Source organism: Ectothiorhodospira magna, from assembly GCF_900110965.1.
In the GTDB taxonomy this organism is placed as follows: Bacteria; Pseudomonadota; Gammaproteobacteria; order Ectothiorhodospirales; family Ectothiorhodospiraceae; genus Ectothiorhodospira; species Ectothiorhodospira magna.
Map to the genome: position 1 here is coordinate 1 of NZ_FOFO01000006.1, position 56810 is coordinate 56810.

Here is a 56810-nt window from a genome sequence, read left to right on the forward strand (position 1 = left end):
GCTTGAAACGCTGTCAAGCGCTTCGGCAATAACACCTTTCGTCCAGCTTGCCAGCCGACGGTTAATATTTTTGCCGAAGGACTTGCTCGCCATTGAACTCAACGTTCGCCAAACCCCTCGCCACAACAAACTCTTCCAGCACCCGGCGCTGATTAGCCAAGTCTGGCTTCTGCGCCTTTGAGGAGACCCGGCAATAGGCCACCAGTCGCGTTGGACCCTCAGGTGCATGCCGCCATCCGATGAACTCCCGCAATTGGGCCTCAGTGTAAAGACGACGATTGCTGTCAGTCCGTGCCGCTGGAATGAGGCGCCCCTCGCGGTCCCAGCGCTGCAGGGTCTTGACCGAAACACCCAGCCGCTTCGCCGCCTTGCCTGTACTCATGGTGTTCTCCATAAGTCAAGAGTACACTATCGTACATTTTTTGCAAGACTAGAGTCTAGCTCCTTCGCCCTGTTTTGGATGTTGCTCTGGTGTTGGATCGGCGCCCCCCATCCAGCGCACCGTAGCACCGAGGGGCATGGCTTTTCTGACTGTCATAGTACGATATATTTTCCCGCAGATGTGGTGACCCTGCCGTCACTCCCGCGAAAGCGGGAGTCCAGCGGTTTTTTACGGACTGGATTCCCGCCTGCACGGGAATGACAACCCGGATTCAGGGACCATTTTTTTCCAGCATATCCCTCAAGTCCCTCAAGAAACTGCCGCTATAGTCAGCATACCCCTCATTCCAGGAGTTCGCCGTGGTCCATATCAATGCACCTGTCACGGTCCTGTCCAATACCCCCGACTTCAAAACCAGGAATCAGGGGCATTCCCAAGCCGGTGACCGTACTGATAACACCCGGGCACTTTCCAGTCTGCAACAGCGCGTACTGGAAGCTCTGGCCAAACACACCCCCGGCCTGGATGTGGCCGGCTTTAAACAACTCAAGGCAGAAGACTACACCCCGGAGAAAGTGGCCGACCGGATTACCCAGTTCGTAGAGATGGGACTGGCCAACGCCCGCGCCCGCGGGGCTTCCGAGGCCCAGCTTCAATCCATGCATAACAGCGCCATTAAGGGGGCGGAACGGGGCTTCAGAGAAGCCCGGGATATCCTGGAGGGCCTGAACCTGCTCAATGGCCACATCGCCGAACAGGTGGACGAGACCGAGCGGCTCACCTTCAAGGGTCTGGCAGCCCTGGCACCCAATGGGCAGGGGCAACTCTCCTCCATGAGCCATCTGTCGGTGATGCAGCGTTACAGTCGCGCCGAGAGCCTGGAGATGACCCTGACCACCCGCGAAGGTGACAAGGTGACCATTCAGTTCCAGAGCGCCACCGACATTCAGGCCCGAGGCGGGATGCATAGCGACGGCAATCAGTCCATGCAATGGCTGGACGTGAGCCGGGCCGAGCAAAGCGGCTATCGGTTCTCGGTGCAGGGCAATCTCAATGCCCAGGAACTGGAGGCCATCGAGAATCTGGTGCGGGATGTGAGCAACCTGGCCAATGAGTTCTTCAACGGGGATGTGCAAAAAGCCTTCGACATGATCCCCGATCTGCGTTTTGACAGCAGTCAGTTGGCCTCCATGGACCTGCGCATGACCCGGGTGGAGCAGTATTCTGCCGCCGCCCGGTACCAGCAAACCCAGCAGATAGAAGATGGGGAACAGTCCCGTCCTGGCCTGCGTCTTGGTCAACTCATGCGGGAGATGCAGGAGCAGTTCAATCGCTCCGTGCTGGCCTTCCTGGAACGCCCCCAGGAAGAGGCAGGACGGCTCATGTCCGCGCTGGTGCAACAGGATGCACGGTTCCTGGAAGCCAGCCAGACCCAACAGGCCCGGTACCGGGAGAATCTGGAGCGGCTGCTAGAAGCCCTGCCCCAGTCAGCAGCCCGGCCCCGGCAGGATGGCGAATAGGTTGCCAGATATATTGTGGGTAGCAAGAACGGGAATCCCCCGGCTTTCAGCGGTGGGGAGGCTCAAGATGGCCGGGTTTCCTGACGGCGGTGGATGGTGCTCACGGCATAATCCACCGCCTCATTGACCTGCTGGTTGATCTGCTCCCAGTCTTCGTCGGTCAGGCGGGTGCTCAGGTCAACAGAAAACCGCAAATAACGGGGCGGCAACCGGTTGAGCGCCACACAGGCCAGATCATCCATGTGCATGCTGTCCAACGGCTCGCCGGTACGTTCCAGCAGATGACGGATGCGGTCGTATACCAGGTGTTCGTAATAATTTTGAATATCACCGATCACAAGACATGGCCCCCAAAGTACTGCAAATAAAGTACCGCAAATGGCGTTGAGAAGATAAATCCATCACTATCCTTGCCGATAGGCCCAGCGCAACACGGCGTCCTGAATCTCCAGGCCAGCCCAGCGGTGGGCGTTGGGGTGGTTGATCAGCACCACCACCACCAGATCCCGATCCCCGGCGGTGCGCACATAACCCGCCACCGATGATACATGATTGATATAACCGGTTTTCAGATGCATCCGCCCGGCTTCGGGTTGACCCACAAACCGGCGCCGCAATGTGCCATCCATGCCGGAAAGGGCCAGGGAAGAGGCGTATTCAGGCATGAAGGGACGTTGACGGGCCACCAGCAGCACAGATGCCAACTGCTGGGCGGTGATCCGGTTGGTGCGGGACAGGCCCGCAGCGTTGTCCAGGATCAACCCCTGGGTTGCAATGCCCTGCCGCTCAAGCACCGCACGAATGGCCGCATATCCCTTGTCCAGGGTTGCTGGTTCGCCGTACATCTGCGCCCCCAGAGCCAGTTTCATGTGACGGGTCATGACATTGTTGCTGTGTTTATTGACCGGACGGATCAAATCTCCCAGAGGGGGGGATTGATGAACCACCCGGGGACGACCTGCCCCTTCAGGAACGCGCCCCAGCCTCCAGTGACCATCCAGTGTCCCGCCCCACTGGCCCCATAGGGTTTTAAACAGGCTGTAGGCGTAATCTTCCGGGGGCAGGGCGGTGCGTAACAGACTGACGTTCTGGCACCCCCTGGGAAATTCTCCATCCAGCAGCACTCTGGGGGCCGGCTGTTCTCCGGCAACATGAAATCCCACCCCTTGAGGGAAAGTGTTACAGGCCCGATCACCCAGGCGCAGGCGATTTTCCAGGCGTAGATCCGCCAGGGGCGGGTCCAGGTACACCTGCACCGAGCGCCCGTCTTCGGCGGAACGAAACTGAAAGCTGATGGCATTAAAATTCATCAGTAACGCGTGGGGAGGCTGATTATAGGCCCGGAAAGGCTGGCCATCGAAGGCGCCAGGGTCTTCCCTGGGAATGTCGAACCGGGTCAGATCGAACACCAGATCCCCCTGGATTCGCTGGATGCCGCTGCGGCGCAGGGCGCCGGTCATTTTCCAGACTTGTTCGGCCACCAGAAAGGGATCTCCACCACCGCGAATATACAGATCCCCCCGCAAGGTGCCATCAATCACCGGAGCGACGGTGTACAGTTCCGTGCGCCAGGTATGGGCCGGTCCCAGGATGTCCAGGGCAGCAAAGGTGGTGACCAGCTTGATGGCCGAGGCGGGATTACGGGGAACATCCGCCCCGTGGGCCAGCAGGGGAGTCCCCCCCGTCACCGGTTGCACCAACACGCTGATACCCTCGGGGGGAATCCGGTATTGGGTCAACAGTTGCTGCACCTGGGGCGGCAATGGCTGAGCCACCGCCGACACGGTGGTCACCATGACAAGACACAGGGCGATCAGGATACGGGCAAGCAACATGGCAGGGATCTTTAAGGCCAGGGCGGGAGTCTTCGTTGGAGCGTATATGGAGCGTCCTGTGCAGTGCAACCGTTCTGTCCTGTCGGGAGCAAAAAACATCAGGTCGAAGGATCATCCGGAGCCGTGTCAAAAGACAGCAAGGCCGCCCTGAGTCCGCTGCTACGCAGTACCCGCCGTTTCACTCCGGCTTCCAGCACCCCGGTCCTGGGCATCAACAGACTGAACCAGCGGCGGGCGCGGGTAATGGCTGTGTAGATCAGTTCCCGGGTCAGGATAGGACTGGGGGCATCCGGCAGCACCAGGGCGGTATGACGAAATTCAGAACCCTGGGATTTGTGTACCGTCATGGCAAACACCGTGTCCACCTGACTCAAGCGACTGGGCAACACCCAGCGTACCCGACGGCTGCCGTCCGTCGCCGGGAAAGCCACCCGCACTATCCGTCCCCCCGGGGCTTGTTTGTCGGGCATGGCCAGGGCCACCCCCATATCCCCGTTCATCAACCCCAGACCATAGTCATTGCCGGTGACCATCACCGGACGCCCCGGATACCATATCCCTTCTGGATTGATCAGACCTGCCCGGCCCAGCGCCTGGGCAATGCGCTGATTCATCTGCTCCACACCCCAGGGGCCGCCCCGAATCACGCACAGACATTGAAATTCTGCCTGGGCCGCCAAAACTGCCTCAGCCCAGGCCTCCACCGCTGCCGCTTCGGCGTCAGGGCCAGGATCGGTGTCACGCATGACGGTCAGATAATGGGCATAGCCCCGAGGGGTGTCCTCTGGTGTTTCTCCCCCGTTGCGGAATAAACCAGCGCCACCCCGGATCAACACCTGTTCCAGGGTCTGGTCATCCTCTCCCCGCAGTCGCACCCGGGCCAGATCCGATAATGAAGATCCCCCCTCCCAGACCGCCGCCACTTGGGCCGGATCTCCGCCATTGACCGCCTGGGCCAAACGGCCAATGCCGCTGTCGGTACTGAAGCGATGGCTCTGTCTGAGCATGATGATGTGCTGATCCAGGGATCGCCCCGCCTGGTCCTGCAGATCCGGTGGCAAGGTGTCGCCACTGACAGCCGATAGCCAGTCTCGGGTTCGAGGTAAATAGTGACCCTGGTCGGCCCGGTCACATAACGCCCCCAATACGGCCCCCGCCTCCACCGAGGCCAACTGGTTCTTGTCCCCCAGCAGGATCAATCGGGCTTCCGGGGGGAGCGCCTGCAACAATTGGCTCATCAGTTCCAGATCAATCATGGAAGCCTCGTCCACCACCACCAGATCCACTGGCAGGGGGTTACGGGCATGATGGCGGAAATGGCGACTGTTGGGACGACTGCCCAGCAATCGGTGTACCGTGGTCACCTGGGTGGGAATGGCGGCACGGATACGCTGTCCCAGGGCATCGTCCGGCAGGGGCAATGCCTCCACCTGCCCAGCCACGGCGTCGTTGAGTCGGGCGGCGGCCTTGCCGGTGGGGGCTGCCATACGAATCCGCAATGGCATGGCCTGCAGGTCTGCAGATAGCTGCAGGGCCTGTAACAGGGCCAGCAGACGCACCACCGTGGTGGTTTTGCCGGTCCCTGGCCCCCCGGTAATGACCGCAAAGGCGCTGCCGGCGGCCAGCGCACAGGCAACACGTTGCCAGTTGATCCCATCAGGCTGCGCCGGTTGCAAAAACAGCATATCCAGCCAACGCCTCACCTGCTCATCAGCCAGGGTTTGATGTTGCTTCTCCTGGAGGGTCAGCCGTTCACCAATGGCCCGGCCAATATCCTGCTCATACTGCCAGTAACGTCGCAGGTAAAGACGGGCATCAGTCAGCACCAAAGGGGTGGTGCCCGCGCCGGCCACCACCAGGGCGGGTACCTGATGCAGCGCCTGATTCAGGGCGGGAAGATCCAGACCCGCCAGACACCAGGATGGACGAGGTGGTGGTAACATCCCGTCATCGGATTCAGGTGGCAGGGACAGGCTCAAATCCGGGTCCGCCAGCAGGGCTGCCAGATCCAGGCAGACATGTCCCCGCCCCAGCTGGTGGCTGGCCAGGGCGGCCAGCAACAACACCAACGGTGGTGCGTCAGGCACCTGTTCCTGCAGAAAAACCGCCAAAGCCCGGTCCAATGGGCGCAACCAGCCCCGTTCGGTCCACTGATCCAGCAGGGCGTGCAACGCGGGCCACTGGGTGGTGATGGTCTGTGGTGTGATGGATGTCATGGGTATCAACAAGAATTCCGCCGGGCAAAAAGACCATCCAGGGCGTCCATGAAATCGGCACCTGGACGCTGGAAATGAATGCCGCTACCGGTGGCATCCAGTCCCCGCAGGAAGAAAATCAGGGCGCCCCCCATGTGTTGCTCATAGTCATAGTCCGGTAACCGGGCCTGTAGCAGCCGGTGCAAAGCCAGGCTATACAGGCTGTACTGCAAGTCGTAACGGCGGGCCACCACTGCCCCGGCCAGGGCCTGGGGAGCATAGGCAGCTACGCCGTCTCCCAGCCAGTTGGATTTGTAGTCTGCCACGTAATAGCGTCCTTCATGCTCAAAAACCAGATCAATAAATCCCTTCATCATTCCATTGAGGGTCTGTCGTAACAGGGCAGGTCGAGGGTGTCCAGCCAGGGTATGTGTCGTCACCAGGCGGTCCAGGTGACGGGTATTCACCTGCCCGGCCTGGAACCAAAAATCCATTTCTGCCTGACACTGGGTCAGTTGTCCCAGCACCAGGGGGGACTGATCCGGAGTCCAGCGCAGCGGGCAGTGCAGCAATGCCTGCAGCCACTGTTCAAGCGGATCAATCCACTGCCCCCAGCCCCGGTAGTGACAGCGACGGGCCAGGAGTTCCTGCAAGGGCGCCGGATTTTGGGCCAGGGTTTGAAATCCGGTGCGGGCAACCCATTCCAGCAGGCCATGAAGGAAGGTACCGGACTCCGGGCCTCGGGGAAAATCTGCCGGGAAGGCGATCTTTGAGGTCAAGGGAGCAGACGGCTCGGTGATCGGGGGAGCGACGGTCACGGAAGGCCATTCGGCCTCGTCCACCACTTCCCGCAGATATTCTTCCTGCGCCGATTCAGGGTCGGGACGGGGTTCGGGGTGATTGCGGCCCGCCAGTTGCAGGGCACTGTAGCTGGCTATCCACCAATGCTCCCGGGCAGGCCGCAGAGGGCGACGGGCCGGGCGGCGGATCTCCGGAGTTGGTGGTGATGGCGGGGGGGCGGAATGGCATGTGGACTCCGGCGGGGCAGGCACAATCTGAATCACCACATCCACTGGCGGTTCACCAGCCCCCGACATTGCCGGGGGTAACTGAACCGCCCGCAGGGCTTCGAGCTGTTCGGCCAGTTGGGCGGGGGAAACGGGATCACCGCCTCCCAGCAGGCTGCCCAGGGCGCTGCGATGAAAACCGCTATCACCATGGCGACTCCCTACCGGAGCCACCCCCAGCCAGCAGGCATGACAAGCCCGGGTGACAGCCACATAGAGCAGGCGCACATCCTCTGCCAAACGGGCCTCGTCAGCCTGGGCAAAATCCTCCTGATCCGGCATGAAACAGGTCACCCGCTGTCCGGAACTGTCCCGGTAAATCAGGGGCGGGCGGCTGCCGTAACTGGGCCGGTAACCGGCAATGAAGGGCAAAAACACCAGTGGATACTGCAATCCCTTGGCTTTGTGGATGGTGACCACCTTGACCAGATCCTCATCGCTTTCCAGACGCAGGATCTGTTCATCACTGGCTTGTCGTGTTGATTGCTGATGCTCCACCAGATTACGAATCAGGGCCTGCTCTCCCTCCAGTTCCATGGCTGCAGACTGCAGCAATTCGCTCAAGTGCAGCAGATTGGTCAGGCGGCGCTCACCAAAGGCTTGCTGAAACAGCCGCTGGGGCAACTGGAAGTCATGCATCAGACGCCGCACCATGGGCAATACGCCCTGGGTACGCCAGCACCATTGATAGCCCCGAAACCGCTCCACCATGTTTTCCCAGTGCCGCTCATCCTGATTGAGTCGTTCCAGTGCCGGTAAGGATAGATCCAGCGTTGGGGTGGCCAGGGCCGCCCGCAGCAACCGATCGGATTCAGGCTCGGCACAGGCCCGCAGCCAGCGCAGCAGATCGTCGGCCTCGGCAGTGAGATAGACCGATTCCCGGTCAGAAAGATAGACACTGCGGATCTGGTGGGCCCGCAGGGCGGCCTGGATGGCATTGGCCTCGCTCCGGTCCCGGACCAGCACCGCCATGTCCCTGGGTTTGAGCGGCGTGAAGTGGGCCGGATCGCCGGTGGCCATAAAACCGGCATGCCCTGGGGCCAGCAGGGCCGCCATCGCCCCGGCACAACGGTGTGCCATGGTGTCAATGTAGGCTGTGCGCCCCAGGGTATCGGCCACGTCCAGATGCCACAGGGTCAGGGCCGGCTGAGGCTGGCCATTCACCTGCAATACCGTCTCCCGACCCTGGGCCTGCACCGGCACAAAGGGCACCGGGTTGTCAGCCTGGGGCGTGGGACGGAACAAAAATGCCCCTTTGGGATGCTGCTGTTCTCCCAGGGCAAACAGCCGGTTAAATCCCGCCACCGCCGCCACGGTGGAGCGAAAATTCACCCCCAGGGTGTAATGTCGTCCACGGGTGGCCTGGCGGGCCTTGAGGTAGGTGTGAATGTCGGCGCCACGAAAGGCATAAATGGACTGTTTGGGGTCTCCGATCAGAAACAGTCCCGCATCTGGGGTACCCGTTTCCAGCGCATAGACCCGCTCGAAAATGCGGTATTGCACCGGGTCTGTGTCCTGAAATTCATCAATCAGGGCCACAGGAAACTGGCGGCGCAGGGTATGGGCCAGCCGGTCGCCGTTAGGGCCTTCCAGGGCATCCCGTAACCGGGTCAGCAGGTCATCAAATCCCAGCTGGGCCAGTCGACCTTGAGCCTGACGGAAGCGTCGGTAAACCCAGGCGGCCCCATGATGAAGCACCTGTTCCCTGAATCCCCGCTCCAGGTCATCGGCCTGATCCAGCAGCTCAAAGGCCGGGTGCAGTTGCTCGGGTAACTGCTGTCCTTTTTTCAGACGGGCCTGCATACCGGAACGACTGAGCTGTTCCAATGGCGCCTGACTGCCCGGTGGTTCAGGATGCAACCGGCCAGGGTCCATGGCCCACTGCCCCATGGCCTCCAGCAGCCGCTCGGCATTGCGATACTTGTTGCCGTTGAGCCGGGGCAACAGAATCTGGCGAAACTGATCCGCCAGGGTATCAAAGTGATCCCGCCAGGGTGCCTTGAGTTGTTCAAGCAGGGTAAGGCGGGGGGCCAGAATATCCTCCAGGCAAGGGGGCTGGTGCCGGGGCGGGTCTCCCGCCAGCAGCCGGGAAAGCACCGGTTCCAATGCCGCAGGCCCCTCACCCAGGGCAGCACATAACAGCCCCAGACTTACCGGGTCTCTGGGATGAATCACCGTGCGCCAGTAATCCCGTACCGCTTCTGCCAGCAGTTCGCTTTGGTCTGTGGCCAGATTCTGGGTAAACAGGCTGCCGCTGTCGAAGGCATGTTCCCGTAGCGCCCGATAGCACCAGCTATGGATGGTGGAGACCGCAGCTTCGTCCATCCACTGGGCTGCCTGCTCCAGACGCCGGGCGGCCATGGCCCGTTCCGCCTCGTCGGGATAGTCCTTGAGCAGGGCGGACAAAAACCCGTCCGGCGATGGGCCTTCAGGGTCACGAAATACCCGTGCCGCTTCCAGCAGGCGGGCATGGATACGCTCCCGTAGCGCCTTGGTTGCCGCATCGGTAAAGGTAACCACTAAAATCCGTGGGGGTAATAACGGCTCGGAAAAGGCCTGCTCTCCGCCGTGACCCAGCACCAGCCGGACATAAAGCGCGGCAATGGTGAAGGTTTTTCCGGTACCGGCACTGGCCTCGATCAGACGATTGCCGTGCAGGGGGAAGCATAAGGGGTCCAGCACCTGGGCCTGGGACATGGGCCTTAATCCTCGCACAACAGGCAAACCGCCTGATTGAGTGGCTCGTAAAGGGTTTTGGCCCAATAGGCAAAGTCCCGCTGCTCCAGCAGCATTGAGGTATCTGGCCAGGCTCGGGCCAGCCAGGGGTCCTGATCCACCATCCCGGGCCGGAATCTGTCGCCTTGATGGATCAGACCCAGCACCTGGGCCGGGTCCTTGCGATTCCGGGCCTGGGCATCCAGCCAGGCGCTACTGCCCCGGCAATAAGCCGGCAGGGGGCGGGTCATTCCAGTTTCCCAGGCCTCCAGCAGCGTCTGCAGATGGGTCGTGGCTTCGGCCACCGGTAACGGATGCAGGCACAGGGTATCGTCCAGACCCACCATCAGGGTACGCAGGGAAAGACCCTGGGCATGGGCCAGCAGGTGCTGGACCCAGGCCAGGCCCATTGTGTCCAGACGCCGAAAGGGATTGTCCTTGGTGCGCAGCTGACTGCCTCGATACAGCAGATGGACTGCGGCTCCAGATTTATCCCGATATAATCGGGGTAACCCGCCTTCCACGATGTGAGTTCCCGACTCAAACCGCAGCGGCACTGGCCGGGAATCCCGCTGAGGGCAGGTACTGGCCACGGCCTGCCAGGTTTTCATCAGGGTGGTGGCCTGATCCCGCAGTTGGGCGGCCTGCCGGCGACCGATTTCTCCCAGGGCCAATCGACCGCTACGGCGCCAACTGGCCAGGGCCGCCTCCAGACGCTCATCGCAGCCCTGCTGATCTTCTCCGTCTCCCAAAGCGGTGCCCAGCAGGTGATCAAGGGCCTGCCAACGGTCCAGGCCATCCAGGGTGAAGGGTTCCTGATCCTCGCCGGCGCCAGGGGGGGGATCGAAATATACCTTGAGGCGCCGCTGAAAAAAGCTGCGTACCGGATTCACCAGAAAAGCCGCCAGGTCGTCGGCGCTCAGTGGTTCCTGGGAGACCGGGGCCTTCGGCAGGGGTGCCCATCCCGAGGGCCGGGATATGACCGTCCCTTCGGCATCCTGCAATCCTTCCCATTCCCTGGCATAGGTGAACAGATCCCCATCCCCGCAAAAATAGGCCCGACCAAAGGGCTGCAGGGGGTACTCGGTGGTCAGGGCTGCCAGTAGCCCATCCCCATCCTTTTCTCCCGGCAGGCGCCAGCCGGCAGCCAGATGATCCCGCAACTGGCTCACCAGGACTGAAGGAGGCAGCACCGCATTGTCCCGAATGCCCCGTCCTACCCAACTGATATGCAATTGGCTTCTGGCGGACAGCAGGGCTTCCAGAAACAGATAACGGTCATCCTCCCGTCGGGAGCGGTCTCCGGGCCGATGTTCCCCTGCCATGAGATCAAAGTCCACAGGCGCATGAATACGGGGATAATCCCCGTCATTCATGCCCAGCAGACAGACCACCTGATAGGGAATGGCTCGCATGGGCATCAGGGTGCAGACCGTTACCGCTCCGGTTAAAAACCGTTGGGAGAGATGGGATTCATCCAGGGCGCCGAGCCAATGTTCACGGACCACGGTCAGGGGCAGGGCCTCGGTCATCCCCGCCGCCTCGCACAGGGTTTCCCAATGTTCCAGGGCCTCATCCATGCGCTGCAGCATGAGCCGGTCACGATCCTGGGTGGGGGCAAAGAAGTCGGCCACCAATGTTCGCAGCCGAGTGGTCCAGACGGCAGGTGCTGCCGGTTCGGCCAGGCATTGCCAGGTCCGGTCCAGGGCCGTGAGCAGATCGTGGAGAGGACCGATCAGCCCGGCATCCAGGCCACTGATCTCATCGTAGGGTTCAATGCCCTGCCAAGGCCCAAAGCGGCCTGTTGCGTAGCCCAGCAGCATCCGTCGCAGGCCAAAGCGCCAGGTGTTCTGTTCCAGGTCCGGGGGCAGGGCCAGGGCGGATCGTTGCCGGGCATCCATCCCCCAGCGGATTCCGGCCCCTTCGATCCAGGCCCGCAGTCGGGGCAAATCCCCCAGGGTGATTCCAAACCGATCCCGCAGGGCGGGCAAATCCAGCAGATCCAGTAGTTCGGTCACGGACAGGCGCGATTCGGGCAGGCGCAGAAGCTGTTCCAATGCCACCAGCAGGGGTTCACGGCCGCGACGGGCCTGATCAGAGAAGCAAAAGGGGATGTGGCGGGGGTCTTCTGGATGGGTCTGGCCGAACACTGCCTGTACATGGGGGGCGTAGCGGTCTACATCCGGGACCATAATGATGATGTCCCTGGGGCGCAGGGCAGGATCCTCGGCAAACCGGGCCAGCAACTGGTCATGGAGGATTTCTACTTCCCGCTGGGGGCTATGGGCCACATGAAAGCCAATGGAATGATCCTTTGGGTCCACCGGCGGCCAGTGGTCACGGGTTTCCGCCAGGGGGCGCAGTTCCAGAATGTCGTCCTGGAGTTGTTGCAGCAGGGTGTTTCCGCCCTGGGATTCAAACAGGTCGATCCGCTGCCAGGGGAGCGCCTCCAGCATATTGCGATAATGGACGGGGTCATCATACTCATCCAGCAAACGGATATAGTCCCGTCCCTGCTTGCCCCAGGCTGCCAGCAGGGGGTGGGCATGGTGATGGAGATCTTTTTCGGCAATGACTGTGGGCATCCCTGCCTTGGGGGCTTGCCGCCGGCGCTGGGCCCGCAGCAAATCCTTGTCACTGATGATGTCGGCCCAGTAATACCGGCAGGGATTGTGGACACACAGCAGCACCTGACTGAAGCGGGCCAATGCCCCCAAGGCTTCGAGGGTCTGGGCCGACAAGGAGGAAATGCCCAGCACGATCACCCGCCGGGACAGATCGGGGGGGCGGGTTTCCAGGGTCTGGATACGGGCCATGAACTGCTCATGGACGCCGGCACGACTCAGGTGACGGACATCGGGGGGGGTATCTTCCATCAGGGCACGCCACAGGGCCGGCTGCCAGCGGCTGTCCGCTGTATCCAGTGGGCGGGGTGCTCCTCTGGGGTCTTGAATGTGATCCAGCCCCCTGGCCCAGTCCGTGAGCCAGTCTGCCCGATAGACCTGATACTGGTCCAGCAGGTCTGCCAGGCGCAGGGCCAGCTGATGCCGTTTGCGCAGGTCTGCGTCATCGGTTAGAAACCGGCGCAGGGGGGCAAATGCCGGTTGCTCCAGACATTCGGGCAACAGACGCATCAGGCGCCAGGTGAGGGGGTCCTTGGCAAAGGGAGATTCGGTGGGTACATTCCCGGCGCCGAGGACAGCCCGATAGGCATTCCAGAGAAATCGGGCGGGCAACTGGATATCCAGGGCAGCGGCGATCCCCATGCCCGGTTCGGGGCCGTCCGGGTCCATGGCCAGAGCCAGCTTGAGCCACTGGGCTATGCCGTTGCTCTGGACCAGGATGGTTTCGTTTTCCAGCGGTGCCAGGGGATGACGACGCATCCAGGTTACGGCCAAGGCCCGCAGGTCTTCCAGACGGTTGCCGTGGACCACCATGAAACCAGGGTGAATGGGGGATGCGGTCAACGAAACTGCTCCTAAAAACCTGATCCTTGAAGAACCATCAGCAGGTTGCCCGGCGAAGGCAGTGATGGTTTGTGTTGCCATGTGCTGTTGCTATAGTACGTGGGTTGTTATCTGGAATCCAATGGCCAACAGCTTGATATGGGGGCGGGGTGTCTCGCACAACATGATAAAAGCATCCAGGCCCGGAAGGGTCATCACCCGTTTTGGTTCACAGGTGCTGGTGGAAGACGGGGATGGCCATGTCCATCGCTGCACACCCCGCCGCCGGCTTGAACATGTGGTCTGCAACGACGCAGTCTCATGGCACCCCGAATCCAGTGGAGACGGGGTGGTGACCGAGGTGCATCCCCGGAGTAACCTGCTGGAGCGGGTCGATCCCCGTGGCCAGCGCAAGAACATCGCTGCCAACGTGGATCAGGTGGTGGTGGTCACCGCCGCCGCCCCTGCCCCCAGTTGGCCTCTGGTGGACCGTTATCTGGTGGCCATCGAGGGCATGCCGGCCCGGGCGCTGATCCTCTATAACAAGGCAGACCGGCCCGATCCAGACCCGGAAAGCACCCTGGCCGCCCTTACGGGGTATCAGGCGTTGGGTTATCCAGTGCTCAAAACCAGTGTGGCCGATGGTCGGGGTATGGAGGCCCTGGGGGACTTTCTGGCCCAGGGCACCAGCGTACTGGTGGGCCAGTCCGGGGTGGGCAAGTCCTCCCTGATCCAGGCCCTGTTGCCGGACCTGGACATCCGTATCGGCGCTTTGTCCGAACTCAGCGGCGAGGGACGCCATACCACCACCAATGCCACCGTCTATCGCCTGCCCTGTGGCGGCGCCCTGATCGACTCCCCCGGTGTACGGGATTTCAGCCCCGGCCCCACCCCTCAGCGGGAACTGGCGCAGGGGTTTGTGGAATTCAGAACCCTGGCGCCGGCGTGTCGTTTTCACAACTGTACCCATACGGTAGAACCGGGCTGTGCGGTGAAGGCCGCGTTGGAGCAGGGACAGATCGATCCCCGGCGTTACGCAAGCTATTGCACCTTGCTTGAAGCCGCTCAGGTGTAGCCGGTCACCGGGCTGGCGGCGATGGGGATCAGCCCGGCGGCCATGTCATCTGCCGCCCCCCCAAAACGTGCAGGTGCAGGTGATAGACCGATTGGCCGCCATCGGCATTGCAGTTGATGACGGTACGAAAACCGTCTTCCACCACCCCCGCCTGCCGGGCCAGCTCCAGCCCCACCCAGTGCATGTGTCCCACCAGTGCCATATCGGTCTGGCTCATGTCGGCCACGGTGGCAAAATGCTGTCTGGGAATCACCAGCAGGTGCAGGGGCGCCTGGGGATTCAGGTCACGAAAGGCCACCACCTGATCATCCTGATAAACGATATCCGCCGGGATCTTGCCCTCGGCAATCTTGCAGAAGATGCAGTCTGTCATTGATTTTGCTCGATGAAATGAATGGGCCTATAAATCGCGCCGGCCCGAAAAGGCATGGGAAAGGGTTCCCCGGTCCACATAATCCAGTTCGCCCCCCAGGGGGATGCCCTGGGCGATGCGGGTGGTCCGCACCTTGTGCCCCCGGGCCATGTCGGCAATATAGTGAGCGGTGACTTCCCCTTCCACCGTGGTTCCGGTGGCCAGGATCAGTTCCTGGATCTCGCCTTCGGCCAAACGGGCTTCCAGCCGGTCCAGGCCCAGTTCCTCGGGGCCGATGCCGTCCAGGGGGGAAAGCTGACCTAACAGCACATGGTACTGACCCCTAAAGCCGGTGGCTTGTTCGATGGCCATCTGGTCCGCCGGGGTTTCCACCACACACAGCAGGTGTCTGTCCCGGTGCATATCGACGCAAATCCGGCACAGTGGGTGTTCGGTGAGGGTACGACAGCATTGGCAATGACCGATGTGCTCGACCGCTGCCTTGAGCACCTCGGCAAGCCGCAGCGCCCCTTCCCGGTCCCGTTCCAGCACCTGCAGGGCCATCCGCTGGGCCGATTTTGGTCCCACGCCGGGGAGGCAGCGCAGTGCCTCCACCAGACGATCAAGAAGGGGTGTCTCGCCCATGAATCAGAACGGCAGCTTGAATCCACCTGGCAGACCCATACCCTGGGTGACCGCACCCAGATGTTCCCGGGTCATGTCTTCCACTTTCTGCACCGCATCGTTCATGGCGGCGGTGAGCAGGTCTTCGAGCATGTCACGGTCTTCTTCCAGCACACTGGGATCGATGGTCACGCGGCTCACGGAATGCTTGCCGGTCATGACCACGCTGACCAGGCCACCACCGGCCTGGCCGGTGACTTCCATTTCCGCCAGTTCGGCCTGGGCACGGGCCATTTCTTCCTGCATTTTCTGGGCCTGTTTCATCAGGTTCCCAAGTCCGCCTTTGAGCATATCAATTACCTTTTTTCTAAGGTTTAGTGAATTCAGGAAGGCGTAGTGTAATGCCTCCCGATGGGTGAAACACGCGCCCGCGCTCAATCTTCTTCCACGGGGCGCACGGAACCGGCCACCAGCGCCGCATCAAAACGGGCTTTCAGGGCGCTGGCCACCGGGTCTTCTTCCATGTCCTGTTCGGCTGCCTGCTGTCGCTGGGCATGGGCTCTGGCTGCCGCCGCTGCCGGGGTGTCCGATGCAGGCTGTCCCGACCGGATGCGCACCCTGACATGCCGACCCAGCCGTGACTGCACGGCGGATTCCAGTTTTTGCAGGGACATATCCGTCTTCAAATGGTGGTATTTAGGCTCCAGGCCGAGCAGCAGTTCCTGGCCGTCGTAACCTTCCAGGGCGCAATGATTCACCAACTGCCCGGCCATGGCCCCCAGGCCCAGGGTGGGTACCAGTGCGCCCCAGTCCAGGGGCTGTGAGGCATTGGCCTGCCCGGTGCGCGGCGGCACGGGGGGTGTCGGCGCCGGAACCTCTCGTGCCGGGGTGGGCGGCACCGTGGCCACGGGAGGCGCATTTTCCTCGTCCAGCCAGGGTGGCGGCTCGGGCAGGTCTGACTCAACCGGCTCCGGGGCCACGGCCCGTGGAGGGGGTACCGGGTCCGGTGCTGCCACGGATGGCAGATCGGCACGTCCAACCGGCGCGGCCCGGGCAGGCCCGCCTTCCAGTTGGGCGAGGATATCCCGCGGCCCCCGGGGTACCGGCCCCGCCGGCCCGGGTGCCGCCGGCGTCGATTCGGCCCGGGGCGGCACGGGTGGTGCCGGTACCCGTGGAGCGGCATCGGCCACCGGACGAAAGGCCAGCATCCGCAACAGGACCATTTCCAGGCCGCTACGGGGCTCGGGCACCAGGGGCAAATCCCGACGCCCGATCAGGGCGATCTGATAAAAAAGCTGAATATCCTCGGGAGCCAGTTGCCGGGCCAGTTCGGCCAGGGCCTCTTGCTCATCCGGCAGATTGTCCAGCACCTCGGGCACCTGCTGGGCCAGGGCCAGATGATGCAACAGGGTAATCAGTTCCGCCAGCACCCCTCCATAGTCCGGGGACTGGGCCGACAGTTCTTCCACCACCGCCAGCACTGCCCGGGCCTCCCCGGCGGCCAGGGCCTGGAGCAGCCGCAGCAGATGATCCCGGGACATGGCGCCGAGCATCTCCCGCACTTCCTCCGTGCGCAGCGCCCCGTCACCAAACCCGATGGCCTGATCCAGCAGGCTCAGGGCGTCCCGCATGCTGCCCGAGGCGGCGCGGGCAATCTGCACCACGGCGGCAGGCTCCGCCTCGATGGCCTCTTGCCGCAGCACCTGGCTTAGATGATCGGCGATCATCGACGCCGGCATGGCCTTGAGATTGAACTGCAGGCAGCGGGACAGGATGGTGACCGGCAGTTTCTGGGGGTCGGTGGTGGCCAGCAGGAATTTCACATGGGGCGGCGGCTCTTCCAGGGTTTTGAGCAGGGCATTGAAGCTGTGGCTGGAGAGCATGTGCACTTCGTCGATCAGATAGACCTTGAAGCGCCCCCGGGTGGGGGCGTAGGGCACGTTTTCCAGCAGTTCCCGGGTATCTTCCACCTTGGTGCGGGAAGCGGCATCCACTTCGATCAGATCAATGAAGCGCCCGGCGTCGATTTCACGACAGGCCCCGCACTGGCCGCAGGGGGTGGCGGTCACCCCGGTTTCGCAGTTGAGGCACTTGGCCAGGACCCGGGCGATGGTGGTCTTGCCCACGCCCCGGGTACCGGTGAAAAGATAGGCATGGTGCAGCCGGTCCTCCCGCAGGGCATTGGACAGGGCACGCACCACATGGGGTTGTCCCACCAGTTCTTCGAAACTGCGGGGGCGCCACTTGCGGGCCAGAACCTGATAGCTCATGAATCTCGCTAAAGTTGCCGGAAAGGGTCATACGCCCGCACCGGCTCAAGAGCCGCGGGCACGAGGGGCCATGATAGCGCAGCAAAGGTCCTGGGTGGTGCAGCGATGACCCACTGGATCAGGCCGGCAACACCACAATGCCATCCTCATCGGCAAACAGGCGGTCGCCGGGCTTGAAGCTGACTCCGGCAAACTTCACCGGCACATTCACCTGCCCCACCCCCAGCTTGCGGCTCTTGAGAGGATGGGTGGCCAGGGCCTTCACCCCCAGGGGCATGCCGGCACAGGCCCGGGAATCCCGGATGCAGCCGTACATCACCACTCCGGCCCAGCCGTTCTTGACCGCCAGCATCGCCAGCTGATCCCCCAGCATGGCACAGCGCAGGGAACCGCCGGCATCCACCACCAACACCTTGCCGCGCCCATCCTCACCCAGCATCTCCCGGACCTTGCTGTTGTCCTCAAAACATTTGAGGGTCACGATCTGGCCAGAAAAGGCCCGCTCACCGCCAAAATCCTGAAACAGGGGGTCCGCCACCTGCAACCCCGGATGATCCTCGTATTCATCACACAGGTCCGCTGTTCCCTGAAAACTCAGTGCTTCGGAAGCCATGGTTCATCCCCTTGTGTAAATATATGAAAAAGAAAGGCCGTACCGCCATGCAGCGAGTACGGCCCGACCGGTTCACGGTGTGTCCCGGACACCAGAGGCATCCGGGATGGCGTGCATCAACCGTGGAACTGCTCTTCTTCGGTGGAACCGGCCAGCGCCTTGACGCTGGAGGAACCGCCCTGGATGACGGTGGTCACTTCGTCGAAGTAACCGGCACCCACTTCCTGCTGATGGGACACGAAGGTGTAGCCACGGTCACGGGCCTTGAACTCCGGCTCCTGCACCATTTCCACGTAGTGCTTCATGCCTTCGCCGCGGGCATAGTTGTAGGCGAAGTTGAAGGTATTGAACCAGTTGACGTGGATACCCGCCAGGGTGATGAACTGGTACTTGTAGCCCAGCGCGGACAGCTCATCCTGGAACTTGGCGATGGTCTTGTCGTCCAGATTCTTCTTCCAGTTGAAGGACGGGGAGCAGTTGTAGGACAGCAGCTTGCCGGGGCAGGCAGCGTGGACGGCCTGAGCGAACTCACGGGCAAAGCCCAGGTCCGGGGTGCCGGTTTCGCACCACACCAGATCGGCATAGGGGGCGTAGGCCACGCCACGGCTGATGGCCTGCTCCAGGCCGTTCTTGACCCGGTAGAAACCTTCCTGGGTCCGCTCGCCGGTGAGGAACGGCTTGTCGTTCTCATCGTGGTCGGAGGTGATCAGGTTGGCGGCTTCGGCGTCGGTACGGGCCAGCACGATGGTGGGCACGCCCATGACATCAGCGGCAAAACGGGCGGAGATCAGCTTTTCGATGGCCTCGCGGGTGGGCACCAGCACCTTGCCACCCATGTGACCGCACTTCTTCACGGCGGCCAGCTGGTCTTCGAAATGCACCCCGGCGGCACCGGCGGCGATCATGTTCTTCATCAGTTCGAAGGCATTGAGCACGCCACCAAAACCGGCTTCGGCGTCGGCCACGATGGGCAGGAAGTAATCCACATAACCTTCATCACCGGGGTTGATGCCGCGGGACCACTGGATCTCGTCGGCCCGCTTGAAGGTGTTGTTGATGCGACGCACCATGGTGGGCACGGAATCGTAGGCGTACAGGGACTGGTCCGGGTACATGGTTTCGGAGGTGTTGCCGTCGGCGGCCACCTGCCAGCCGGACAGGTACACGGCTTCCAGACCGGCCTTGGCCTGCTGCATCGCCTGACCGGCGGTGATGGCACCAAAGGCATTTACGTAGCCCTTCTTGGCCTCGCCATTGACCCGCTTCCACAGTTTCTCGGCACCCATGCGAGCCAGGGTGTACTCCGGCTGAACGGAGCCGCGCAGGCGGACCACGTCAGCAGCAGTGTAACCGCGCTTCACATTTTTCCAGCGGGGATTGTTGGCCCAGTCCGCTTCGAGCGCCTTGATCTGTTCTTCTCTGTTCATAGTACCTCCGCAAGGAAACCTGCAACTTGAGTTGCAGGAGGAATTGCAGCTGCGGTATGACAGCCGCTGGAATCGGTGTGGGCCTTTCACCCAATGGGCCGCGAGGCTCTGCCCGGTCAAGGGCCGGGTTTTGGGTCATTGTGCCCGCCTGTGGCGGGGGGTGCTGCTCGAAACCTGTCTTGCGCCACGAGCAGTGACCGGATCAAACCCCAGAGTTTTCCGTTAACCATTTAGCGGAAAGCCAGCAAGGGTAGTCCAGAAATGTTGCCGTGCGGAAAATAAATTTCAATATTGAATATTAAAAAATTAAATGCTGATGGAATTTTGGGGCAAATCCGGTTAATACTGACCCCGGTTTCAACCTGGGTTGTCCCCGTTTATGGCTGGACATTGGGCGCCCCATCTGGCCATGGATCTGGTAAATTTTCGTTGTCCCCGCCCAGCGACCATAGGTACCCCCGCGATGAATGAACGTGCGCGGCAGATTGCCCGCTCCATCCTGACCGGTTTCGAGCGTCATTTTTCATTTTTCCAGGAAATCACCAGCAGCGCCCGGGAGCGCTTTGAACATGCAGACTGGGAGGCGGTGCGTGCGGCCTCGGTGAAGCGCATCAGTTCCTACGATGAACGGGTCAACGAAACCCTGACCAAGGTCCGGGCCACCTTTGGCATCCGTACCCTGGAAGAACAGCTCTGGCAGCGGGTCAAAATTGCCTACATGGACCTGTTGCAGCGCCACTCCCGCCCAGAACTGGCCGAAACCTTCTACAACTCCGTGTTCTGCCGGCTGTTTGAGCGCAAGTATTACAACAACGACATGATTTTCCTGGAATCGGTGGCCGATCGCCAGGAACTGGCGGAGCGATACCGGGGGTATCTCTCCTTTCACACCCGTGACGGGGGGGTGGATACCTGCATCTGGGAAATTCTTTCCGCTTTTTACTTCAACCTGACCCACGCCGATCTGTCCAAGGATGTCCACAACATCGCCCGTGCCCTGGAGGCCCGCTCCGGGTTCGGTCCCGAAGCCATGGGAGATCTGCGTATTGATGTGCTGGAATTTCCCTTTTTCCGCAACAAGGCGGCCTACATCATCGGACGGGTGGTGCACGAGGGCAACAGTCATCCCTTCATTGTCCCTTTGAACAATATCGAGGGTATGGGCCTGGTGGCCGATGCCTTGCTCATCACCGAGGAAGAAGCCGAGGCGGTGTTCAGCTTTGCCCGGGCCTACTTTGTGGTGAAAACTCCGGTACCTGCCGCCACCGTCGCTTTTTTGCAGGATCTGATGCCGGACAAGCCGGTGGCTGAACTGTACATGAGCATCGGCTTTCACAAACAGGCCAAAAACGAGTTCTACCGGGATTTTCTGCACCATCTGGACAACAGTAGCGATCATTTTTCCATCGCCCCGGGCACTCCTGGTCTGGTCATGGTGGTGTTTACCCTGCCCTCGTATCCCTATGTGTTCAAGGTGATCAAGGATCGCTTTCCGCCCCAGAAGGATGTCACCCATGAACTGATCGAACGTCGCTACCTGCAGGTGAAAATGCATGATCGGGTGGGCCGGATGGCCGATACCCTGGAATTTTCCGAAGTGGCGTTTCCCCTGGCGCGGTTTTCACCGGAACTGCTGGAGGTACTCAAAAACGAAGTCACTTCTCAGGTGGATGTGGGCGGGGACAATCTGGTCATCAAGCATCTTTATATCGAAAAGCGCATGTTGCCTCTGGATGTGTACCTGGAACAGGCTGATGAGGTCTGCACCCGCGCTGCCCTGGAAGAATGGGGGCTGGCCATCAAGCAGTTGATCGGTGTGAATATCTTTCCTGGAGATTTACTGTTCAAAAACTTCGGTGTGACCGATAGTGGCAAGGTGGTGTTCTATGACTATGATGAAATCTGCTACCTGACGGAGTGTCATTTTCGCAAAATTCCCCCTCCCGCCTTCCCTGAAGATGAACTCAGTTCCGAGGCCTGGTATTCCGCAGGTCCCAATGAGATTTTTCCCGAGGAATTTCCCACTTTCCTGAGTACCGATCCGAGAATACGGCGCATGCTGATGCAGTTACATCGAGACCTGTTCGACTATCGCTACTGGCAACGCCGACAGGAGGATGTAAAAAAAGGGATTCACGGGGATGTCTTTCCCTACCCCCAGAGCGTGCGGTTTGACACCCGTCTGCGCCCGGAAGCTCAGGCGGCCAGTTCCCTTTAAGGATCGGCAGGCAGTTGCATGGTGACACAATGCAGGCTGCCGAACTGATGAATCAGGGCACGGCAGTCGATGCCGACTATGTCCCGATCTGGAAATGCCTGGGCCAGCCGGGCCAGGCAGATCCTGTCGTTGGGATCGCCATAGGTGGGTACCAGCACCGCCCCATTAATGATCAAAAAGTTGGCATGGGTGGCGGGCAGTCGTTGCCCTTCCTCGTTATGGATGGGGGCCGGCAGGGGCAACGGGATCAGATGGTAGGGTTCACCTGCAGGCGTTCTGAAGGTCTCCAGTTCTGCGGTCATGGCGGCCAGCGGCCCGTGGTGGGGGTCCTGCGGGTCTTCACAGACCACATGGGCAATGGTATCCGGGCTGCACAGTCGGGCCAGGGTGTCCACATGGCTGTCGGTATCGTCCCCTGCAAGATGTCCTTGGCTCAGCCACAGGATGCGTTCCACACCCAACTCCCGCCGTAGTACGGCCTCGATGCCGGCCTCGTCCAGGTCGGGATTGCGGGTGGGGGTGAGCAGGCACTGGCGGGTGGTGAGCAGGGTGCCCAGACCGTCCGACTCGATGGCGCCCCCTTCCAGCACGAAGTCCACCGAAGTCAGGGGCAGATTGCCAAAGACCCCTTGTGGGTGCAGTCGCCGGGTGATGGCATTATCCGCCTTTGCCGGATACTTGCCGCCCCAGCCGTTGAAGGTGAAGTCCAGCATCAGCAGGCCGTCGTCGGCCAGCACGGTGATGGGGCCATGATCCCGCGCCCAGGTATCATCGGCGGGGGCCAGTCCGGTGATGACCTGGGTCATATCCACGCCCGCCCGTGCAAGGTGTTGGCAGACATGGGCTTGATGGGCCGCATTCTGACAGGTGACCACCAGACCCTGACGCAGGGTGACCTCATGGGCAATCCGGCAGAAAACCGCTTCGGCCTGTTTCAGGATTGGTGCCCAATCGGTATCCGGGTGGGGCCAGGTGAGCATCACGGCGCTTTGGGGTGCCCATTCAGGAAGCAGGGTACGGGACATGGCAGTCTCTTTGGTGGATGGGCTGGGAGATTGATGGTTTAGGGGGTATCGGCCCACTGGCCAAACACCACGGTATGAATCACATGGGCACCTTCAAAGACCACGGCAAACTGATCATAGTCCCAACGGGTGATGGGGGGCTGTCCCACCGTGGGATGCCGGGTGTGGGGTTCGCCGTGGTAGCGGATGACCGTGTTTTGATGCATGCCACGCTGGGGCTGTTCCGACAATCGCACCACTTGCGGCTCCCCGTTGGGCATGACCAGAACATCAGCAGCCACGGGGGACCCCATAAGCAGGGCTCCGGCAAGGACTGTACGCAAGGCATACATGCTTGACATCGTGATTCCAAAGTCGAGTGATGTGCCTGAATATAGCATTCCCTTCACACATTTATTCATGGAGTTTCCGCTTCGATGATATTTTCCCAGCCCCTGATCCCCGGCAAGCTGCAGCGGCGTTACAAGCGTTTTCTGGCCGATGTGCTGATGGACGATGGTGAGATCCTCACTGCCCATTGCCCCAATACCGGTGCCATGCTGGGTTGTATGACACCAGGGTCACGGGTCTGGTTGAGCCGGTCTGATGATCCCAGACGCAAGTACCCTCATACCTGGGAAATGGTGGAGGCCGATGGAGTGATGGTGGGGATCCATACCGGTCGCAGCAATGCCCTGGTGGAGGAGGCAATCCGCGCTGGCAGGGTGCCGGAGCTGGCGGGGTTCACTCAACTGCGCCGGGAGGTGAGCTATGGTCAGCATAACAGCCGCATTGATCTGCTGCTGCATCTGGAAGGGAGAGACTGCTATGTGGAGGTGAAAAATGTCACCGCTGCGGTGCAGGGGGGCGTGGCCCTGTTTCCCGACGCGGTATCCAGTCGCGCCAGCAAACATCTGCGGGAGTTGATGGCCATGGTGGAAGCCGGGCATCGGGCAATGCTGATTTTTTGTGTCCAGCGGGAGGATGTACAGTGTGTCCGGCCTGCAGATTCCATCGACCCTGAGTACGGGATGTGGCTGCGCCGTGCCCGTGACGCCGGGGTGGAGACCCTGGCGCTGGGTGCCCAGGTCTCACCGGACCGGATTGAACTGATACGTCCCCTGCCAGTGGATATGTGACCATATCCAGGGCAGCTTGCCGCCTTGAGGGATGGGGCTGCCCGGTGAAGAAACAGCCGGTAACCATATAATTTCAACCTGGCCTGTGATTTAATCCGCCCATGTTTCGACCCCTTGAGATCTTTGTCGGCCTGCGCTACACCCGCGCCAAGCGCCGCAATCATTTTATCTCCTTCATCTCCCTGATCTCCATGATGGGGGTCGCCCTGGGCGTGACCGCGTTAATTACGGTGTTGTCGGTGATGAACGGCTTTGAACGGGAACTGCGGGAGCGCATCCTGGGCATGACTTCCCACGCTACCATTGCCGAGTTCGATGGCCGCCTGCGCCATTGGCCCGAGGTGATGGCCCAGGTGGAGGGGGCCGAGCGGGTGGTGGGCGTGGCGCCATTTGTGGAAGCAGAAGGCATGTTCTCCAGTGGCCGGCAGGTGAGCGGTGCCATGATCCGTGGCGTGGTGCCCGACCTGGAGGCCAGGGTTTCCCAGGTGGGTGAACACATTATCCTGGGCGAGATGGAGGGGTTACAGCCGGGGCGCTTTGGTGTGGTGCTGGGACGAGAACTGGCCCTGGCCCTGGGGGTCGGTCTGGGGGATCGGGTGACCCTGATCACACCCCAGGCTGCGGTGACTCCGGTGGGCGTGTTGCCCCGTATGCGTCGCCTGGATGTGGTGGGAATATTCGAGGTGGGGATGTTTGAATATGACCGCAGTAGCGCCTTCATTCACCTGGATGATGCCCGGCAGATTTACCGGCTGGACGATGCCGTGACCGGGTTGCGCCTGAAACTGGATGACATGATGCGGGCACCGCTGATTGCCCGACAGGTGGCCGCCGAGTTGGACGGGCGGTTCTGGGTCAATGACTGGACCCGCCAGCATGCCAATTTCTTCCGGGCGGTGCAGACGGAAAAAACCATCATGTTCATCATCCTGTCCCTGATCGTGGCGGTGGCGGCCTTTAACATTGTCTCTACCTTGGTGATGGTGGTGATTGACAAGCAATCGGACATTGCCATCCTGCGCACCCTGGGCATGACGCCATTGTCGGTGATGTTGGTGTTCATGGTTCAGGGAACGTTGATCGGGCTGGTGGGCACAGTGCTCGGGGTGATCGGAGGGGTCAGTCTGGCCCTGAACGTGGAAACCATCGTGCCCGCCATTGAATCCCTCCTGGGACTTAAATTCCTGTCGCCGGATGTGTACTACATCTCCGATCTGCCCTCGGACCTCAAGCTGTACGATGTGACGCGGGTGGGTCTGCTGGCTTTTGGGTTGACGGTGGTGGCCACCCTGTATCCGGCCTGGCGAGCTTCCCGCACCCAGCCGGCTGACGCCCTTCGCTACGATTAACGGGAGAACAGCATGGTGGATCGGCAACCTGTGATCCAGTGCCAGGGCCTGGGTAAAACCTTTGACGAAGGCGGACTGGCGGTCACGGTCCTGAGTGCCGTGGACCTGGCGGTGCAGCCGGGGGAAAAACTGGCCATTGTGGGGACTTCCGGCAGTGGCAAAAGTACCCTGTTGCATTTGTTGGGAGGGCTGGATTTGCCCAGTCAGGGCACCGTCAGCATCTGCGGCCAGGATGTGGCCCGCCTGTCCGATGCCCGGCGTGGTCGGCTGCGCAATCGGCATCTGGGGTTCATCTATCAGTTTCATCACCTGCTGCCAGAGTTTACCGCTCTGGAAAACGTGGCCATGCCTTTGCTGATCCGTGGTGAGCCGCCCGCCAAGGCGGCAGAGCAGGCCAAAAACCTGCTGACCCAGGTGGGCCTGGCAGAGCGGATCGCCCACAAGCCAGGGGAACTGTCCGGTGGAGAGCGGCAACGGGCGGCCATTGCCCGCGCCCTGATCACCGATCCTCAGGCCGTGTTGGCCGATGAACCCACCGGTAATCTGGACCGGGCCCGGGCAGAGGAAATCTTCCAGCTGATGCTGCATCTGAACCGTCAGTTGGGCACTGCCTTTGTGGTGGTCACCCATGACATGCAACTGGCAGAGCGCATGGACCGGATCATGATGCTGGAAGCCGGTCAGCTACGACCGTGGTGTCGATCCACCCCGGCGGCCCAGACGGGGCAGACGTCGCCGCTTGAGATCCAGTCGTCGCAGGATATGCAGTCGCCATAGCAACCGGATGGCAATATATCCCCCCAGTCCTGCAGTGACGCTCATGACCAGGCTGCCCAGCAGCAGCGGTTTCCAGATCACCACCAGTTCTCCGGTGAACCAGGACAGGTTCAACTCAAAGGACAGGCCCCTGGGTGGCTCTCCCATCAGGAATCGCCCGATGGTATACGCGGCATAGTAGATGGGGGCCATGGTGACCGGATTGCTGATCCATACCAGCAGGACGGCAATGGGCAGGTTCACCCGGACAATGATGGCCAGGGCCGCTGCGGTCAGCATTTGGGCCGGAATGGGCAAAAAAGCCACGAACAACCCCACACCGAAGGCGCCGGCTACAGAGCGTCGGTTCAGGTGCCACAGGTTAGGGTCATTGAGGACTGCGCCGAAAAAACGTAGAGATTCATGCTCCCTGACTTTGTGGTAAGTTGGAAACAGGCTCTTGATGAGCTTTTTTGCCATGGATGATTGCAGGGTTCAAGACGCCCCGGAGTGCAAGTCTCGGTAGGGCTGTCCGTTATGGATTCGATTCCAGGGAGTGGAAGATGCAAAGCCAGGCTTTGGCGTTTCTCATCGGCGTGATGGTCCTTCATGGTGCGCCCCATCTGCCGGCCCTCGTCTGGGCCTGTCTTTGCTTGATCCTGCTTCCATTCTACAGGTTCGTCCCCCTGGTGCGATGGCCGGCCATCGCCCTGTTGGGGTTTTCCTGGGCTTTGGTCCATGCCCATCTGGTGTCCGGGCCACCCCTGTCTTCAACGTTGTCTGGCCAGGATGTGACGGTCATCGGGATTGTAGATTCGCTGCCTGAATCCCTGGAGCGGGGGGTTCGCTTCGGTCTGCGCATCGAGGGAGTGGCCCACGGCGCCCTGGATGATCACCAGACCCTGCCCCGACGGGTGAGGGTGGCCTGGTATGGCCATCACCCCGAGCTGGTGCCGGGGGAGCGCTGGGAACTGACCCTGCGCCTGCGGCGCCCCTCGGGGTTTCGTAATCCTGGCGGTTTTGATTATGAGGGCTGGTTGTTTCGCCAGGGCTACGGTGCCACCGCCTATGTACGCGATCCAGTTTCGGCCCGGCGACTGGGTATGGATCAGCGCCTGATTTTTCAGATTCACCGAATTCGGGCCGGGTTGGTCACCCAGATGGCACAGGTGCTGGAGGATCGGCCCTATGTGGGGATCTTGCAGGCACTGGCGGCAGGTGACCGGAGCGGGATTACCCAGGCCCAGTGGACCACCCTGATTGATACCGGCACCAATCACCTGATGGCCATTTCTGGCCTGCATGTGGGGCTGATGGCCGGGATGGGGTATGGCCTGGTGCTCTGGGGCTGGCGTCGGGTGCCAGCCCTGGCCCTGCGGCTACCGGCTCAGCGGGCGGCGGTGATCGGCGCCCTGATCTGTGCTGCCGGTTATGCCGCCCTGGCAGGATTTGCCATTCCTACCCAGCGGGCTTTGGCCATGTTGGTGGTGGCTCTGGGGGCGTTGTGGTTGGGGCGGGTGGCTCGGCCCAGTCGAACCCTGGCCCTGGCCTTGGTGGTCGTACTGTGTCTGGACCCCAGGGCAGTCCTGGATGCGGGATTTTGGCTCTCATTTGCTGCTGTGGGTGTGATCCTGTATGCCATGACAGGTCGGCTGCGCCGTCCGGGCAAGATGGAAAGTGTGCTGCGTATCCAGTGGGTGGCCGGGGTGGGTTTGTTGCCCCTGACTTTGGTGATGTTCCAGCATGGTTCGCTGATTTCTCCCCTGGCCAATCTGGTGGCGGTCCCTTGGGTCAGTGTGGTGGTGGTTCCCCTGACTTTGGGCGGTGTACTGTTATCGCCACTGTTGCCCTGGGTTGCCCAATGGTGCTGGCTGGCGGCCCATCTGGCCGTGAGTCTGCTCTGGCCCCTGCTGGAATACATGGCCGCCTGGCCCTGGTCCCCGTGGCGGGCGGCGCCTCCGTTGTGGACCCTGTGGCCGGCCCTGCTGGGGCTGGCCCTGATCCTGGCGCCCCGAGCCTTGCCCGCCCGCTGGCTGGGGGTGCTGTTGCTGCTGCCCATGCTCTGGCCGGCCAGGCCGTCACTGCAGCCGGGGGAGTTCCGGCTCACCGTACTGGATGTGGGTCAGGGGCTGGCCACGGTGGTGCAGACCCGGGACCATACCCTGGTTTACGACACCGGCCCCCGCTTCAGCCCGCGCTTTGATGCTGGCTCGGCGGCGGTGGTGCCTTATCTGCGGCATCAGGGCCGGGAGCAGATAGATCGGCTGGTGGTGAGCCACAGTGACAACGATCATATCGGCGGCGCCCCGGCTATTCTGGACAGTCTTCGGGTGGGGGAGGTGCTGAGCCGGTCTCCCGAACGGTTACCCCATGCCCTGAGCCGGGAATGTCTGCGGGGGGAGACCTGGCAATGGGACGGGGTGACGTTCCGTATGCTGCATCCGCCGCCGGGCTGGGGAGATGATAACGAGTCTTCCTGTGTGCTCCATGTGAGCGGCCCCGGGGGATCGGTGCTGTTGCCTGGGGATGTGGAGCGACTGGGAGAGGCCGTGCTGGTGCGTGGTGAAGGGGAAGGGCTGGCTGCGGATGTATTGCTGTTGCCCCATCATGGTTCGCGCACGTCCTCATCAGAGGCCCTGCTGGACCAGGTATCACCCCGGCTGGCCCTGGTGAGTACCGGTTTTGCAAACCGCCTGGGGCATCCCCATGAAGAAGTCCTCCAACGGCTTCGGGTCCGTGACATCCCCCTGCTGGACCCGGCCCATGAAGGCGCCCTGCGGGTGGACTTCGTGCCGGGGGAGGGGGTCGTCGTGCAGCCGGGGCACCGGCACGCGGCCCGCCGCCACTGGCACCGCTGAGGCGTCGATCAGCGCCGTTTCATGCGCCCGGCGCTGGCCGGTACTGCTGGCGAATCTGCTCGTGCCGGCGTTCGATCTCCTGGCGCAGTTCCCGGCGCATGACGGCATTCTCGTAGCGGCGTTGTTCAGTGGGGGTTTCAATGTTCAGGGGAGGCACCCGCACCGGGCGGCCATTGCCGTCCACCGCCACCATGCTGAAGTAGGAGGTCATGGCATGACGGCTGTGGTGCTTGATGATGTCCTCGGCGATGACCCGGATGCCCACTTCCATGGAGGTCTTGCCGGTGTAATTGACCGAGGCCAGAAAGGTCACCAGTTCGCCCACCCTGAGGGGTTCGCGGAAAAAGACCTGATCCACCGACAGGGTGACCACATAGTTGTTGGAATAACGGGCGGCGCAGGCATAGGCGGCCTGGTCCAGTAGCCGGAGGGTGGCGCCGCCGTGGACATGGCCGGAAAAATTGGCCATGTCCGGGGTCATCAGCACGCTCATGGTGAGGGTCTTTTGCTGTTTTTCCATTTTTCCTTCAAGCCCCTGTTTCAAGTATCATGCCCTCCAGTGAAATCAACCCGGAGAGACGCAAGACGTGTTTGAACTGGTCAAGGCCGGTGGCTGGCTGATGCTGCCCATCATCGCATGTTCGGTGATGGCGCTGGCCATTGTGATCGAGCGTTTCTGGACCTTGCGCCGCCGGCGGGTGGTCCCTCCCCGGTTGGTGGTACAGATCTGGCAATGGATTCAGGCCGGTGAACTGGATGATGCCCGCATCCGCACCCTGCGGGAAGGCTCTCCCCTGGGACGAATCCTGGCCACCGGGCTGGTGAATCGCCACAGTTCCCGTGAGGTGATGAAGGAAACCATCGAGGAAACTGGCCGGCGGGTCAGCCACGAACTGGAACGCTTTCTCAACACCTTGGGCACCATCGCCGCCATCACCCCCCTGCTGGGATTGTTGGGTACCGTGGTGGGCATGATACAGGTGTTTTCCGTCATCACGGCAGTGGGGGTGGGTCATCCCGGCGAACTGGCCGCTGGCATCTCCCAGGCCCTGATCACCACGGCGGCGGGAATCTCCGTGGCCATTCCTGCCATGATCTTTCACCGTTATTTCCGGGGCCGGGTGGATGAGCTGGTGCTGGACATGGAGCAGGAAGCCATCAAGCTGGTGGAAGTGCTCAAGGGGGAACGGGTGGCAGCCCCCGGAGTCAAGCCGTCTTGAATTTTCGTCATCGACAGACCGAGGAGATCGGGGTCAACCTCACGCCCCTGATCGACGTGGTGTTTTTGCTGCTGATTTTTTTCATGGTGTCCACCACCTTTGACCGTCATGGGGTGCTGAACCTGGAATTGCCCCAGGCTGAGGTTGTATCACAAGATAATGTGCCTGATGCCGTGGAACTGATGATCGATGCCCAGGGCCGCTATATCCTCGATGGTGCCGAGTTGAGCAATACCCGTCCTGAAACCCTGCGGGCCGCACTGGGGGCGCAGTTGGGAGGGCGGGATGATGTTCCCCTGGTGATCCGGGCCGATGCCCGCACCTCGCACCAGTCCGTGGTCACCGCCATGGATGTGGCCGGGCGCCTGGGGGTATCCCGCCTGTCCATCGCCACCCTGGGCAGTGACCCGGAATGAGTCGCCCTGCTTCATTGCCCGGACAGAGCCAGTATCAGATCCCCGGCATGGAGGTCTATCGCCGGCTGCTGTCCCATTCCCTGCAATACTGGCCCTATCTGCTGGTGGCCCTGGTGGCCATGCTCGTCACCGCCGCTACCGAGGTGGGCTTTGCCGCCCTCATGCGGCCCCTGATGGACGGCAGTTTCGTGGACCGGGACCCGGATGCCATCCGCTGGATTCCCCTGGCCATCATCGGCATCTTCTTCATCCGTGGCGTGGCGGAATTTTTGTCCAACTACACCATGAAATGGGTGGGCCGGCAGGTGGTGAAGGAACTGCGGGGGCGCATGTTCCGGCATCTGCTGCAGATGCCGGTGCCCTATTTTGACCGCCATGCCGGCGGTCAGATCATTTCCCGTCTGACCTATAACGTGGAACAGGTGGCGGCAGCTTCCACCGACAGCATCACCATCCTGATCCGGGATACGGTCACGGTCCTGGGTCTGCTGGGATGGATGCTGTACCTGAACTGGAAGCTCACCCTGGCGGTACTCATCGTGGCCCCGGCGGTGGCCTTTGCGGTGGACCGGGTGACCCGGCGGTTTCGCAAGATCAGCCGACGCATCCAGGCTTCCATGGGGGATGTGACCCACGTGGCCGGCGAGGTGATGGACGGCAACCGGGTGGTGAAGATTTTTGGCGGCGAGGACTACGAACAGTCCCGCTTCGACGAGATCAACGAACGCAACCGCCGCCTGCATATGAAAATGGTGGCCACCCAGGCCAGCAATCTGCCCATCATCCAGTTCTTCGTCGCCATCGCCCTGGCCCTGATCGTATGGATCGCCACCCATGAATCCCTGCTTCAGGAGGTATCGGTGGGGACTTTTGTCTCCTTCATCACCGCCATGCTGCTGCTGTTGACCCCGGTGCGCCGTCTGGTCAATGTCAATGCCCTGCTGCAAAAGGGCATCGCCGCCGGACAGAACATCTTCGGCCTGCTGGATGAGCCTCTGGAGCGGGATCAGGGCACCCTGTCCCTGGATCGGGCCAGGGGAGACATCCAGTTGCGGGATGTGAGCTTCAGCTACGATGCCGCCAAGGGGGATGTACTGCGGCAGATCAACCTTGACGTGGCTCCGGGGGAAACCGTAGCCCTGGTGGGCCGTTCCGGCAGTGGCAAGACCACGCTGGTCAACCTGTTGCCCCGTTTTTATGAACCCCAGCAGGGTCAGGTGCTGCTGGACGGGGTGGACATTCGCCAGTACCGCCTGGCAGATCTGCGTCGCCAGATTGCCTATGTGGGGCAGCATGTGACCCTGTTCAATGACACCATCGCCAATAACATCGCCTACGGCAGCCCGGTGGACCCCTCTGATGAGCGCCGGATTCTGGCGGCGGCAGAAGCGGCCCAGGCCATGACATTCATCCGTCGTCTGCCGGAAGGACTCAATACCCTGGTGGGGGATAACGGGGTTTTGCTCTCCGGTGGTCAGCGGCAGCGTCTGGCCATCGCCCGGGCCCTGCTCAAGGATGCGCCCATCCTGATTCTGGACGAGGCCACCTCGGCCCTGGACACCGAGGCGGAACGGCATATCCAGAAGGCACTGGATCATTTGCTGAAAAATCGCACCACCCTGGTCATTGCCCATCGCCTGTCCACGGTGGAAAAGGCTGATCGCATCGTGGTGATGCAGGATGGGGCCATCCTGGAGACCGGCACCCATCGGGATCTGTTGGCCCAGGACGGCCTGTATGCCCATCTGCACCGTTTGCAGTTCAGTGATAACGGGTTGGATTAGAGGCTTGGGGGAGCATGGGGCCGGTGAAATCCCTGGATCATTACTGGAACGACCGTAACCCGGTAGCCCTGGCCCTGTATCCCCTGTCGCTGCTGTATACCGCCGTGGTCCTGCTCAACCGGGTCCGGCATCGTCACCGCAACCGTGATCGTCCCCGACTGCCGGTGCGGGGGGTGATCGTGGTGGGCAACCTGACCGTGGGGGGGACCGGCAAGACCCCCATGGTGGTCTGGCTCTGTGGCCTGCTCAAGGACCACGGCTACCGGCCCGGCGTGGTCAGTCGGGGGTACGGGGGGCAGGCCCGGCACTGGCCCCGGTTGGTGACGCCGGAGAGCGATCCGGCTCAGGTGGGGGACGAGCCGGTGCTGATGGCCATACGTAGTGGGTGTCCGGTCTACGTGGACCCGGATCGCAATCGGGCGGCGCGGGCGCTGCTGGCGGCCCATGACTGTGACATCATCGTCGCCGACGACGGCCTGCAGCACCATGCCCTGCAGCGGGATCTGGAGATTGTCATGGTGGATGGCCAAAGACGCTTGGGTAACGGCCTGTGTCTGCCGGCGGGTCCGTTGCGCGAGCCGCCGGGACGACTGGACGAGGTGGACTTTGTGGTGATCAACGGCACCCCCCGACCCGGCGAGCAGGCCATGCAGCTCACCGGCACCCTGGCCTTGTCGCTGCAACAGCCACAGCAGGTCATGGCCCTGGAAGCCCTGTGGGGCCAGCGGGTCCATGCCCTGGCAGGGATCGGGCATCCGCCCCGCTTTTTTGACATGCTCACGGCAGCCGGTCTGGAGGTGATCCCCCATGCTTTTCCGGATCATCATCCCTACACGGTGGATGAGATACGCTTTGATGACGGCCTTCCGGTACTGATGACCGAGAAGGATGCCGTAAAATGCCGGGACATGGCCGGTCCCGAACACTGGTTCGTACCCGTCAGCGCCGTGCCCGAGCCGGCTCTGGCGTCGGCAATACTCCGTGCGGTTCAGACCCTGGACCGCCTTCACCGCTTGAGGTAATGGAACGATGGACAAACGCTTGCTCGATATTCTGGTCTGCCCGGTCACCAAGGGTCCCCTGATCCATGACAAGGAACGGAGCGAACTCGTCTCCCGCGGCGCCCGGCTGGCCTATCCCATTCGGGATGATATTCCGGTGATGCTGGAAGACGAAGCCCGCCAGCTGACGGAAGAAGAACTGGAGAAGTCAAAGGACAAGTGATCCCTCTGGGATCATCCATGGTTGCAGTCACGCAGAGGTATTGAATGTCCTTCAAGGTGGTCATCCCGGCCCGTTACGGTTCCACGCGCCTGCCCGGCAAGCCCCTGGTGGACCTGGCGGGCAAGCCCATGGTGCAACATGTCTGGGAGCGGGCCCAGGCCAGCGGGGCCGAAGACGTGGTTCTGGCCACGGACGATGCCCGGATCGAGGCAGCGGCCCGGACCTTCGGCGCCCAGGTGTGTCTGACCTCGGTGCATCATCCTTCCGGCAGTGACCGGATTGCGGAAGTGGCGGCACGGATGGGGTGGCCCGATGATGCCATCGTGGTGAACCTGCAGGGAGACGAACCCCTCACCCCGCCCTGTATTGTGCGTCAGGTGGCAGAGAACCTGGCTGCCCATCCCCAGGCCGTGATGGCCACCCTGTGTACCCCCATCAGCCGTGCCGCCCAGTTGTACGATCCTCACACCGTCAAGGTGGTGCGGGATGACCGGGATTTTGCCCTTTATTTCAGTCGTGCCCCGATTCCCTGGGAGCGGGATGCCCTGGATATGGAGGTATCACCGGCCTTGCAGGTCTGCCAGCGTCATCTGGGGTTGTATGCCTATCGGGTCGGTTACTTGAAGCGCTTCACCCGCATGGAAAGCTGTACCCTGGAGCGGATTGAGCGTCTGGAGCAGTTGCGGGCCCTCTATCATGGCGCCAGGATCCATGTGGACGTGGCCCTGGAAACCCCGCCGGCGGGGGTGGACACCCAGGAGGACGTGGAGCGGGTTACTCTGGTGTTGCGGTCACTGGCCGCCGTAGCCGCCGGGCACGCCACCACCGGGCCAGCAGGCCATGGCGGGGGGCCAGCAGCAGGGTGACCAGGAACAGCGCCGCCGCCACCAGCACGATGGCACCCCCCGAGGCCACATCCAGCCGGAAGGACAGATAAAGTCCCACCACCGATGCGGTCACGCCGACGGTCACCGACAGTATCATCATGGTGGTCAGCCGTTCCGTCAGCAGGTGGGCGGTGGCCCCCGGGGTGATGAGCATGGCCACCACCAGGATGATCCCCACGGTTTCCAGGCTGGCGACGATGGTCAGGGTCAGCAGCAGGATCAACCCGTAATGGATCAGCCCGGTGTTGAAGCCCAGGGCCTGGGCCTGCATGGGATCGAAGGTGTACAGCAGCAATGGCCGGTAGAAGGCCCATACCGCCAGCAATGCCAGCAGTCCCGAGCACAGGGTCAGCAGCAGGGCCGGGTACTGGACGCCCAGCACGTTGCCGAACAGGATGTGCATGAGGTGGGTGTTGGTGGCGATCTTGCCGATGATGACCACGCCCAGGGCAAAGGCCGCCGTGAACATGAGCCCCATGGCGGCATCCGCCTTGAGCCGGGTGTGTCGCTCCAGGGCGCCGATGCCCACCGAGGTGAGGGCGCCGGCGATGAAGGCGCCGATGAAAAAGGGCCAGCCCAGCAGATAGGCAATGGCCACGCCGGGCAGGACCGCATGGGAGATGGCATCGCCCAGCAGCGACCAGCGCTTGAGCACCACAAAGCAGGACAGCAGGCCGCAGATGGCGCCCACCAGGATGGCGGTGAGCAGGGCCCGCTGCATGAAGCTGTAACTGAAGGGTTCCGCCAGGGCATCGGGCAGCAGGCCCACCCCCAGCATCAGTACCCACAGCAGGGCGTCGATCAGCCCGATGCCCAGGGTTTCCAGACTCTCCATCATGGAAAGGCCTCCAGGGGCGGGTCGCGCCGGGCCACCGGGCGCCATCCGGCCACCGCCGTGCGTGCCAGCATCTCGTCCACCAGCATGTTGTCGGGCGCCCCCATGCCCACGATGGTGCGATTGATCAGCAGTACCTGATCGGCATAGCGTCGGGCACTGTCCATGTCATGGGTGACCATCACCACCGTGCGGCCAGCGGCCCGCTGCCGGGCCAGCAGGTCCAGGATCAGCCGTTCACTGGCGGTATCCACCCCGGCCAGTGGCTCATCCAGCAGCAGCAGCCGGGCTTCCTGGGCCAGGGCCCGGGCCAGTAGCACCCGCTTTTTCTGTCCCCCGGAGAGGGCGCCGATGGGGCGGTGGGCGAAATCCTGCATGTTCACTGCCTCAAGGCACCGATGTACCACGTCCCAGTGATGGGACTCGGCCCAGCGGGGAGGCAGCAGCCGGCGCCACCAGAGATCGGTGCGCATGTGGCCGAAACGTCCCGTCAATACCGTGTCCTGCACGGAAATGGGGAAATCCCATTCCACCGCTTCCTGCTGGGCCATGTAGGCGATATGCCCCAGGCGGCGCTGCCGGGCCGGGTCCTCTCCATGCACCGTGACTGCCCCGCGCAGAGGTTTCATCACCCCCAGCAGGATGCGGAACAGGGTGGACTTGCCGGCCCCATTGGGGCCGATGATGGCGGTCCACTTGCCCACGGGCAGGGCGATATCCACATTTTCCAGTACAGGTTGGCCGTCATAGGCGGCGCTCAGGCGCTTCACCTCGACGGCCATGGGTTTGGGTGTCAGTCTCAGGACCACGTCGGGTTTCCTCATGGTGTGCCCAGATGCCGGCGCAGCAAGGCGGCATTATGGCGCATCATGGCGGCATAATCTTCGGCACCGCTACCGGGTGCTCCCAGGGAGTCCACATAGAGCGGTCCGGCCACGGCCACGCCGGTGTCGGCGGCCACGCTACGCACATGCCGGTCCGAAATCGTGCTTTCCCAGAACAGGGTCCGGGGCCGGCTTTCCCGGACCCGATCCACGATGCGCATGAGTTGTCTGGGGGAGCCCTCGGTTTCCGCGTTGGTCCCCCAGACCCCGTCATGCTCGAAACCATAGGCGGCGGCAAAGTAGACAAAAGCGGCCTCGCTGGTGATCAGCAGGCGCTGATCATCGGGGATATGGGCCAGGGTCTGCTGGAGTTCTTCATGCAGGGCCAACAGGCGCTGTTCCAGTTGGTCGGCCCGTTGGTGAAAATCCCCGGCCCGCTCCGGCCACTGCCCGGCCAGGGCGGCGGCGATGGCCTGGCCGTAGGCGGCGGCCGCCCGCGGGTCCATCCACAGGTGGGGATCGGGCACGCCGGCGAATTCACCGGTGATGATGGGCCGGGTCTTGAATCCGGAGGCTTTAGCGACAGCGATCACAGGCGTTTGGCGGCGCACGGTGCCTTTCACCTGAGGCATCCACTGTTCCAGATCCAAACCGTTGTAGAAGACGATATCCGCCCGTTCCAGGCTCATGAAGTTGCGTGGCGTGAGTTCCCAGTCGTGGACCTCGGCGCCCACCGGGGTCAGCACGTCAACGGTGATGCCTTCACCGGCGACTTCCCTGACCAGGTCGCCCAGGATGGAAAAGGTGGCCACCACCCGGTCCTCCCGCGCCCCGACGGGGGCGGTCCAGGCGATCAACAGTACAAGCAGGGTGAGCAGGCTGGTGCGGAACATGGGGCGATCCTTTTGGGTGGCTTGGCTTTATGATAATTGGACTTATTCCATATTGTAAATGCTTATGGTGAAGGTGGGCTTATCCTTTTGCCACCTGTCTGATCTAAAATTCCCCCCATGAACATTTCCCCCAAGGCTCGCCACTTCGATGTGGTCATCATCGGCGCCGGTGCCTCCGGGCTCATGTGCGCCGCCGTCGCCGGCGCCCGCGGCCGGCGAGTGCTGGTGCTGGACCATGCCAACAAGGTGGGCAAGAAGATCCTCATGTCCGGCGGCGGGCGCTGCAATTTCACCAATCGTCATGTGGGGCCGGACAACTATCTGTGCCATAACCCCCATTTCGTCAAATCCGCCCTGAGCCGCTATACCCCGGCGGACTTCATTGCCCTGGTGGAGCGTCACCGCATCGCCTATCACGAGCGCAGCCACGGCCAGCTGTTCTGCGACCATTCCGCCAAGGATATTCTCCGCATGCTGCTGGATGAATGCCGGGCTGGCGGTGTGCGTATCGAAACCCGCAGTCCGGTCAGCGACCTGCGGATCGGCGAACCCCATCAATTGTTCTGCCCCCAGGGGCCGGTGAGCTGCGAGTCCCTGGTGATCGCCACCGGTGGATGTTCCATCCCCACCCTCGGGGCCACCGACTTCGGTATGGCACTGGCCCGCTCTCTGGGCATGACGGTGCATCCGCCCCGGCCCGCCCTGGTGCCCCTGACCCTGTCCGGACGCACCCTGGAACGGGTGCGGGATCTCTCCGGCATCGCCCTGGAAGCACGGGTGACCGTGGCGGATCACAGTTTCAGGGAAAACCTCCTGTTCACCCACCGGGGACTCAGTGGTCCCGCCGTGCTGCAGGCTTCCTCCTACTGGGAACCGGGTCTGCCGGTGGAGATCGACCTGTTGCCGGAGCTGGATCTGGCCGCCCATCTCCAGCGGCTGCGTCGGGAGCGGCCCAAAATGGCCCTCAAGACCTGGCTGGGGCAGCATCTGACCCGGCGGGTGGCCCAGCGCTGGTGCGAGTGCTGGGTGGAGGACAAGCCCCTGGAGCAACTCACCACCGGGGATATGGATGCAGTGGAGGCCGCCTGCAAGCGCTGGACCGTATGGCCCTCCGGCACGGAGGGCTACCGGACCGCGGAGGTGACCGTGGGTGGGGTCGATACGGAGGCCCTGTCCTCAAAGACCATGGCCTGCCGGGATCAGCCGGGGTTGTATTTCATCGGCGAGGTGATGGACGTGACCGGACATCTGGGGGGCTATAATTTTCAATGGGCCTGGTCATCGGGCCACGCGGCGGGGCAGTGCGTATAGGACGTGCCTGGCGCCATCACCACATCAGGTCGTCCGGCACCTCATACCCGGCGTAGGGGTCATCCTCGTCCTTTTGGGTTTTTTGTGCCGGCTCGTTGAGCAGCACCAGCCGCGAGGCATCCCGTTCGCGGATCTTTTCCGCCGCGTCCCTGGGTACGATGTCGTACTGTTCGTCATCCAGGGTGACGATGCCCAGGCGGCCGTTGCCCAGTCGGTCCCGCTGTTCCCGGGTCACCAGGATGCGCTTGACAGCGGTGCCATGCTGGAAATGATAGGGGAGTTCTGCATCTTTTCGTGATTGACGATGGGTGTCCACCAGCTGTCGCACCTGGGCTTCCAGGGCGCGGCGCTCGGCCGCTTCCTTTTGCCGGCGATTGAGTTCCCGTGACCTTTCCGCTTCAAGGCGACGGGCCTCTTCCGCCGCCTTCAGTGCCGGGTCCGGGGGGGTGTCGGTCTGTTGGCCGGCCTTGCCCTTGCGTTTGCGGGCCTCGCCGTGCCGCACCTTCTTGACACGTTTCTCGTCCACCAGCCCCGCCTTGAGGAGCTGTTCTTGAAAGGGGTTGGCCATGGCAATTCCGGGATTTGGGCGATGGGAGTGGGTGGAGTATTCTACCCGCTCACGTCTCAAAGTGCAGATGCACAGGCCCGCCCCATGCGCAAACATCCGTTCTCGCCCCATCGTCGTCTTTTTTTGCTCTCCGCCGGCGCCTTGCTGGTATCCGGCTGTGCCGGCATGCGGCCCGGCTACGAGACCCCGTCCCTGCTGCTGGACTCCTTCCGGGCCCTGCCTTCCGATTCCCTCTCGCCCCGGTTCCTCATCGGGCTGCGGGTGGTCAATCCCAATCCAACCCCACTGCCTCTGCGGGGCATGAGCTATCATGTGGAACTGGAGGGGCGGCGGCTGATCACCGGCGTGGCCAGTGACCTCAAGACGGTGCCCGCCTACGGGGAGCAGCTCATCGAGGTGCAGGCGGGGATCGATCTCATCAATGGGCTGCGGCTGTTCAATGACCTGCTCGGCCAGACCCAGCGGGATACCTTCCGTTACACCCTGAAGGCCCGGATGGACACGGGGGGACTGAGCCGGTTCCTGACCCTGGAAGAGGCGGGGGAGATTTCCCTGGCGGGGATGGGGCGGTGATGGGCAGCCATGCCGACGAGAGGTCGATCAAGAGAATCCGCGTCATCCATGACTTGACCGGGCCAGGGGGCTCGGGTCTCATTGATGCATTATTCCCGTCACGCTTCCGGACGATGCGCCCGAGATGATCAAGCTTAGAACCTATGTATTCATGGATTCCCTGCAGCCGCAGCTGGCGGCCTACATGGCCACGGTCTCCCAGGGGTTTCTGCCGGTACCGGGGGATGCCTGTTTGTGGATCGAGGTCTCGCCGGGAATGGCGGTGCACCGACTCACCGACATGGCCCTCAAGGCAACGCGGGTGCGTCTGGCCCAGCAGGTGGTGGAGCGGGCCTACGGCTCGATGGTGATTCACCAGCGGGACCAGAGCGACGTGCGCGAGGCGGGCCGGGTGCTGCTGTCCCGCCTTGGGGCACGCCAGGAAGACCGTGAGACCTGCCGGGTCGCCTGGCAGGAAACCATCCGCGGCATCACCCCGGATCACAGTGTTTTGATCAACCGACAGAACCGCCGGGGGTCCATGATCCTGCCGGGGGAGAGTCTGTTCATTCTGGAAACGGAACCGGCGGGTTACGTGGTCTACGCCGCCAATCAGGCGGAAAAGGCGGCCAACATCACCCTGATCGATGTGCGTGCCGTCGGTGCCTTCGGTCGCCTGACCCTCTCGGGTAGCGAGGCGGATGTGGACGCGGCGGCGGACGCGGCGCTGGCGGCGGTCAGGCACCCCGCTGGCATCTGACCGGTCTGGGGCCGGCCCCGCCGCCAGGGCCGGGAATTTCACCATCGGGTGAGGTGAGTCAATGTTTTTCCCCCGCTTGCACAGCATTGCAACCCGCCAGGTGGTGACCTTGCCCGCCGCCGCCACCCTGGCCGATGCACTGGATACCATGAGCCGGCACAATATCCGCACCGTGGTGGTGGTGGATGCCGACGGGTATCGATTGATCCTCTCCAGCCTGCTGGTGTCCTTCCAGGTCCAGGGCATTCCCCTGGACACGCCCCTGGCCGAGGTGGAACTGCCCGCCGCCGCCACCCTGGATCAGGATGCCACCGTGCTTGATGGACTCCGGGCCATCCGCAATCGCTCTGAACATATCTGTCTGGTGAACCGGGATGGGGAACTGGCGGGCATCGTCAGCTACAGTGATCTGGCCGCCAGCCTGGACCCTGGCCTGCTGGCAGAGACCCAGAGCCTGGGGGAACTGCTGCAGGGCAGCCAGCCGCTGGCGGTGGCCGGGCATCTGCCGGTGCGGGAAGTCATGGCACTGATGGACCAGGGAAAATTCACCGCCACCATCGTGACCCACCAGCATCAGCCGTTGGGCATCCTGACCCAGCGGGATGTGATCCGCCTGTTGCGGGCCGGCACCCAACTGGATCAGCCGGTGCAGGCGTGCATGAGCCGTCCGGTATTATGTCTGGAGGCCAGCGCCACCATTGCCCAGGCGCTGGCCTTCTGCCGTGAACGGCACATCAAACGGGTGGTGGTGGTGGATGCCCAGGGCCATCTCCACGGTCTTGTGACCCAGAAGGAACTGGTGAGTCTGTACTACAACCGCTGGTTCGGACTGGTCAAGGACCACCAGCAGCAACTGGATCTGCTCAACCGTGAACTCAGGGAAGCCAACCAGGCGCTGACCACCCTGACCGATGAGGTGCCTGCGGGATTGATCGTGATTGATGGCGGCGGACTGATCATTCGCGGCAACCGGACGGCATCGGAATTACTGGGCCATGCCAACGACGCCCTGTTGGGTCGGGACGTGATGAGCCTGTTTGCATGCACCCGGCATCAGATCGCTGGCGAACCGGCGGGATGGCTGAACTGCCACCGGGCCGGTCAATGTATTTCACCGGAAGCCTGTCGGGTGTTGCAGGCCCTGAAACGGCGCCAGCTCTACCAGGGCGAGGACGTGATGGTGCGCCAGGATGGCACGGAACTGATGGTGGAACTCAAGGCCAAACCCCTGGGGGATGCCAGTGTTCTGTTGCTGTTCCATGAAATCAGCCAGGCGGTGGCCCGGTCCCGGCAACTGGAGCGGGAGTTGCGGCTGTTTGTGGGCGGTCCGGTGATGGTCTGCGTGTGGCGCCTTGGGCCGGGCTGGCCGTTGGGATATGTGTCCGATAACGTGCGCAACATCCTCGGCTTTTCCCCGGAGCAGATGCTGGAACCAGGGTTTCTGTTCACGGATCTGATTCATCCCGACGACTGGCCCAGGGTGCGGCGGCAGACCGCCGAGGCTCTGGACAAGGGCGTGGCCTTTATCGAGCAGGAATATCGCCTGCGCAACAGTGCTGGTCAGTACCAGTGGTTTCGTGACTATTCCGTCCCCGACTACGATACCGGGGGCCAATCCCCCCTGTTGCGGGGCTATCTGGTGGACCAGACCCAGGAAATCCAGGTTCGCCGGGCGCTGGAGGAGGAGGAGCGCCGGTTTCGCACCTTGTTTGACCTGTATCCCGATGGCACCTTGCTCATCGATCCCCAGACCACCCTGCCGCTGAAATTCAATGCCGCCGCCCATCGCAATCTGGGGTATGGCGCCGAGGAATTTGCCACCCTGCGGATCCAGGACTACGAGGCCCGGGAACGACCGGAAGAGGTGGCGATCCATGTCGAGCAGGTGATGACCCAGGGACGAGACGACTTTGAAACCCTGCTGCGGCACAAGGACGGTCGACTGATCCACACGAACGTGTCGGTGATGCCGATGACCCTGGGCAGCGGCATGTGTCTGCTGGCGGTGTTTCGGGACATCACGACCCAGAAGCAGATCGAGATCAGCCTGCGGGAAAGCCAGGAACGGCTCAAACTGGCCACCGAGGCCGCCGCCATCGGCATCTGGGACTACGACATCGCCAACGACCTGCTACTGTGGGACGAAGGCATGTTGCGGCTCTACGGCATGGCGCCGGATGATTTCGGTGGCCGGTTCCAGGACTGGCAGGCCCGGGTGCTGCCCGAATCCGTACCCAGGGTGAAGGCGGCCTTTGCCGCCCTGCTGGCAGGGGCCGACGGGGGGTTCGACGAGGAGTTCCAGATCCTGCGCATGTCCGACGGGAGTATCCGCACCCTGCGTGGTCTGGCCCAGGTCCGGCACAATGAGCGGGGCGAGGCAGTGCGGGTGGTCGGGGTCAATGAGGATATCACCGATCGGGTGATGGCCGCCCGGGAACTGGCGGTGCAGGAAGCCAAGTTTCGCGGCCTGTTCGAACTGTCACCGGTGGGCATCGCCATGAATGATTACCGGACCGGTCAGTTTCTGGAGTTCAACCGGGCCATCAACGAACCGGCGGGGTATACCCCGGAGGAATTCCGCCAGCTGAGCTATTGGGAATTGACCCCCAAGCGCTACATGGCCGAGGAGGAAAAGGTCCTGGCTTCCATGGAGGAGACAGGTTTCTACGGCCCATTTGAAAAGGAATACATCCGCAAGGACGGCAGTCGCTATCCGGTACTGCTCAATGGTTTCAAGACCACCGACCAGGAAGGTCGGGAGGTGATCTGGTCCATCATTCAGGATATTTCCCACATCAAGCAGGCCCAGGCCGCCGCCGAGCGGGCCAGCCGGGCCAAAAGCGAATTTCTGGCCAACATGAGCCATGAAATTCGCACCCCCATGAATGCGGTGATCGGCCTGACCGAATTGCTTCTGCATACCGCCCTGGATAGCCGCCAGCGGGACTATCTGGAAAAGATCCGGGGTTCTTCCCGGCTGTTGCTGGGGATTCTCAACGATATTCTGGACTATTCCAAGATTGAGGCCGGCAAGCTGGAACTGGACGCCCATCCCTTCCGTCTGGACGAGCTGGTGGACCGCATGTATACCCTGTTTGCCTCCACCGCCGAGGCCAAGGGGATTCAGTTGCGGTTTCGGTTGCAGGCGGCGGAGGATCAGGTGCTGGAGGGGGATTCCCTGCGCCTGGGGCAAGTGCTGACCAATCTGCTGAGCAATGCCCTCAAGTTTACCGAGCGGGGGCGGGTGACCCTGCAGATTCGTCAATGTTCAGAGGCGCCGCATGATGGGCGGGTGCGCCTGGAGTTTGCGGTCAGGGACACGGGTATCGGCATGGACAAGGCGCAGCGCAAGAAGTTGTTCCAGGCCTTTTCCCAGGCGGATACCTCCACCACCCGGAAATATGGTGGCACCGGTCTGGGTCTGGTGATCAGTCAGCGTCTGGTGGCCCAGATGGGGGGCACCCTGGCGGTCTGGTCCAGTCCCGGTCGGGGGAGCCGGTTCCACTTCCACTTGGCCTTGCCTGGCTCCCGGCAATGTCCCATGCCACTCTCATCCGGGGGCGCGGCCGCCACCGGGGCGAGCCGGGTGCCCTGCTTTGCTGGCCGCAGAATCCTGCTGGTGGAGGACAATGCCCTGAATCAGCAGGTGGCCAGCGAAATCCTCAAAAAAACCGGCGCCCATATCCTGCTGGCCGGCAACGGGCTGGAGGCCGTCAACCTGCTGGAACAGCAGGCGGTGGATCTGGTGCTGATGGATTTGCAGATGCCGGTCATGGATGGCATCGAGGCCACTCGTCGTATCCGACTCCGCTTCCCCCAACTGCCGGTGGTGGCCCTGTCTGCTGCCGTCATGGAGGATGATCGGGAGCGTGCCCAGGCGGTGGGCATGAGCGGTTATCTGGCCAAGCCCATCCACACCCAGACCCTGTTCGACACCCTGAGCCAGTGGCTATGGAGCGGTACCGGGGAGATTGCATCAGTGTCTCTCCCCGGGTCACCGGGGTTGCTTCCGGCCCACCTGCCGGGGGTGGATCTGACCCGGGGCATGGCAGTGTTTCAGGATACAGCCCTCTACCTGAGCATGCTGCACCGCTTTCGAGTACAATTGCAGACCGAGTTTGCCGTGCTTGGCGGGCTGCTGGCCCGATCGGATGGACAGGCCGCCAAGCCCCTGCTCCATACCCTCAAGGGGTTGGCGGGCACCATGGGAGCGCGACGCCTGGAAGGCGCTGCCCGGGCGCTGGAACAGGTTCTGGCCGACGGCATTCTGCCGGATGCCCCGCGTCAGGCTTTCCTTGATGCCCTGGACGAACTCGAGGAGAGCCTGTCCACCCTGCCCGCCGCCGAGGCGATACCGGACGCTCCGGTGGATGATCCCGACCTGGCCGCCCGAACCGTCGGCGAGGTGCATGGCGCCCTGCACCGGGGGGAATGGGTGTCCGCCGAGCGCTGGCGCGTTGTGGCTGCCTGGCTGCGGCATCACGGGGACCGGACTCTGGTCATCGAACTGGAGCGGCTGATGGATGCCCTGGAGTATGATCGGGCCGCCGCTCTGCTGGAAACACTGGCCCGACAGGCTGGTCTGGAGTTGAAGTGCGATGGTGAATGAGGAGAAAGGCTCGATCCTGATCGTGGACGATCAGCCCGCCAACATCCATGCGCTGGCCAATCTGCTCAACGGAGATTACCGCATCCTGACCGCGACCACCGCGGCCAGGGCACTGACCCTGGCCGGTCGGGATGGGGGGCCGGACCTGATCCTGCTGGACATCCTCATGCCGGACATGGACGGCTACGAACTGTGCTACCGGCTCAAGGAGGACGAGCGCACCCGGCACATTCCCGTCATCTTTGTCACCGCCCTGGACCATGATGCTCACGAGGAAAAGGGCTTTGACCTGGGAGCCGCGGATTACATCTCCAAACCCTTCAATCCAGCCATTGTGCGGGCGCGGGTGCGCAATCAGGTCAATCTCAAGCGCAAGACCGATCTGCTGGAGCGGATTGCCCTGCGGGACGGGTTGACGGAGATTCCCAACCGTCGCCAGTTCGACGCCAGGCTGGCGGAAGAGTGGGCGCGTCTGTCCCGCCGGCCAGGGTCATCTCCCTTGTCCCTGCTGATGATCGACGTGGACCATTTCAAGGCGTACAACGACCATTACGGCCACGGGGCCGGAGATACGGCCCTGCGTCGGGTGGCCCAGGCCCTGGAGGGCAGCCTGTCCCGTCCGGCGGATCTGGTGGCCCGCTACGGCGGCGAGGAATTCGTGGCCCTGCTGCCGGAGACCGATCTCGTGGGGGCGCGCCATGTCGGGGCGACCATGCTGGCGGCGGTGGCCCGATTGCGGATTCCCCACGGCCATTCCACGGCCTCCCCCTGCCTGAGCATCAGCATCGGGGTGGCCACCCATGACGGGGAGTCCCCCCAACCTTCCGTGGAAGCCCTTAAGCAGGCGGCGGACCAGGCCCTCTACCGGGCCAAGATCCAGGGCCGCAACCGGGTGGTGGATTGAGCGGGAGATTTCCCCTCAAGGGGATGTTTCCATGCGCCGGGTGATGGCCTGGAACACATCCCGATAATCCTCGTTGCCCCGGCTGCGGGGGGCGTAGAGCCGGATCGGCTTGCCGGCGGCAAAGGATTCCGCCAGTTTGATGTCATTGCGAATGCCCCCCAATACCCGCTCTTCGCCGAACTGCCGGGCCACCTGATCACGGATGGCCTGGTGCTGGCGCACCCGCAGGTCCAGCATCACCGGTAGCACCCCCATCAGACGCAACCCCGCATTGCCGCCCATGGCCACCCTGAAGAACACCTTGGACAGCTGCCGGACCCCTTCTCCCGCCAGCGGGTGCGGCAAGAAGGGAATGACGGCCCAATGGGCCGCCGCCAGGGCATTGAGCAGCAGATGGTCCAGGGACGGGGGGGAATCGATCACGATCTGATCGTAGTGCCGGGCCAGTTCCGGGTCCGCCAGGGCGCGGGCCAGCACCTGTTCGTCGTCGGGCGCCCGACCATGCTGGAAATCCGGATTGGCGGGCGCCAGGTCCAGACCCAGGCAGCAGGTATGGCGGATCGCTGCTGTCAGCGGCAACCCGGAGCCGTCGAATAGATGGTGGGCGGAAGGTTGCCCCGGCGTCCAGGTCACCCCCAGACCCAGGGCGCAATGCCCCTGGGTATCCAGGTCGATGAGCAGGGTGCGCCGGCCAGCGGCAGCAAATTCCGCCGCCAGATTCACTGCCGTGGTGGTCTTGCCAGTGCCCCCCTTGCGGTTGCTGACCACCAGTACATCGGGGCTACCTGGCCGGTTCAACGCAGGGCGTCCTCGATCACCCGGCGCAGGGTCTCCCGGCTGAAGGGCTTGGCCAGGGTGGCCTTGACCCCCATCAGTTCGGCGGATTCCAGATTGAATTCCAGGCTGATGGATCGGCGCCCGCCAGACATGGCGATGATGGGAATCGGGCTGTTTTTCTGTTTGAGGGTGGTGATCAGCTCGATACCATCTCCATCGGGCATCAGGATATCGGTGATGATCAGATCCGGCGTCTGGGTGTTCAGCAGTTTCAGGGCCTGGCCACCACTGCCGGCGGTGAGAATATGAAAGCCTTCCCGGCTCAGCATTTCCTGCAGCATGGTGCGAAAGGTGTCGTCGTCGTCAACGATGAGGATTGTGGTCATGATGTCCTGTATTGATAGGGTTTTATGGGGATGGCGCCTGGGCGGTGTCCGGGGTACCTGCTCCGCCCAGGGCCGGCAGGTCGATATGTCCTGTATTGATAGGGTTTTATGGGGATGGCGCCTGGGCGGTGTCCGGGGTACCTGCTCCGCCCAGGGCCGGCAGGTCGATACTGAACCGGGTGCCTACGCCGGGGGTGCTTTCCAACCCGATATGGCCCCCCAAGCCGGTCACCAGACCGTGGATTACCGACAGCCCCAGGCCGGTCCCCTTGCCGGGAGGCTTGGTGGTGAAAAACGGGTCGAAGATACGCGCCTGCAATTCTGATGGAATACCCTCGCCGTTGTCAGTGACGGTGAGGCGGATCATGGGGGTGGCGCACTCCGGCGTGGATGTCAGGGCGTCGATGCCGACCCGGATCAGCCCCTCCCGGGCCTGGATGGCATCGGCGGCATTGATGCACAGGTTCATGATGATCTGCTGGATCTGGTTATGTTCGGCCATCACCCAGGCGGGGCCGGGATTCCCCTCCAGCTCCAGCCGGATATGGGCAGGCAGGGTGGCCCGCAGCAGTTCAATGGTTTCTCTAACAGCCGGTACCACATCCATCGGCTCGGGGGTTTCCGGCATGGTCCGGGCAAATTCCAGCAGACCGGCGGTCAGATCCCGGGCGCGGAAGCTGGATTGGAGGATGTGATGCAGGTAGCGGGCGCCGCTACTGTCGGCGGGTATCTCGTCGGTGAGCAGTTCGCTAAAGCCGATGATGCTGCCAAGGATGTTGTTGAATTCATGGGCCACCCCCGCCGCCAGGGTGCCGATGGCCTCCAGACGGCGCAACTGGTCCAGACGGGCGGTGAGGATGGCATGGGTGCGCTGTTCCACCTGTTCCCGAAAGGCCAGGCTGTAGGCCATGTAGGCTTCCATCAACGGTGCTGTGACCCGATCGGCCACGATGGCCAGCGGCAGTTCCGGATGGGCTTTGGCCAGGGCCACCAGGGCGGCATGATGAACCTCGCTGACCTCCTCCAGGGGTAATTCGCGGTTGACCATCTCCTGCCCCAGGGCGGCAGCTTCGATCAGGGCCTGTTCCGTGGTCAGGGGATCGTCAGACAGGGCCACCTGCAGCAGCAGCCGGGTGTAGCTGGCCGTGATCTCGCCCATGGGGTTGGTGGTGGACTCAGCCATGGCAATACAGAAGAATGGCGGCGTCGTCGTTATCCCGTGCCCAGCGTTGCAGCAAGGTCAGGGCGGTGTGCGGTGTTGGCAGGGCCGCTTCCAGGGCGGCGGCTATCGGCACGTCTTCCCGAATGCCATCGGAGAACATCACCAGCCAGTCTCCCGGTTGCAGGTGATGGCGTTCCACATGGAGATGATGAAAACCGGCCCCGACAATGCCTCTGGCCCCGCCAAGCCGGGTCAGGCGCCCCTGGTGCAGCAGCAGGGAGCGGACATTGCCGACGGCCACATGGGTCAGTTGACCCGCCGGATCGATACAGGCCACGGCCAGGGCCACCCCGCGGGTGCCCCGCAACAGGGTATCGCAGCGGCTGATACATTCAGTCAGGGGCAGGGCGCTCAAGGTGGGTAAATGGTCCATGGCCCGGCTGGCGGCATCATGGGCCTCCGGGCCATGGCCCAGGCCGTCGGCCAGAGCCATCCACAGGGCCTGTTCCCGATGCCAGCAGTGGATCTGGTCGCCGCAGAGGGTTTCGCCGGGCATGGGTCTTAGGGCATGCACCGGGGGATTGGACAACGTGTCTGTCATGTAGCTGCTCGCTTGGGCTCCGGGGTTTCTGCCTGCCGCCATTTGACCGCCCTGACATGGGTGCCCTGACCTGGCGTGGAGCGAATGTAAAATTCATCCATCAGTCGGCTGGCGCCCGGCAGGCCGCAACCCAGCCGGCTGGCGGTGCTGTAGCCTTCGGTCATGGCCAGGGTCAGATCGACAATACCCGGCCCCTGATCCTCGGCGATGACTTCCAGACCCGTGGGGTGGCCATCCGGGCCAGCCAATGGCCGCAGATACACATGACCGCCGCCGGCATGGACCGCCAGATTACTGGCCAGTTCGGAGGTGGCGGTGGCCACGTGATAGGCCAGGTTCCGGGTGAATCCCAACCGTTCAGCCAGTTGTCGGGCTGTTCTTGCCGCCTGCATCACGTGCTGTTCTCCCCGGATACAGATGACGTGCAGGCCCCGTTCCCGGGCCACCGGGCCGGTATCCGGCGGTGCGGCAACAGGCATGTCAGGCCGGTTTGCGGACGGTGATGATGACACGGGTCATTCCGGGGCTGGAACTGATGTGAAAATCGTCCACCAGCCGGCGGGTGCCCGGCAATCCGGCGCCCAGGCCGTTGCTGGTGCTGAAGCCATCTTCCATGGCCAGGATCAGATCGGCAATGCCGGGACCATGATCCTCGATGGTGATCTGCACCACCCGCTCCCTGGCATCCGACAGATCCTCAATCATACAGTGTCCCGTCCCGGCATACTGGATCACGTTGCGGGTCAGTTCCGAGACCGCCGTGGCCAGCCGGGTTTGGTGGGCCTTGCCAAAACCCAACTGATTGCTCATTTCCCGAGCCGCATGGCGGGCGGTGACGATATCGGCACTGTTGCCGATGGCAAGTTCAATGCTTGGCAGTCGCTCAGTCATCTCCATCATCCGTAAAGCGGATGTCGCCCCGGCCGGCAATGCGGGTTTTGAGCATGTCCAGGCCCTGATCCAGATTGAAGGCACAATCAGCGCCGATCAGATCCCGGCCCATCTCGATCAGAGTGATGGCGACGAAGGGCTGGATGCCGCAGATCATCACCTCCGCCCCCAGCAAACGCACCATGCTGGCGGTGTCGTTGATGACCCGGGCCATGTAGGAGTCCACCACATCCAGGGCCGTGATGTCCACGGCCACCCCCAGGGCTTCGATTTCCGCGACCTTGTTCACCAGATCCGACTGAAACTGCATGGCTTCGTTGTCGGTGAGATCTTCCTGGATGGAGACCAGCAGGATCCGGTTCAGGCGCAGGATGGGAATCTTTTTCATCGACCAGAATCCTCCATGCTGGCGATACATTTGCCGGTGAGCAGCAGGGCTTCGGCAATCCCGGCCCGCAGGCTGGCCCGGCAGGTCACATCACCAAAACGGATACCCAGTTTGGTCAGGGTCTGGGCACCTTCCGGGCTGATGCCGGTGAGCACCACCCGACTCCCCAGCAGGCGGGCGGCGTCGATGGTTTTCATGATGTGCTGGGCCACGCTGGTGTCGATGATGGGGACGCCGGTGAGGTCGATGACCGTCACCCTGGCTTCATGGCGGGCAATGGCCTCCAGCAGATGATCGGTGACCTGGCGGGCGCGACCGGTGTCGATGATGCCCACCAGGGGCAGCAGCAGGATCTGATGCCACAGCCGAAGCACGGGGGTGGACAACTCCATCAGGGACATGCTCTGTTCGGAAATCTGCCGGTCCCGCTGGCGGATGACGCTGTCGAAGGTGAACAGGGTGATTTGATCAAAATACCGGGTCAGCCGGGCGGTGTCCTCTGCCAGGGTTTCGGCACTGGCCTGGGGCCATTGGGCCAGATGGTCCAGCAGAACCTGACGCAGGACGAACAGCAGGGCAATGGGGTCGGTGGCATTGGCCGCATGTCTGGCCTGTTCGGTGACCATGGCCTGCAGATGTTCCTGCAGGGAAGCCTGTTCCTCCGGTCCGGGCAGGAAATCGGTGGGAGGGTCCACCAGCAGCGGGGCCATGATTTCATCAAACAGGATTTCCATTTGCCGATTTCGGGCCTCGGTGGACAGGCTCACCGAGGTCTCGGCATCGGCCCCAGGGGATGCCTCGATCCATTCAGCGAGCATGGCTTCGCGTCGGGCCTGAAGGAATGTGGGCAGGGAAAGGGACATGGGATTCTCCACGGGTCTGGATGCCGCCCGGCGTGGGCGTTAGAACAGTTCGATCCGGGGGCCTGGGCCGGCATCCGCCGCCAGACCCCCGTGGTCGGGATGGCTGTGCCTGGATTCGTCCTCCAGGTAACGGGTCAGCAGTTGCTCCAGGGCCTGGGGCAGGTGTTCCAGGGCAGTTGCTGACTGCTCCATGCTGGCATAGAGTCGCCGGCGCTCGGTCAGCATGTCATTCATGCGGGTCAGGCGCTGGCCCTCCACATCCTGATACTGCATCAATCCCAGCATGTCGGCAATCTGCTCCGCCAGTTCGGTATTGTGCTCAGTGACCACGGAAAACAGAGTCTTGTAGAACTGGCGCATGTCCTCGTAGCTGTTTTGCAGTTTCTGGAAGGCATCCACCACCTGGGTGGCCTTTTCCAGATGATGCTGAGAATCCCCCAGGTTGCTGGTGGCCAGACTGCGTTCCACCGCTTCCAGGGCCTGATTGAGTCCCGATTCGATGGTGTCGGCGGCGGTGGAGGCCCGATTGGCCAGGTCGCGCACTTCGGTGGCCACCACTGCAAATCCCCGGCCCGACTCACCGGCCCGGGCCGCTTCAATGGCTGCATTGAGGGCCAGCAGGTTGGTCTGCTGGCTGATGGCCTTGATGGAGGCAGCCAGTCCCTCCAGTTGCTTGACCTCCTGAAGGATATGGTGGATCACTTCGGCATCCTTGCGAATGGTGTCGGGCAGCGCTCCCACGAACCTGGCGATCCGGTTCATGTCTTCCACGCCCTGCTGGATATCCACCGCCATGGTGGAGGCATTGGTGCTGGAATGGTGCAGGTAGTCCAGCAGCCGGCCAGCGGATTCGTTGAGCCGATTGGTGCGTTCGATGACCCCCAGGGTGGAGGTCTCGCTGTCTTGCAGGTTCTGTTGCAGACTGTCCTGCAGGGCCTGATCCAGGTCAGCGCTGGTGCGCAGGGCGTCCCGGCTGACCCGTAGCCGGGTTTCCGTCTTGATCAGTTCATCGTCCAGTTCCGCCAGAGTGTGGGACAGGGCGCCGGCACTGCGGTAACTGATATGAAAGAACATCAGGCCCGCCAGCAGATTGGTCCCCAGCAGGGTAAGGCCCACGAAGACCGCCATCATCAGGGGCTCACTCACCCCCAGCCACAGGGCCAGCCGGGTGGGCAGGTCATGGGTGTAATACACCACCACGGACAGCAACAGAACGCCCAGCAGGGTGGACAGGGCCATGTTGCGGCGCAGGGCGCGGGCCTGACGCAGGGAGGCATCGGCCAGCTTGCGGCGCGGTTCCGTCAGGGCCGTCATCAGGGGGTATCCTCAGGCACCGGGCAGCACCTGCTTGATGACCTTCACCAGGTCGGCGCCTCCCACCGGCTTGAGCAGCCAGCCGGTGGCCCCCAGTTTCTTGGCCTCGTCCCTTTTGGCCTGCTGACTTTCCGTGGTCAGGGCTAAAATGGGGGTAAAGCGCATACCCGGCAGGGCGCGGGCATGGCGGATGAACTCCATGCCGCCCATGCGGGGCATGTTGATGTCGGTGATGATCAGGTCTGGCTTGACGCCCCCCTTGAGCTTGTCCAGGGCCTGCTGACCGTCATTGGCCGTTTCCACGGTGAAGCCGGCGATCTGCAGACTGGTCTTGAGGCTCATGACCATGGTGACCGAATCATCCACCACGAGAATGGTCTTGGGCATGGCGTTTATTCCTCCTGATTGAGTGCGTGTCTGAGCCAGTCCGACAGGACAGGGTGGGCGGGCCAGGCGCTGATCCGGGGTCGGGTGGCCATGAGTACCTGCAGGTTGGCGGCATGTAAATGGTCGCAGGCCCCCAGATCCACCGGGCCATCGGGATGGTTGAGCAACCAGTCCAGCAGGACTTCGGCGTCTTCCACACCCAGCATGTCCGTGGCCTGCAACCTGTCGTCATGGATTTCAATGCCCATCACAGTAACTCCCGGGGGTTGAGTACCAGCAGCACCGAGCCATCCCCCAGCAGGGCCGAGCCGGCATAGCCCCCCAGGTCACCGAGGAAGCCCGCCAGAGGCTTGAGGATGATGTCCACGGTCTCGCGGCAATCGTCCACGATGATACCGACAAAATCACCGTCGATACGCACCACCACCACGGCCAGTTCACCATCCTCGTTGGGGATCTGGGGCTGGTTCAGGGCCAGCAGGTCGTTGAGGGTCACCAGGGGCACCACCCGGCCCCGCAGGACCGTGGTCATCCGGTGCTTGATCAACTGGATATGGGCCTGGGCCACCCGCACGGTTTCCGCCACCGCGTCCATGGCCACGCCGAACCGCTGACCGGCGGAGACGATCACCATCACATTGGTGACCGCCATGGACAGGGGCAGGGAAAGGCGCAGGCGGGTGCCCTGGCCGGGGCGGCTCTTGAGGTCGATGCTGCCGTTGACCCGAGCCACCGCGGTGCGTACCACATCCATGCCCACACCCCGTCCGGACAGGTTGGACACCTGAGTGGCGGTGGAAAAGCCGGGGGCGAAGATCAGGTTCAGTGCCTCCTGCTCCGTCATCCGCTCCAGCGCCTGTTCGTCGATGATACCTTTTTCGTAGGCCTTGCGACGAATCGCCTCCGGATCGATACCACGACCATCATCGGTAATTTCGATCACCACCCGGTCCGATTCAGAGCGGGCACTGATGGTGAGCCGGCCCGCTGCCGGCTTGCCGGCGGCCCGGCGTTCCTCGGGGGTCTCCAGGCCATGGTCCAGGCTGTTGCGCAGGATGTGGACCAACGGATCGGCCAGGGACTCGATCACATTCTTGTCTGCCTCGGTGGATTCCCCTTCCATCACCAGACGCACTTCCTTGCCCAGTTTGTGGGCCGTGTCCCGTACCAGTCGGGGGAACCGCTGGAAGACAAAGGACACCGGCAGCAGGCGAACCTGCATGATGGCGTCCTGCATTTCATCGGCGATGCGATTGAGGGTGCCGTACTGGCCTTTGATCTCCCGGGCCAGTTCCCGCACACCAAAGACCTCCTCGGCCCGGGCCGCCAGATAGGGCAGGGCGTTCTTGGCCACGATCATCTCGCCGATGAGGTTCATCAGCCGGTCGATCTTGGCCTGGTCCACCTTGATGGCGCTGGGGCCGGCATAGGTGTCTTCCACGCGCCGGCCAAACTTGCGCGGCTCCCGGCCATTGCCGTTGCCACCGTTGCTGCCGTTGCCCTGGGGTGCGGGTTGGCTGGCCGGCGCCGGGGGGGTGGCGGTCTTTGGCATCCGCTCCGCCAGCCAGAGGGCCAGTGGCGTGGAGGCCTCCGCTGTCAGGGCTTCTGCCAGGGCATTGTCCAGCCCATCCAGCAGCTCCGGTTGCCCCAGTTGGGTGAAAGCGGCCCGCAGGCTGGCGGCCACCGCCCGCAGGCGACCCGCCAGCCAGGGCGGGGTGTCTTCCAGGGCGAGGATTTCTGCCTGGGCCTGCAGGATGTCCCGCAGAATCGGCGGCATGTCCGCCGTGGCCGGTGCCTCGCCAGCGGCAGGCGCCGGGGGTGGTGCTGTCTTTGGCCCCAGGGCAGTGAGCAGGGTCCGGGGCAGGGTGCCATCCTCCGGGCAGGTCTCCAGTGCCAGCACCAGCCAGCGCAGGGCCGAGGCCATGCGCAACCGGGGAGAGGCCAGTTCCAGCATCACCCGGCTGGCCTGAATCAGCCCTTCCCGCTGACCAGCCTCCAGATGCCCCATGGCGGTCTTGAGGTATTCCTCGATAGGAACGCCATCATGGTCATCATCCCCCACGGGGACCGCCAGGGCTTCAGGGGTGAGGGGCAGCAGGGTGACCTGATCGGGGACATAGCGAAAATGTTCCGCCAGGGGTTCCGGTCCCAGGGGGATGATGCATTCAAAGCGCAGCAGACAACGATAGGCATCGAGATTTTCCGGCGTGGCCCAGGGTTCGCGGGCACTCACCTGCTGCCACAGGGGAGCGGGAAGCTGGATCATCTGGTAGAAGGGATCTTCCCCCTTGAAAAAACATTCCTCCTCCGGCTCGTAACGCAGCCAGGTGCAGGGCTGTCCCGCCGCCACTTGCTTGTAGGCTGCCATGCGCGCCGCCTCGGGCACCCCCATCAGGGGGGATGGGGTCTCCTCCCCGGTCGCGGTGGGCGGGGCCTGGGGGTCCGGGTTGGTGGCATCGGTGGCATTTGCGGCATCTGCGGCGTCATCCGGCACGGGGATCAGTTGGCGCAGGGCCTGGGTCAGTGCCACGGCGTCGCTGCCGCGGTCCCCATTCGCCGGCAGGCTGGTGGAACCGGCGGCGAGGATCTCGTCGAGCAGGGCAGAGACGAAATCCATGGCTTCAAGCAGCTGGTCTGCCAGGGTCTGGGAGTAGCCAATCCGCCGATCCCGGACAGCATCCATCAGATCCTCTGCACCGTGAAGCACCCGGGTCATCTCCGGGAAGTCGAACAATCCGCTGTTGCCCTTGAGGGTATGCACCAGCCGGAACAGTTCATCCATGAGTTCAAGGTCGTCAGGGGCGTTCTCCAGCTGCAGGAGCCGCTCGCCGATGGCCTGGATGGCGTCGCGTGATTCGCTGATGAACTGATCCAGCAACGGGTTCATGGCTGCCGTTCCTCGCCAAGCAAACCCCGTACCAGAGGCAGGAGCTGGTCGGGTTTGATTGGCTTGATGATGTACAGGTTGGCGCCGGCCATCAGGGCATCCGCCCGGTCGGAAGGGGAGGATTCCGTGGAAATCATGATGGCGGGTGCCTGGGGGATGTCCTTTTTGCGCAATGCCCTGAGAAAGCCATAGCCGTCGAGCTTGGGCATGTTGATGTCCACCAGGTACAGGTCAAAGGGTGGCCCGGTTTCCAGTTTCTCCAGGGCCTCCAGGCCATTGACCGCCTCGGTGACGGCAAAGCCGGCCTGTTCGAGGATTTCACGGTGATAGAGTCTGACCGTGGCCGCGTCATCTATGACGAGAATGCGTTTCATCTCGCCTCCAGGGGTTTTTGGTACACGATGGCTTCGGGAAAGCGCCGGATCTGGAACAGCGGGGAGATGCGGCTCATGGACTCAGAATGTCCCAGGCAGATGAAGCCACCGGGATTGAGGGCATCGAAGAAGGATTCCGCCGTTTTCTTGCGTGACAGATCATCAAAATAAATCAGCAGGTTGCGGCAGAAGATCACGTCGAAATGCCGATGACTGCGCATGTCGGCCGTGTCGTGGACGTTCACCCGGGTGAATTCCACTGCTTCGCGCAGGGTCTGGCTGATCTGGTATTGGGCGCCCATCCGCCGGAAGTATTTTTTCAGCAAGGGCGCGGGCACATGCTGGATGGCCCGGCTGGCGTACAGCCCGGCCCGGGCCTGTTCCAGTATCCGGGTATCGATGTCGGAGGAAATGATCTCCACATCCCAGTGTTCCAGTTGGGGCCAATGCTCCAGCAGGTACATGGCGATGCCGTAAGGCTCTTCCCCCGAGGATGAGGGGACCGACCAGATGCGGATGGGGCGGGAGGCCGGGTGGTGAGTGATGATCTCCTTGAGAATGGAATCCACCAGACAGCGAAATTGATACTCTTCGCGGAAAAAGTAGGTTTCGTTCACCGTCATGGCGTTGATCAGGGTTTGCAGTTCTGCCCCCGAAGCCTGAAAACGCAGCATGGTGAAGTAGGTGCGGAAGCTCTCGCAGCCGGTGGCGGTCATGCGTTCCAGCAGGCGCTTGTCCACGAAGTAACGCTTGCTGTCCTCGAACAGCATGCCGGTCTTGCGATAGAAGAACTCTCGGAACTTCTGAAAATCCTCATCGCTGATGATGGTGGATTTCGGCATGGATATCACTCGACTCCAATGCGCTTGAGGGCCAGGTCGGCGGCGAACTGGATATAGGGTTCTTCGGGAAAGCGCTGTTTGAGGGCCGCCAGGGCATCCCGGGACTGGGGACCGCCCACTTCCCCCAGCAGGTCCACGGCAGTGGCACAGACATTGATATGCTCGTCCTTGAGGATGACCTCCACCAGCCATGCCTCCACCTGGGGGTGGCGCAGGGATTCGAGCACATTGACGGCAAAGATGCGCACGTCCGGGTCGGCATCGTGAAGCAGTTCTCCCATATGGGGTGCGACCGGGTCTGGCAAT

At 62.6% G+C, this 56810-nt stretch carries 53 protein-coding genes (1 of these 53 running past the window's edge); 18 read left to right on the forward strand and 35 right to left on the reverse strand.

Annotation, left to right across the window (positions count from 1 at the left end):
• Positions 1-61: 61 nt before the first annotated feature.
• The gene (locus tag BMX62_RS03455) at positions 62-382 is read right to left on the reverse strand and encodes a MerR family DNA-binding transcriptional regulator (RefSeq protein ID WP_202906195.1); all 321 of its coding nucleotides are present in this window, start codon (positions 380-382) and stop codon (positions 62-64) included.
• Positions 383-741: 359 nt separating this feature from the next.
• On the opposite strand from BMX62_RS03455, the gene BMX62_RS03460 reads away from it, so the two are divergent.
• Positions 742-1902, forward strand: coding sequence for a DUF5610 domain-containing protein (locus BMX62_RS03460; protein WP_090204272.1), 1161 nt, complete (start codon positions 742-744; stop codon positions 1900-1902).
• Between the two features lie 62 nt (positions 1903-1964).
• On the opposite strand, the gene BMX62_RS03465 is transcribed toward BMX62_RS03460, so the two are convergent.
• The 5 genes from BMX62_RS03465 to recC form a co-directional block, all read right to left on the reverse strand.
• The gene (locus BMX62_RS03465; protein WP_090204275.1) at positions 1965-2240 is read right to left on the reverse strand and encodes a late competence development ComFB family protein; all 276 of its coding nucleotides are present in this window, start codon (positions 2238-2240) and stop codon (positions 1965-1967) included.
• Between the two features lie 66 nt (positions 2241-2306).
• Positions 2307-3737, reverse strand: coding sequence for a D-alanyl-D-alanine carboxypeptidase/D-alanyl-D-alanine endopeptidase (gene dacB, locus BMX62_RS03470; protein ID WP_090204280.1), 1431 nt, complete (start codon positions 3735-3737; stop codon positions 2307-2309).
• Positions 3738-3835: 98 nt separating this feature from the next.
• Positions 3836-5953 carry an exodeoxyribonuclease V subunit alpha gene (gene recD, locus BMX62_RS03475; RefSeq protein WP_090204283.1) on the reverse strand — a complete coding sequence of 706 codons (2118 nt, stop codon included), beginning with the start codon at positions 5951-5953 and terminating at the stop codon, positions 3836-3838.
• A 5-nt stretch (positions 5954-5958) separates the two neighbouring features.
• Complete coding sequence (gene recB, locus BMX62_RS03480) at positions 5959-9696, reverse strand: exodeoxyribonuclease V subunit beta (protein ID WP_090204286.1); 3738 nt, start codon at positions 9694-9696, stop codon at positions 5959-5961.
• A gap of 5 nt (positions 9697-9701) precedes the next feature.
• The gene (recC, locus tag BMX62_RS03485; protein ID WP_238375845.1) at positions 9702-13151 is read right to left on the reverse strand and encodes an exodeoxyribonuclease V subunit gamma; all 3450 of its coding nucleotides are present in this window, start codon (positions 13149-13151) and stop codon (positions 9702-9704) included.
• 193 nt (positions 13152-13344) lie between these two features.
• Between recC and rsgA the strand changes: the two genes are divergently transcribed.
• Positions 13345-14235: a ribosome small subunit-dependent GTPase A gene (gene rsgA / locus BMX62_RS03490; protein ID WP_238375838.1), complete on the forward strand. Its 891-nt coding sequence runs from the start codon at positions 13345-13347 to the stop codon at positions 14233-14235.
• Positions 14236-14263: 28 nt separating this feature from the next.
• On the opposite strand, the gene BMX62_RS03495 is transcribed toward rsgA, so the two are convergent.
• The 6 genes from BMX62_RS03495 to aceA form a co-directional block, all read right to left on the reverse strand.
• Positions 14264-14608 (reverse strand): histidine triad nucleotide-binding protein, encoded by a 345-nt coding sequence (locus tag BMX62_RS03495; protein ID WP_090204292.1) that lies wholly within the window; start codon positions 14606-14608, stop codon positions 14264-14266.
• Positions 14609-14635: 27 nt separating this feature from the next.
• Positions 14636-15232: a recombination mediator RecR gene (gene recR / locus BMX62_RS03500; protein ID WP_090204295.1), complete on the reverse strand. Its 597-nt coding sequence runs from the start codon at positions 15230-15232 to the stop codon at positions 14636-14638.
• Between the two features lie 3 nt (positions 15233-15235).
• A complete protein-coding gene (locus BMX62_RS03505) occupies positions 15236-15562 on the reverse strand; it encodes a YbaB/EbfC family nucleoid-associated protein (protein ID WP_090204298.1) in 327 nt (108 codons plus the stop codon).
• Positions 15563-15645: 83 nt separating this feature from the next.
• The gene (dnaX, locus tag BMX62_RS03510; protein ID WP_090204301.1) at positions 15646-17481 is read right to left on the reverse strand and encodes a DNA polymerase III subunit gamma/tau; all 1836 of its coding nucleotides are present in this window, start codon (positions 17479-17481) and stop codon (positions 15646-15648) included.
• 118 nt (positions 17482-17599) lie between these two features.
• Positions 17600-18094 (reverse strand): ribonuclease E activity regulator RraA, encoded by a 495-nt coding sequence (rraA, locus tag BMX62_RS03515; protein WP_090204304.1) that lies wholly within the window; start codon positions 18092-18094, stop codon positions 17600-17602.
• A gap of 116 nt (positions 18095-18210) precedes the next feature.
• On the reverse strand, positions 18211-19521 hold the full coding sequence (gene aceA / locus BMX62_RS03520; protein WP_090204307.1) for an isocitrate lyase: 1311 nt from the start codon (positions 19519-19521) through the stop codon (positions 18211-18213).
• Positions 19522-19984: 463 nt separating this feature from the next.
• Here aceA and aceK point away from each other — a divergent pair, with 463 nt between their 5' ends.
• On the forward strand, positions 19985-21739 hold the full coding sequence (gene aceK / locus BMX62_RS03525; RefSeq protein WP_090204311.1) for a bifunctional isocitrate dehydrogenase kinase/phosphatase: 1755 nt from the start codon (positions 19985-19987) through the stop codon (positions 21737-21739).
• On the opposite strand, the gene BMX62_RS03530 is transcribed toward aceK, so the two are convergent.
• Positions 21736-22764: an agmatine deiminase family protein gene (locus BMX62_RS03530; RefSeq protein WP_090204314.1), complete on the reverse strand. Its 1029-nt coding sequence runs from the start codon at positions 22762-22764 to the stop codon at positions 21736-21738. The two genes, aceK and BMX62_RS03530, sit on opposite strands and share 4 nt — an antisense overlap.
• A gap of 38 nt (positions 22765-22802) precedes the next feature.
• Positions 22803-23057 (reverse strand): hypothetical protein, encoded by a 255-nt coding sequence (locus tag BMX62_RS03535; protein ID WP_420795801.1) that lies wholly within the window; start codon positions 23055-23057, stop codon positions 22803-22805.
• A 123-nt stretch (positions 23058-23180) separates the two neighbouring features.
• Between BMX62_RS03535 and sfsA the strand changes: the two genes are divergently transcribed.
• From sfsA to lolD, 3 genes are all read left to right on the forward strand, one after another.
• Positions 23181-23882, forward strand: coding sequence for a DNA/RNA nuclease SfsA (sfsA, locus tag BMX62_RS03540; protein WP_090204319.1), 702 nt, complete (start codon positions 23181-23183; stop codon positions 23880-23882).
• 101 nt (positions 23883-23983) lie between these two features.
• The gene (locus BMX62_RS03545) at positions 23984-25231 is read left to right on the forward strand and encodes a lipoprotein-releasing ABC transporter permease subunit (RefSeq protein WP_090204322.1); all 1248 of its coding nucleotides are present in this window, start codon (positions 23984-23986) and stop codon (positions 25229-25231) included.
• Between the two features lie 12 nt (positions 25232-25243).
• Complete coding sequence (lolD, locus tag BMX62_RS03550; RefSeq protein ID WP_090204325.1) at positions 25244-26008, forward strand: lipoprotein-releasing ABC transporter ATP-binding protein LolD; 765 nt, start codon at positions 25244-25246, stop codon at positions 26006-26008.
• Here the strand turns inward: lolD and BMX62_RS03555 are convergent.
• Entirely contained in the window at positions 25916-26467 is a 552-nt protein-coding gene (locus BMX62_RS03555) for a DUF2062 domain-containing protein (RefSeq protein WP_090204328.1), read from the reverse strand. The genes lolD and BMX62_RS03555 overlap by 93 nt on opposite strands.
• A gap of 83 nt (positions 26468-26550) precedes the next feature.
• On the opposite strand from BMX62_RS03555, the gene BMX62_RS03560 reads away from it, so the two are divergent.
• Positions 26551-28845, forward strand: a complete 2295-nt coding sequence (locus tag BMX62_RS03560; RefSeq protein WP_238375839.1) for a DNA internalization-related competence protein ComEC/Rec2 — start codon at positions 26551-26553, stop codon at positions 28843-28845.
• 19 nt (positions 28846-28864) lie between these two features.
• Here BMX62_RS03560 and BMX62_RS03565 read toward each other — a convergent pair whose 3' ends face one another.
• Positions 28865-29365 carry an acyl-CoA thioesterase gene (locus BMX62_RS03565; protein WP_090204335.1) on the reverse strand — a complete coding sequence of 167 codons (501 nt, stop codon included), beginning with the start codon at positions 29363-29365 and terminating at the stop codon, positions 28865-28867.
• Between the two features lie 67 nt (positions 29366-29432).
• On the opposite strand from BMX62_RS03565, the gene BMX62_RS03570 reads away from it, so the two are divergent.
• From BMX62_RS03570 to kdsB, 6 genes are read left to right on the forward strand one after another with little or no spacing between them, the layout of a single operon-like run.
• Positions 29433-30065, forward strand: coding sequence for a MotA/TolQ/ExbB proton channel family protein (locus BMX62_RS03570; RefSeq protein ID WP_090204338.1), 633 nt, complete (start codon positions 29433-29435; stop codon positions 30063-30065).
• Positions 30062-30481, forward strand: coding sequence for an ExbD/TolR family protein (locus BMX62_RS03575; RefSeq protein ID WP_090204341.1), 420 nt, complete (start codon positions 30062-30064; stop codon positions 30479-30481). Before BMX62_RS03570 ends, BMX62_RS03575 begins: the two co-directional genes overlap by 4 nt.
• Positions 30478-32265: a lipid A export permease/ATP-binding protein MsbA gene (gene msbA / locus BMX62_RS03580; RefSeq protein ID WP_238375840.1), complete on the forward strand. Its 1788-nt coding sequence runs from the start codon at positions 30478-30480 to the stop codon at positions 32263-32265. The genes BMX62_RS03575 and msbA overlap by 4 nt, the downstream gene beginning before the upstream one ends.
• Before the next feature lie 14 nt (positions 32266-32279).
• Positions 32280-33287: a tetraacyldisaccharide 4'-kinase gene (gene lpxK, locus BMX62_RS03585; RefSeq protein ID WP_090204344.1), complete on the forward strand. Its 1008-nt coding sequence runs from the start codon at positions 32280-32282 to the stop codon at positions 33285-33287.
• A 7-nt stretch (positions 33288-33294) separates the two neighbouring features.
• Complete coding sequence (locus tag BMX62_RS03590) at positions 33295-33489, forward strand: Trm112 family protein (RefSeq protein WP_090204347.1); 195 nt, start codon at positions 33295-33297, stop codon at positions 33487-33489.
• A 44-nt stretch (positions 33490-33533) separates the two neighbouring features.
• Positions 33534-34355, forward strand: a complete 822-nt coding sequence (gene kdsB / locus BMX62_RS03595) for a 3-deoxy-manno-octulosonate cytidylyltransferase (RefSeq protein ID WP_238375841.1) — start codon at positions 33534-33536, stop codon at positions 34353-34355.
• Here kdsB and BMX62_RS03600 read toward each other — a convergent pair.
• Genes BMX62_RS03600 through BMX62_RS03610 form a run of 3 tightly spaced genes read right to left on the reverse strand, consistent with a single transcriptional unit; the run spans position 34264 to position 36928 of the window.
• On the reverse strand, positions 34264-35214 hold the full coding sequence (locus tag BMX62_RS03600) for a metal ABC transporter permease (RefSeq protein WP_090204351.1): 951 nt from the start codon (positions 35212-35214) through the stop codon (positions 34264-34266). The two genes, kdsB and BMX62_RS03600, sit on opposite strands and share 92 nt — an antisense overlap.
• The gene (locus BMX62_RS03605; protein ID WP_090204354.1) at positions 35211-36020 is read right to left on the reverse strand and encodes a metal ABC transporter ATP-binding protein; all 810 of its coding nucleotides are present in this window, start codon (positions 36018-36020) and stop codon (positions 35211-35213) included. Before BMX62_RS03605 ends, BMX62_RS03600 begins: the two co-directional genes overlap by 4 nt.
• 11 nt (positions 36021-36031) lie before the next feature.
• Positions 36032-36928, reverse strand: coding sequence for a metal ABC transporter solute-binding protein, Zn/Mn family (locus tag BMX62_RS03610; RefSeq protein ID WP_090204358.1), 897 nt, complete (start codon positions 36926-36928; stop codon positions 36032-36034).
• A 123-nt stretch (positions 36929-37051) separates the two neighbouring features.
• Here BMX62_RS03610 and BMX62_RS03615 point away from each other — a divergent pair, with 123 nt between their 5' ends.
• Positions 37052-38239: a BaiN/RdsA family NAD(P)/FAD-dependent oxidoreductase gene (locus BMX62_RS03615; protein WP_202906196.1), complete on the forward strand. Its 1188-nt coding sequence runs from the start codon at positions 37052-37054 to the stop codon at positions 38237-38239.
• Positions 38240-38255: 16 nt separating this feature from the next.
• On the opposite strand, the gene BMX62_RS03620 is transcribed toward BMX62_RS03615, so the two are convergent.
• Entirely contained in the window at positions 38256-38807 is a 552-nt protein-coding gene (locus BMX62_RS03620) for a DUF2058 domain-containing protein (RefSeq protein ID WP_090204364.1), read from the reverse strand.
• 84 nt (positions 38808-38891) lie between these two features.
• On the opposite strand from BMX62_RS03620, the gene BMX62_RS03625 reads away from it, so the two are divergent.
• The 4 genes from BMX62_RS03625 to BMX62_RS03640 all read left to right on the forward strand — a co-directional run bounded on the left by BMX62_RS03625 (position 38892) and on the right by BMX62_RS03640 (position 45632).
• Entirely contained in the window at positions 38892-39380 is a 489-nt protein-coding gene (locus tag BMX62_RS03625) for an LEA/WHy family protein (RefSeq protein ID WP_090204368.1), read from the forward strand.
• 124 nt (positions 39381-39504) lie between these two features.
• The gene (locus tag BMX62_RS03630; RefSeq protein WP_090204371.1) at positions 39505-40119 is read left to right on the forward strand and encodes a BMC domain-containing protein; all 615 of its coding nucleotides are present in this window, start codon (positions 39505-39507) and stop codon (positions 40117-40119) included.
• A 61-nt stretch (positions 40120-40180) separates the two neighbouring features.
• A complete protein-coding gene (locus BMX62_RS03635) occupies positions 40181-44728 on the forward strand; it encodes a PAS domain S-box protein (RefSeq protein ID WP_090204375.1) in 4548 nt (1515 codons plus the stop codon).
• Positions 44718-45632: a diguanylate cyclase domain-containing protein gene (locus BMX62_RS03640; protein ID WP_090204378.1), complete on the forward strand. Its 915-nt coding sequence runs from the start codon at positions 44718-44720 to the stop codon at positions 45630-45632. Before BMX62_RS03635 ends, BMX62_RS03640 begins: the two co-directional genes overlap by 11 nt.
• 15 nt (positions 45633-45647) lie before the next feature.
• Here BMX62_RS03640 and BMX62_RS03645 read toward each other — a convergent pair whose 3' ends face one another.
• The 15 genes from BMX62_RS03645 to BMX62_RS03715 all read right to left on the reverse strand — a co-directional run.
• Positions 45648-46430, reverse strand: a complete 783-nt coding sequence (locus BMX62_RS03645) for a ParA family protein (protein ID WP_090204381.1) — start codon at positions 46428-46430, stop codon at positions 45648-45650.
• Positions 46427-46795, reverse strand: a complete 369-nt coding sequence (locus tag BMX62_RS03650; RefSeq protein ID WP_090204385.1) for a response regulator — start codon at positions 46793-46795, stop codon at positions 46427-46429. The genes BMX62_RS03645 and BMX62_RS03650 overlap by 4 nt, the downstream gene beginning before the upstream one ends.
• A 106-nt stretch (positions 46796-46901) precedes the next feature.
• Positions 46902-47978 carry a sensor histidine kinase gene (locus tag BMX62_RS03655; protein WP_238375842.1) on the reverse strand — a complete coding sequence of 359 codons (1077 nt, stop codon included), beginning with the start codon at positions 47976-47978 and terminating at the stop codon, positions 46902-46904.
• Positions 47971-48558: a SpoIIE family protein phosphatase gene (locus BMX62_RS03660; protein ID WP_090204389.1), complete on the reverse strand. Its 588-nt coding sequence runs from the start codon at positions 48556-48558 to the stop codon at positions 47971-47973. Before BMX62_RS03660 ends, BMX62_RS03655 begins: the two co-directional genes overlap by 8 nt.
• The gene (locus BMX62_RS03665) at positions 48555-49037 is read right to left on the reverse strand and encodes an anti-sigma regulatory factor (RefSeq protein ID WP_090204392.1); all 483 of its coding nucleotides are present in this window, start codon (positions 49035-49037) and stop codon (positions 48555-48557) included. The genes BMX62_RS03660 and BMX62_RS03665 overlap by 4 nt, the downstream gene beginning before the upstream one ends.
• A gap of 1 nt (position 49038) precedes the next feature.
• Positions 49039-49449, reverse strand: coding sequence for an anti-sigma regulatory factor (locus tag BMX62_RS03670; protein WP_090204395.1), 411 nt, complete (start codon positions 49447-49449; stop codon positions 49039-49041).
• Positions 49442-49837 (reverse strand): STAS domain-containing protein, encoded by a 396-nt coding sequence (locus BMX62_RS03675; protein WP_090204398.1) that lies wholly within the window; start codon positions 49835-49837, stop codon positions 49442-49444. The genes BMX62_RS03670 and BMX62_RS03675 overlap by 8 nt, the downstream gene beginning before the upstream one ends.
• Entirely contained in the window at positions 49834-50700 is an 867-nt protein-coding gene (locus BMX62_RS03680; RefSeq protein ID WP_090204401.1) for an STAS domain-containing protein, read from the reverse strand. Before BMX62_RS03680 ends, BMX62_RS03675 begins: the two co-directional genes overlap by 4 nt.
• 39 nt (positions 50701-50739) lie before the next feature.
• On the reverse strand, positions 50740-52014 hold the full coding sequence (locus BMX62_RS03685) for a methyl-accepting chemotaxis protein (protein ID WP_143339652.1): 1275 nt from the start codon (positions 52012-52014) through the stop codon (positions 50740-50742).
• Between the two features lie 12 nt (positions 52015-52026).
• Positions 52027-52401 carry a response regulator gene (locus BMX62_RS03690; protein WP_090204404.1) on the reverse strand — a complete coding sequence of 125 codons (375 nt, stop codon included), beginning with the start codon at positions 52399-52401 and terminating at the stop codon, positions 52027-52029.
• 5 nt (positions 52402-52406) lie between these two features.
• Entirely contained in the window at positions 52407-52649 is a 243-nt protein-coding gene (locus BMX62_RS03695; RefSeq protein ID WP_090204407.1) for a hypothetical protein, read from the reverse strand.
• Entirely contained in the window at positions 52649-55288 is a 2640-nt protein-coding gene (locus tag BMX62_RS03700; protein WP_090204410.1) for a chemotaxis protein CheA, read from the reverse strand. Before BMX62_RS03700 ends, BMX62_RS03695 begins: the two co-directional genes overlap by 1 nt.
• The gene (locus tag BMX62_RS03705) at positions 55285-55662 is read right to left on the reverse strand and encodes a response regulator (RefSeq protein WP_090204411.1); all 378 of its coding nucleotides are present in this window, start codon (positions 55660-55662) and stop codon (positions 55285-55287) included. The genes BMX62_RS03700 and BMX62_RS03705 overlap by 4 nt, the downstream gene beginning before the upstream one ends.
• Positions 55659-56504 (reverse strand): CheR family methyltransferase, encoded by an 846-nt coding sequence (locus BMX62_RS03710; protein ID WP_090204415.1) that lies wholly within the window; start codon positions 56502-56504, stop codon positions 55659-55661. Before BMX62_RS03710 ends, BMX62_RS03705 begins: the two co-directional genes overlap by 4 nt.
• 5 nt (positions 56505-56509) lie before the next feature.
• Positions 56510-56810, reverse strand: the final stretch of a protein-coding gene (locus BMX62_RS03715) for a HEAT repeat domain-containing protein (protein ID WP_090204562.1). The gene runs 326 nt beyond the window's last position; only the last 301 of its 627 coding nucleotides appear in the window; its start codon lies off the right edge, out of view; it ends in the stop codon at positions 56510-56512.

Coding starts and splice junctions, on each gene's coding strand:
- BMX62_RS03455 (WP_202906195.1), bottom strand. CDS start 382: ATGAGTACAGGCAAGGCGGCGAAGCGGCTGGGTGTTTCGGTCAAGACC.
- dacB (WP_090204280.1), bottom strand. CDS start 3,737: ATGTTGCTTGCCCGTATCCTGATCGCCCTGTGTCTTGTCATGGTGACC.
- recD (WP_090204283.1), bottom strand. CDS start 5,953: ATGACATCCATCACACCACAGACCATCACCACCCAGTGGCCCGCGTTG.
- recB (WP_090204286.1), bottom strand. CDS start 9,696: ATGTCCCAGGCCCAGGTGCTGGACCCCTTATGCTTCCCCCTGCACGGC.
- recC (WP_238375845.1), bottom strand. CDS start 13,151: ATGGTGGTCCACGGCAACCGTCTGGAAGACCTGCGGGCCTTGGCCGTA.
- rsgA (WP_238375838.1), top strand. CDS start 13,345: ATGATAAAAGCATCCAGGCCCGGAAGGGTCATCACCCGTTTTGGTTCA.
- BMX62_RS03495 (WP_090204292.1), bottom strand. CDS start 14,608: ATGACAGACTGCATCTTCTGCAAGATTGCCGAGGGCAAGATCCCGGCG.
- recR (WP_090204295.1), bottom strand. CDS start 15,232: ATGGGCGAGACACCCCTTCTTGATCGTCTGGTGGAGGCACTGCGCTGC.
- BMX62_RS03505 (WP_090204298.1), bottom strand. CDS start 15,562: ATGCTCAAAGGCGGACTTGGGAACCTGATGAAACAGGCCCAGAAAATG.
- dnaX (WP_090204301.1), bottom strand. CDS start 17,481: ATGAGCTATCAGGTTCTGGCCCGCAAGTGGCGCCCCCGCAGTTTCGAA.
- rraA (WP_090204304.1), bottom strand. CDS start 18,094: ATGGCTTCCGAAGCACTGAGTTTTCAGGGAACAGCGGACCTGTGTGAT.
- aceA (WP_090204307.1), bottom strand. CDS start 19,521: ATGAACAGAGAAGAACAGATCAAGGCGCTCGAAGCGGACTGGGCCAAC.
- aceK (WP_090204311.1), top strand. CDS start 19,985: ATGAATGAACGTGCGCGGCAGATTGCCCGCTCCATCCTGACCGGTTTC.
- BMX62_RS03530 (WP_090204314.1), bottom strand. CDS start 22,764: ATGTCCCGTACCCTGCTTCCTGAATGGGCACCCCAAAGCGCCGTGATG.
- BMX62_RS03535 (WP_420795801.1), bottom strand. CDS start 23,057: ATGGGGTCCCCCGTGGCTGCTGATGTTCTGGTCATGCCCAACGGGGAG.
- sfsA (WP_090204319.1), top strand. CDS start 23,181: ATGATATTTTCCCAGCCCCTGATCCCCGGCAAGCTGCAGCGGCGTTAC.
- BMX62_RS03545 (WP_090204322.1), top strand. CDS start 23,984: ATGTTTCGACCCCTTGAGATCTTTGTCGGCCTGCGCTACACCCGCGCC.
- lolD (WP_090204325.1), top strand. CDS start 25,244: ATGGTGGATCGGCAACCTGTGATCCAGTGCCAGGGCCTGGGTAAAACC.
- BMX62_RS03555 (WP_090204328.1), bottom strand. CDS start 26,467: ATGGCAAAAAAGCTCATCAAGAGCCTGTTTCCAACTTACCACAAAGTC.
- BMX62_RS03560 (WP_238375839.1), top strand. CDS start 26,551: ATGCAAAGCCAGGCTTTGGCGTTTCTCATCGGCGTGATGGTCCTTCAT.
- BMX62_RS03565 (WP_090204335.1), bottom strand. CDS start 29,365: ATGGAAAAACAGCAAAAGACCCTCACCATGAGCGTGCTGATGACCCCG.
- msbA (WP_238375840.1), top strand. CDS start 30,478: ATGAGTCGCCCTGCTTCATTGCCCGGACAGAGCCAGTATCAGATCCCC.
- lpxK (WP_090204344.1), top strand. CDS start 32,280: ATGGGGCCGGTGAAATCCCTGGATCATTACTGGAACGACCGTAACCCG.
- BMX62_RS03590 (WP_090204347.1), top strand. CDS start 33,295: ATGGACAAACGCTTGCTCGATATTCTGGTCTGCCCGGTCACCAAGGGT.
- kdsB (WP_238375841.1), top strand. CDS start 33,534: ATGTCCTTCAAGGTGGTCATCCCGGCCCGTTACGGTTCCACGCGCCTG.
- BMX62_RS03600 (WP_090204351.1), bottom strand. CDS start 35,214: ATGATGGAGAGTCTGGAAACCCTGGGCATCGGGCTGATCGACGCCCTG.
- BMX62_RS03610 (WP_090204358.1), bottom strand. CDS start 36,928: ATGTTCCGCACCAGCCTGCTCACCCTGCTTGTACTGTTGATCGCCTGG.
- BMX62_RS03620 (WP_090204364.1), bottom strand. CDS start 38,807: ATGGCCAACCCCTTTCAAGAACAGCTCCTCAAGGCGGGGCTGGTGGAC.
- BMX62_RS03625 (WP_090204368.1), top strand. CDS start 38,892: ATGCGCAAACATCCGTTCTCGCCCCATCGTCGTCTTTTTTTGCTCTCC.
- BMX62_RS03630 (WP_090204371.1), top strand. CDS start 39,505: ATGATCAAGCTTAGAACCTATGTATTCATGGATTCCCTGCAGCCGCAG.
- BMX62_RS03635 (WP_090204375.1), top strand. CDS start 40,181: ATGTTTTTCCCCCGCTTGCACAGCATTGCAACCCGCCAGGTGGTGACC.
- BMX62_RS03640 (WP_090204378.1), top strand. CDS start 44,718: ATGGTGAATGAGGAGAAAGGCTCGATCCTGATCGTGGACGATCAGCCC.
- BMX62_RS03650 (WP_090204385.1), bottom strand. CDS start 46,795: ATGACCACAATCCTCATCGTTGACGACGACGACACCTTTCGCACCATG.
- BMX62_RS03655 (WP_238375842.1), bottom strand. CDS start 47,978: ATGGCTGAGTCCACCACCAACCCCATGGGCGAGATCACGGCCAGCTAC.
- BMX62_RS03660 (WP_090204389.1), bottom strand. CDS start 48,558: ATGACAGACACGTTGTCCAATCCCCCGGTGCATGCCCTAAGACCCATG.
- BMX62_RS03665 (WP_090204392.1), bottom strand. CDS start 49,037: ATGCCTGTTGCCGCACCGCCGGATACCGGCCCGGTGGCCCGGGAACGG.
- BMX62_RS03670 (WP_090204395.1), bottom strand. CDS start 49,449: ATGACTGAGCGACTGCCAAGCATTGAACTTGCCATCGGCAACAGTGCC.
- BMX62_RS03675 (WP_090204398.1), bottom strand. CDS start 49,837: ATGAAAAAGATTCCCATCCTGCGCCTGAACCGGATCCTGCTGGTCTCC.
- BMX62_RS03680 (WP_090204401.1), bottom strand. CDS start 50,700: ATGTCCCTTTCCCTGCCCACATTCCTTCAGGCCCGACGCGAAGCCATG.
- BMX62_RS03685 (WP_143339652.1), bottom strand. CDS start 52,014: ATGACGGCCCTGACGGAACCGCGCCGCAAGCTGGCCGATGCCTCCCTG.
- BMX62_RS03690 (WP_090204404.1), bottom strand. CDS start 52,401: ATGCCCAAGACCATTCTCGTGGTGGATGATTCGGTCACCATGGTCATG.
- BMX62_RS03695 (WP_090204407.1), bottom strand. CDS start 52,649: ATGGGCATTGAAATCCATGACGACAGGTTGCAGGCCACGGACATGCTG.
- BMX62_RS03700 (WP_090204410.1), bottom strand. CDS start 55,288: ATGAACCCGTTGCTGGATCAGTTCATCAGCGAATCACGCGACGCCATC.
- BMX62_RS03705 (WP_090204411.1), bottom strand. CDS start 55,662: ATGAAACGCATTCTCGTCATAGATGACGCGGCCACGGTCAGACTCTAT.
- BMX62_RS03710 (WP_090204415.1), bottom strand. CDS start 56,504: ATGCCGAAATCCACCATCATCAGCGATGAGGATTTTCAGAAGTTCCGA.